Annotated in this window: 43 protein-coding genes and 2 pseudogenes (2 of these 45 only partly in view); 29 read left to right on the top strand and 16 right to left on the bottom strand. The window is 67.2% G+C overall.

Annotated elements, in window-relative coordinates; translation table 11 throughout:
- Positions 1-77, bottom strand: partial view of a hypothetical protein gene (locus BVG12_RS34745; protein ID WP_179966243.1) — the 5' portion only. 229 nt of this gene lie to the left of the window's left edge; only the first 77 of its 306 coding nucleotides appear in the window; its start codon is at positions 75-77; its stop codon lies beyond the left edge, outside the window.
- 18 nt (positions 78-95) lie between these two features.
- On the opposite strand from BVG12_RS34745, the pseudogene BVG12_RS26580 reads away from it, so the two are divergent.
- From BVG12_RS26580 to BVG12_RS26600, 5 genes and pseudogenes are all read left to right on the top strand, one after another.
- Positions 96-977, top strand: a pseudogene (locus tag BVG12_RS26580) (IS3 family transposase); the annotation flags it as partial.
- A 617-nt stretch (positions 978-1,594) separates the two neighbouring features.
- A complete protein-coding gene (locus tag BVG12_RS26585; protein WP_075795023.1) occupies positions 1,595-2,563 on the top strand; it encodes an HDOD domain-containing protein in 969 nt (322 codons plus the stop codon).
- Between the two features lie 130 nt (positions 2,564-2,693).
- Positions 2,694-3,146, top strand: coding sequence for a nuclear transport factor 2 family protein (locus tag BVG12_RS26590; protein ID WP_075795024.1), 453 nt, complete (start codon positions 2,694-2,696; stop codon positions 3,144-3,146).
- The gene (locus tag BVG12_RS26595) at positions 3,146-3,787 is read left to right on the top strand and encodes a hypothetical protein (RefSeq protein WP_075795025.1); all 642 of its coding nucleotides are present in this window, start codon (positions 3,146-3,148) and stop codon (positions 3,785-3,787) included. Before BVG12_RS26590 ends, BVG12_RS26595 begins: the two co-directional genes overlap by 1 nt.
- A 1-nt stretch (position 3,788) precedes the next feature.
- Positions 3,789-6,044 (top strand): putative bifunctional diguanylate cyclase/phosphodiesterase, encoded by a 2,256-nt coding sequence (locus BVG12_RS26600; protein WP_075795026.1) that lies wholly within the window; start codon positions 3,789-3,791, stop codon positions 6,042-6,044.
- 6 nt (positions 6,045-6,050) lie between these two features.
- Here the strand turns inward: BVG12_RS26600 and BVG12_RS34610 are convergent, their stop codons facing one another.
- Complete coding sequence (locus BVG12_RS34610) at positions 6,051-6,707, bottom strand: hypothetical protein (RefSeq protein ID WP_169926840.1); 657 nt, start codon at positions 6,705-6,707, stop codon at positions 6,051-6,053.
- Between the two features lie 7 nt (positions 6,708-6,714).
- Positions 6,715-7,641 (bottom strand): PAS domain-containing protein, encoded by a 927-nt coding sequence (locus BVG12_RS26610; RefSeq protein ID WP_156895748.1) that lies wholly within the window; start codon positions 7,639-7,641, stop codon positions 6,715-6,717.
- Positions 7,642-7,922: 281 nt separating this feature from the next.
- On the opposite strand from BVG12_RS26610, the gene BVG12_RS26615 reads away from it, so the two are divergent.
- Positions 7,923-9,323: a GntP family permease gene (locus BVG12_RS26615; protein WP_075795029.1), complete on the top strand. Its 1,401-nt coding sequence runs from the start codon at positions 7,923-7,925 to the stop codon at positions 9,321-9,323.
- A gap of 126 nt (positions 9,324-9,449) precedes the next feature.
- Here BVG12_RS26615 and BVG12_RS26620 read toward each other — a convergent pair whose 3' ends face one another.
- The 4 genes from BVG12_RS26620 to BVG12_RS26635 all read right to left on the bottom strand — a co-directional run bounded on the left by BVG12_RS26620 (position 9,450) and on the right by BVG12_RS26635 (position 12,221).
- Positions 9,450-10,325 carry a sigma-70 family RNA polymerase sigma factor gene (locus BVG12_RS26620; RefSeq protein ID WP_075795030.1) on the bottom strand — a complete coding sequence of 292 codons (876 nt, stop codon included), beginning with the start codon at positions 10,323-10,325 and terminating at the stop codon, positions 9,450-9,452.
- A gap of 3 nt (positions 10,326-10,328) precedes the next feature.
- Complete coding sequence (locus BVG12_RS26625) at positions 10,329-10,625, bottom strand: putative quinol monooxygenase (protein WP_075795031.1); 297 nt, start codon at positions 10,623-10,625, stop codon at positions 10,329-10,331.
- Positions 10,626-10,709: 84 nt separating this feature from the next.
- Positions 10,710-11,390, bottom strand: a complete 681-nt coding sequence (locus tag BVG12_RS26630) for a GNAT family N-acetyltransferase (protein WP_075795032.1) — start codon at positions 11,388-11,390, stop codon at positions 10,710-10,712.
- Positions 11,391-11,420: 30 nt separating this feature from the next.
- Positions 11,421-12,221: an alpha/beta hydrolase gene (locus BVG12_RS26635; RefSeq protein ID WP_075795033.1), complete on the bottom strand. Its 801-nt coding sequence runs from the start codon at positions 12,219-12,221 to the stop codon at positions 11,421-11,423.
- 240 nt (positions 12,222-12,461) lie between these two features.
- On the opposite strand from BVG12_RS26635, the gene BVG12_RS26640 reads away from it, so the two are divergent.
- On the top strand, positions 12,462-12,665 hold the full coding sequence (locus tag BVG12_RS26640) for a hypothetical protein (protein ID WP_229503721.1): 204 nt from the start codon (positions 12,462-12,464) through the stop codon (positions 12,663-12,665).
- 34 nt (positions 12,666-12,699) lie between these two features.
- The gene (locus BVG12_RS26645; protein ID WP_075795034.1) at positions 12,700-15,258 is read left to right on the top strand and encodes a hybrid sensor histidine kinase/response regulator; all 2,559 of its coding nucleotides are present in this window, start codon (positions 12,700-12,702) and stop codon (positions 15,256-15,258) included.
- A 10-nt stretch (positions 15,259-15,268) separates the two neighbouring features.
- On the opposite strand, the gene BVG12_RS26650 is transcribed toward BVG12_RS26645, so the two are convergent.
- Complete coding sequence (locus tag BVG12_RS26650; protein WP_075795035.1) at positions 15,269-16,249, bottom strand: GlxA family transcriptional regulator; 981 nt, start codon at positions 16,247-16,249, stop codon at positions 15,269-15,271.
- Positions 16,250-16,339: 90 nt separating this feature from the next.
- Between BVG12_RS26650 and BVG12_RS26655 the strand changes: the two genes are divergently transcribed.
- Both BVG12_RS26655 and hisN read left to right on the top strand, forming a co-directional pair.
- Entirely contained in the window at positions 16,340-17,140 is an 801-nt protein-coding gene (locus BVG12_RS26655) for an MBL fold metallo-hydrolase (protein ID WP_075795036.1), read from the top strand.
- A 45-nt stretch (positions 17,141-17,185) separates the two neighbouring features.
- On the top strand, positions 17,186-17,980 hold the full coding sequence (gene hisN / locus BVG12_RS26660; RefSeq protein ID WP_075795037.1) for a histidinol-phosphatase: 795 nt from the start codon (positions 17,186-17,188) through the stop codon (positions 17,978-17,980).
- 23 nt (positions 17,981-18,003) lie between these two features.
- Here the strand turns inward: hisN and BVG12_RS26665 are convergent, their stop codons facing one another.
- From BVG12_RS26665 to BVG12_RS26680, 4 genes are all read right to left on the bottom strand, one after another.
- Entirely contained in the window at positions 18,004-21,597 is a 3,594-nt protein-coding gene (locus BVG12_RS26665) for a GAF domain-containing protein (protein WP_075795038.1), read from the bottom strand.
- A 162-nt stretch (positions 21,598-21,759) separates the two neighbouring features.
- Entirely contained in the window at positions 21,760-24,060 is a 2,301-nt protein-coding gene (locus BVG12_RS26670) for a xanthine dehydrogenase family protein molybdopterin-binding subunit (RefSeq protein ID WP_075795039.1), read from the bottom strand.
- The gene (locus BVG12_RS26675; protein WP_075795040.1) at positions 24,057-25,061 is read right to left on the bottom strand and encodes an FAD binding domain-containing protein; all 1,005 of its coding nucleotides are present in this window, start codon (positions 25,059-25,061) and stop codon (positions 24,057-24,059) included. Before BVG12_RS26675 ends, BVG12_RS26670 begins: the two co-directional genes overlap by 4 nt.
- Positions 25,058-25,537: a (2Fe-2S)-binding protein gene (locus tag BVG12_RS26680; RefSeq protein WP_075795041.1), complete on the bottom strand. Its 480-nt coding sequence runs from the start codon at positions 25,535-25,537 to the stop codon at positions 25,058-25,060. The genes BVG12_RS26675 and BVG12_RS26680 overlap by 4 nt, the downstream gene beginning before the upstream one ends.
- 304 nt (positions 25,538-25,841) lie before the next feature.
- Here BVG12_RS26680 and BVG12_RS26685 point away from each other — a divergent pair, with 304 nt between their 5' ends.
- The 6 genes from BVG12_RS26685 to BVG12_RS26710 all read left to right on the top strand — a co-directional run bounded on the left by BVG12_RS26685 (position 25,842) and on the right by BVG12_RS26710 (position 33,805).
- Entirely contained in the window at positions 25,842-27,638 is a 1,797-nt protein-coding gene (locus BVG12_RS26685; protein ID WP_075795042.1) for a sensor domain-containing diguanylate cyclase, read from the top strand.
- 243 nt (positions 27,639-27,881) lie between these two features.
- Positions 27,882-29,759, top strand: coding sequence for a potassium transporter Kup (locus BVG12_RS26690; RefSeq protein WP_075795043.1), 1,878 nt, complete (start codon positions 27,882-27,884; stop codon positions 29,757-29,759).
- 89 nt (positions 29,760-29,848) lie between these two features.
- Positions 29,849-31,447 (top strand): sensor domain-containing diguanylate cyclase, encoded by a 1,599-nt coding sequence (locus BVG12_RS26695; protein WP_083685454.1) that lies wholly within the window; start codon positions 29,849-29,851, stop codon positions 31,445-31,447.
- Positions 31,448-31,492: 45 nt separating this feature from the next.
- Complete coding sequence (locus tag BVG12_RS26700; RefSeq protein ID WP_075795044.1) at positions 31,493-31,957, top strand: MarR family winged helix-turn-helix transcriptional regulator; 465 nt, start codon at positions 31,493-31,495, stop codon at positions 31,955-31,957.
- A 43-nt stretch (positions 31,958-32,000) separates the two neighbouring features.
- Positions 32,001-32,750 (top strand): hypothetical protein, encoded by a 750-nt coding sequence (locus BVG12_RS26705; protein WP_075795045.1) that lies wholly within the window; start codon positions 32,001-32,003, stop codon positions 32,748-32,750.
- On the top strand, positions 32,747-33,805 hold the full coding sequence (locus BVG12_RS26710) for a glycoside hydrolase family 43 protein (RefSeq protein WP_075795046.1): 1,059 nt from the start codon (positions 32,747-32,749) through the stop codon (positions 33,803-33,805). Before BVG12_RS26705 ends, BVG12_RS26710 begins: the two co-directional genes overlap by 4 nt.
- Here BVG12_RS26710 and BVG12_RS26715 read toward each other — a convergent pair.
- A pseudogene (locus BVG12_RS26715) lies at positions 33,795-34,394 on the bottom strand (substrate binding domain-containing protein); the annotation flags it as partial. The gene BVG12_RS26710 and the pseudogene BVG12_RS26715 overlap by 11 nt on opposite strands.
- A 120-nt stretch (positions 34,395-34,514) precedes the next feature.
- Between BVG12_RS26715 and BVG12_RS26720 the strand changes: the two are divergent.
- Positions 34,515-34,979 (top strand): AtaL-like protein, encoded by a 465-nt coding sequence (locus BVG12_RS26720; protein WP_229503722.1) that lies wholly within the window; start codon positions 34,515-34,517, stop codon positions 34,977-34,979.
- 73 nt (positions 34,980-35,052) lie between these two features.
- Entirely contained in the window at positions 35,053-35,865 is an 813-nt protein-coding gene (locus tag BVG12_RS26725) for a prohibitin family protein (RefSeq protein WP_075795047.1), read from the top strand.
- Positions 35,866-36,069: 204 nt separating this feature from the next.
- Here BVG12_RS26725 and BVG12_RS26730 read toward each other — a convergent pair whose 3' ends face one another.
- Entirely contained in the window at positions 36,070-38,550 is a 2,481-nt protein-coding gene (locus tag BVG12_RS26730; protein ID WP_229503723.1) for a TonB-dependent receptor, read from the bottom strand.
- Positions 38,551-38,830: 280 nt separating this feature from the next.
- Between BVG12_RS26730 and BVG12_RS26735 the strand changes: the two genes are divergently transcribed.
- The 4 genes from BVG12_RS26735 to BVG12_RS26750 are packed head-to-tail and all read left to right on the top strand — an operon-like array spanning position 38,831 to position 44,127.
- Positions 38,831-39,793, top strand: coding sequence for a LacI family DNA-binding transcriptional regulator (locus BVG12_RS26735; protein WP_179966297.1), 963 nt, complete (start codon positions 38,831-38,833; stop codon positions 39,791-39,793).
- A 55-nt stretch (positions 39,794-39,848) separates the two neighbouring features.
- Positions 39,849-42,176, top strand: a complete 2,328-nt coding sequence (locus BVG12_RS26740; RefSeq protein ID WP_075796576.1) for a glycoside hydrolase family 65 protein — start codon at positions 39,849-39,851, stop codon at positions 42,174-42,176.
- Positions 42,173-42,817: a beta-phosphoglucomutase gene (gene pgmB / locus BVG12_RS26745; RefSeq protein ID WP_075795049.1), complete on the top strand. Its 645-nt coding sequence runs from the start codon at positions 42,173-42,175 to the stop codon at positions 42,815-42,817. The genes BVG12_RS26740 and pgmB overlap by 4 nt, the downstream gene beginning before the upstream one ends.
- A 47-nt stretch (positions 42,818-42,864) precedes the next feature.
- Positions 42,865-44,127 (top strand): MFS transporter, encoded by a 1,263-nt coding sequence (locus BVG12_RS26750; RefSeq protein ID WP_075795050.1) that lies wholly within the window; start codon positions 42,865-42,867, stop codon positions 44,125-44,127.
- Between the two features lie 137 nt (positions 44,128-44,264).
- Here BVG12_RS26750 and BVG12_RS26755 read toward each other — a convergent pair whose 3' ends face one another.
- Positions 44,265-46,385: a putative bifunctional diguanylate cyclase/phosphodiesterase gene (locus BVG12_RS26755; RefSeq protein ID WP_083685458.1), complete on the bottom strand. Its 2,121-nt coding sequence runs from the start codon at positions 46,383-46,385 to the stop codon at positions 44,265-44,267.
- Positions 46,386-46,519: 134 nt separating this feature from the next.
- Positions 46,520-47,329, bottom strand: a complete 810-nt coding sequence (locus BVG12_RS26760) for a hypothetical protein (RefSeq protein WP_083685460.1) — start codon at positions 47,327-47,329, stop codon at positions 46,520-46,522.
- A 219-nt stretch (positions 47,330-47,548) separates the two neighbouring features.
- Between BVG12_RS26760 and BVG12_RS26765 the strand changes: the two genes are divergently transcribed.
- The 7 genes from BVG12_RS26765 to araD1 all read left to right on the top strand — a co-directional run.
- Entirely contained in the window at positions 47,549-50,188 is a 2,640-nt protein-coding gene (locus BVG12_RS26765) for a TonB-dependent receptor (protein ID WP_075795051.1), read from the top strand.
- Between the two features lie 84 nt (positions 50,189-50,272).
- Positions 50,273-51,625 (top strand): MFS transporter, encoded by a 1,353-nt coding sequence (locus tag BVG12_RS26770; protein ID WP_075795052.1) that lies wholly within the window; start codon positions 50,273-50,275, stop codon positions 51,623-51,625.
- Between the two features lie 179 nt (positions 51,626-51,804).
- Positions 51,805-52,752 (top strand): glycoside hydrolase family 43 protein, encoded by a 948-nt coding sequence (locus BVG12_RS26775; protein WP_075795053.1) that lies wholly within the window; start codon positions 51,805-51,807, stop codon positions 52,750-52,752.
- Positions 52,753-52,764: 12 nt separating this feature from the next.
- The gene (locus tag BVG12_RS26780) at positions 52,765-53,823 is read left to right on the top strand and encodes an aldose epimerase family protein (protein WP_075795054.1); all 1,059 of its coding nucleotides are present in this window, start codon (positions 52,765-52,767) and stop codon (positions 53,821-53,823) included.
- Between the two features lie 15 nt (positions 53,824-53,838).
- Entirely contained in the window at positions 53,839-54,723 is an 885-nt protein-coding gene (locus BVG12_RS26785; RefSeq protein ID WP_075795055.1) for an SMP-30/gluconolactonase/LRE family protein, read from the top strand.
- A 148-nt stretch (positions 54,724-54,871) separates the two neighbouring features.
- Positions 54,872-56,614 (top strand): IlvD/Edd family dehydratase, encoded by a 1,743-nt coding sequence (locus BVG12_RS26790; RefSeq protein ID WP_075795056.1) that lies wholly within the window; start codon positions 54,872-54,874, stop codon positions 56,612-56,614.
- Between the two features lie 124 nt (positions 56,615-56,738).
- Positions 56,739-57,671 carry the 5' portion of an AraD1 family protein gene (gene araD1, locus BVG12_RS26795; RefSeq protein WP_075795057.1) on the top strand. It continues 60 nt past the right edge of the window, so 933 of the gene's 993 nt are visible here — the first part of the coding sequence; its start codon is at positions 56,739-56,741; its stop codon lies off the right edge, out of view.

The following is a 57,671-nucleotide window of genomic DNA, read 5'->3' on the forward strand; positions in this document are numbered from 1 at the left end:
AGCAGCAATACCGCGATCGCGTCATCAAACAGCTCCATCGACGCGCCGCGCAGTTCGGTTTCGACCTGCAGCCACATGTAGTTTCTTAGGGAAGCCGCACGGTACTTTGCCAGGGAGCCCGAGTAAAGTACCGGTTCATGAACGAGCATCGGCACGAATTTTCGCTCGTGTTGATATGCCGCGTTTTGAAGGTGGCAAGAGCCGGTTTTTACCAATGGCTGCATCAGCCGATATCGGAGCGCGCCAAGGAAGATGCTCGCCTGGTCGAAGCAATTCGGCATTCGTATTCGGCAAGCGGTGGCGTCTACGGCGCCAACCGCGTCTTTGGCGATCTGCGCGAAGCCGGCGAGACCTGCGGCCGCAACCGTGTGGCGCGGCTCATGCAAGTCAATAAGATCAAGGCCATCCGCGGCTACAAGGCTCCCAGAAAGATTGCTGGACGCCCTTCGATCATCGCTCCGAATCGGCTGAATCGAGAATTTACCGTGGACGCGCCTGACCAGGCCTGGGTCACCGAGATCACCTACATCCGCACGTGGCAAGGCTGGCTTTATTTGGCAGTCGTGGTCGATCTTTTTTCTCGCAAGGTCGTAGGGTGGTCAATGAAACCTACCTTGTCGCGCGAACTAGCGATCGATGCCTTACTGATGGCAGTTTGGCGGCGAAAACCCAAAAAACCTGTGCTCGTACATTCAGATCAAGGCAGCCAGTACGGTAGCGACGACTGGCGGCGCTTCTGCACGGCCAACAATCTCGAATCGAGCATGAGCCGGCGTGGCAACTGCTGGGATAATGCTGTCGCTGAGTCGTTCTTCAGTAGCCTGAAAAAGGAGCGCATCCGCAAGCGTATCTACAAAACCCGGGATCTGGCCCGGGCCGACATCTTCGATTACATCGAAGTCTTTTACAATCGAACCAGGCGCCACAGTCATCTGGGCCACGTTAGCCCAGAGGCCTTTGAACGCGCCTCAGCGTGAGGTCGGGATTTGTCTAGTGAACTGGGGGAAGTCCACTTTAAAGTTGTGACGAATGTGCAAACAGCTTTAGTACAGCCGCTCAATCAGCAAGCTGGCGTTACTTGGTCTTGGCTCTCATTTATCAGGGGATTGCCTGCGACCACGAATAGAACCCCCGCGAAATCGGAGTACCAGGTACGCGTTCCAGCGGCAGCTTAGGGGCGAACGCGGACGGTCGAGCCCGGCATGATCGCGTGCCTTAACGTCCAGCCTCATTGCACGCAAGCGATGAGGCTGCTTGGGTTTATTCGTGGGTTTATTGAGGGGATCCAGCGGGCTCAGCGGGAGCGAAGCAGTGTGTCTTCCCTAGGGAGCGGTCCCGCCAGCTCCCCTGTGCTCCCCAGTTCGCAAGGTTCATAGCCTATCGGGGATTCGAAGGGCTTCGCTTGCAAGCGAAGCCCTCTCCGAATCGCCACTTTGCCGCCGCCCCAGGCGGCGGCGCGCGCCCCGCGCGCATAACAAAGACCAGAGCAGCCAGTACACTCGATCGCGCGGAACTGGAGCAGCCCGCGGCGCGCCGGTTCGGCGCCCCATCCCCGGTAATCCGCACGCCGCCCGCATCAGGCTACAATAGGGTTATGAAAAACTGGATCAACCGCCTGCGGGGCGGCGCCGACAACCCGGCCGCACCCAAGCCCGCCGCCGCGGCCGCGGAGGATGACGAACAGCCGGGCGGCATCGTCGCCGAGATCGAGGCCACGTACTACCGCTGGCTGACCGCATCCGCCGGCTACGATGCCCCGGCCGATATCGAGACCCGGATCCTCGACCAGGTCCGCGCGCTGGCGCGCGATCCGGCCAGCGCGGCCGGGCTGGTGCCGCGCGTGCCGGAAGTGATCCCGCAACTGCTGCGCAGTCTGCAGGACGAGGCGTCGAATGCCGACCTGGCGCGCCAGGTGGCGCAGGACGTCGTGCTCGTGGCCGAAGTGATCCGCGAAGCGAACAGCGCCTATTACCGGCCGATGTCGCCCGTGAAGACGGTCGAGGCGGCCCTCATGATGCTGGGCCAGAACGGCTTGCGCATGCTGCTCGCGCGCATCGCCTTCCGGCCGATCATCAAGCTGCAGTCCACGGGCTTCACGCGCCTGGCCGCGCCGCTGGTCTGGAGCCAGTCCGAGAAATGCGCGCTGGCCGCCAGCCTGATGGCGCCGGGCCTCACGGCGGGGGCGTTCGAAGCGTACCTGGCGGGCCTGATGCAGAACCTCGGCCTCGTCGTCGGCTTCCGCCTGGCCGACGGCGTCTGCGACGCCGGCAAGGTGCCGGGCTCCAGCGAATTCGGACTGCAATTGCTGGCCGAGGGCCGCAACCTGTCGGCGGCCATCGCGCAGCACTGGGACTTCCCGCAGCCCGTCGCCGACGCCATCGCGCATGCGGGCGATCCGGGCGACGAGAACCTGGCCCAGGCGCTCGCGCTGGGCGACCGCATCTCCAAGCTGCGCCTGTTGATCGACGCGAACGTCGTGGACGAGGACGACGACTTCGTCACGGCGGGCCTCGACAACTTCCAGCGCCGCTGTCTGGGCAAGCTGAGCACCGTCGAAAGCTGATTCACCGCATCATTTCGGTGCGCGCGCATCGTTGCGCCACAGCCGTGTTGCCACGACTGGGTTTCCGTGTAATCATGATTTTCGGACACGAAACTTTTTTCGGGGTAATAACCAGCGTGGAGGCGAAACCATGATCCGCAAGACGAAAATTGCATCCCTGATACTGTCATTGGCGCTGCTGCCGTTGTGCGGCGGCCAAGCCGTGGCCGGACCGCTGGATGAGGCGAAGGCGAAGGCCCACCTCGACGCCGTCGCCGCCGGCGACCTGGACGCACTGATGCGCGATTATGCCGAGGACGCCTACATGGAGTGGGTGGGCGGACCGCTCGACGGACGTTACCGGGGCAAGGCCGAGATCCGCGCCGTCTGGCAGAAATTCATCGCGGTGAACGACGGCAAGCCGCGTCCGGCCACGTTCGGCAAGCTGAAGGCCTTTGCCAACCCGCGCGGCACGTCCGTGGAAGCCGGGGTCGGCTACGGCGGGAAGCTGCCGATGAAGGTCTGGCACGCGCTGACCTACCGTGACGGCGACCTGACCACCGAAGTCTGGCAGATCGCGCCCGCGCTGCAGATCGAGCCGTGATGCGCGCGCCGCTGGTGCTGGCGATGGCGCTGGCGGCCGGCGCGGCCTTTGCTGCGCCCGTCGAGGTGCGCGTGCAGACGCCGGCCGGCAGCCCGCTGGCCGACGCCGCCGTGCTCGTGGAGCCGCTCGCGGGCACGCCGCCGCGCGCGCGCACACGAGGACCTGCGGCGAAGGGGGTGGCAATCGAGCAGCGCGGCCGCGAATTCAGCCCGTGGATGACCGTCGTGCAGACCGGCACCAGCGTCGACTTCCCCAACAACGACACGGTCCGCCACCACGTGTACTCGTTCTCCGAACCCAAGCGCTTCGAGATCAAGCTGTACGCGGGCAAGCCGGGCCAACCCATCGTGTTCGACAAGCCGGGCCAGGTCGACATCGGCTGCAATATCCATGACTGGATGGAGGCCCACGTGCTGGTCGTCGATACGCCGTACTTCGCCCGCACGGGCGCGGATGGCCGCGCGACCGTCGCGGGCGTCCCGGCAGGGCGCTATCGCCTGCGCGTGTGGCATCCGCTGCAGAAGGCCATGGCCGCGCCGGGCGAGATCGACGTGGGCGACGCGCCCGTGCGCAAGACCCTCGTACTGGATGCGCGGCCGCGCGAACCCAAGCCGCACACCGAAGACCCGGACCACTACTGACATGTCATCGAGATCGCTGCGGCATCGGATCGCCATCGTCTTCGTCGGCCTGCTCGTGCTGGTCATGGGGTTCGTGCTGGCGCTCGTCCACAGCAGCAGCGAGCGCATCGTCGAACAAGAGACGCGGCGCGAGCTGGCCGTCGGCGCCAAGATGTTCCAGCGCCTGCTCGAACAGAACCAGCGCCAGCTCGAGACGGCGGCCGGCGTGCTGTCCGCCGACTTCGCGTTCCGCGAGGCGATCGCCACGCAGGACCAGCCGACCGTGCGCTCCGTGATCCGCAACCACGGCCAGCGCATCCACGCCCAGGTCATGATGGTTGCCGGCACCGACGGCAGGATGATCGCCGCCACGCAGGACGGTATCGCGGCCGGCGATCCGTTCCCGTTCCCCGACCTGCTCGGGGCCGCCGAGACCCTTGGGCGCAGCGCCGGCTTCCGCCGGATGCGCAACGGCCAGTTGTACCAGGTGGTGGTCGTGCCGATCATGGCGCCCACGCGCATCGCGTGGGTGGCGATGGGCTTCCACGTCGACGACCACTGGGCGCTCGACATGGCCGGCATCACCGGACTCGGTGTGCACATCGTCCGCGAAGGCAGCCCGGGCCTGCTCGCGTCGTCCGGCGCCGCGGCGGCCGCCGACGGCGCGGGCGTCGCATCGGTGGACGTCCCGCTGGACGGCGGCCTGCAGGCCGTGCTGCAGCTTCCCGTCGCGCAGGTGCAGGCGCCGTTCGGACAATTGCAGGGACGGCTGCTGGGCGTGATCGCGGCGGCCGTGCTGGTGTTCGCGGCGGGCAGCGTGATGCTGGCCGGCCGCATCGTGCGGCCCCTGAACGATTTATCCGCGGCCGCGCGCCGCATCGCGCTGGGCGACTATGCGCAGCCGCTGCCGCCGGCGCAGGGCGACGAGATCGGCCAGCTGGCCGGCAGCTTCGAACAGATGCGCACCGGGATCGCCAGCCGCGAGGAGCGCATCGTCCGCCTGGCCTACGTCGACGAATTGACGGACCTGCCGAACCGCCCCCGCTTCCTGGAAGCGTTCGGCCGCCTGACGCCGGGCACGGGCGGCGCCGTGATGGTCGTGAACATCGACCGTTTTGCCCTCATCAACAACGCGCTGGGCCATCTCGTCGGCGACCGCCTGCTGCGCGCCGTGGCGGGCCAATTGCGGCCGCTGGTGCCGCCAGGGGGCATGCTGGCGCGCCTGTGGGGCGACCAGTTCGCGTTCCTGCTGGAGGGGGCCGAGCTGGGCGCGGCGCGCCGCTTCGCCGACAGCGTGCTGGCCGCGCTGCGCGACCCGGTCACCTTGGACGGCCAGCGCCTGGACATCGAGGCCGGCGTCGGCATCGCGCTGTATCCGGACGACGGCCTCGATGCGAGTACCCTGCTGCGGCGCGCCGAGCTGGCGCTGGCCGTCGCCAAGCGCCGTCATTCCGGCGTCGCCTTCGCGTTCGATGCGGGCGGCGAGCCCGCGCACGAGCAGCTGTCCCTGATCGGCGACATGCGGCGCGCGCTGGCGGCCGGCGAATTCACGCTGGCGTACCAGCCCAAGCTGGCGCTGGCGAGCGGCCGCATCGTCGCGGTGGAAGCGCTGCTGCGCTGGCAGCATCCGGAGCGCGGCAGCATCGCGCCGGCGCGCTTCATTCCGTTCGCCGAGCAGACGGGGTTCATCCGCGAGATCACGCCGTGGGTACTGGAGACGGCCGTGCGCCAGGCCGCCGCCTGGCATGCGGCGGGGCTGGACATCGCCGTGTCGGCGAACCTGTCGACCTTGGACCTGCTCGATCCGCACCTGGGCCGGCGCGTGCGCGGCCTGCTGGAGACGTATGCCGTGCCGGCGCGCCGCCTGTGCCTGGAAATCACGGAGAGCGCGCTGATGGACGATCCGACGCAGGCGCAGGCGCACCTGGACGAGTTGGCGGCGCTGGGCATCAAGCTGTCGATCGACGACTACGGCGTCGGCCAGGCGTCGCTGGCCTACCTGAAAAGCCTGCCCGTCGACGAACTGAAACTCGACCGCAGCTTCATCACCGCGATCACGGAATCGCCGCGCAACGCGGCCATCGTCGAGTCGACCATCATGCTCAGCCACGCGCTGGGCCTCACCGTCGTCGCCGAGGGCGTGGAGACGACGGCCGAGCTGCGCTGGCTGCGCGAGCACGGCTGCGACATCGCGCAGGGCTATGGCATCGGGCGCCCGATGGCGGCGACGCAGCTGCAGGATTGGCTGGCCGCGTTCGCGGCCAAATCGACGGTCTGAACAGGATCAGGCGAGGAAGTCGAACCCCGACGCCGGCCGCCCCTGGTGCATCGTCCCGAACAGGGCATTGGCGCCCGCATTCGCATACCGCCATACGAGGCCGCTGGCCTGCGCATTGACGGCCTGCGTCATCTGCGTCTTCTTGTCGGCGAGGGCGTCGCGGTCCTTCGTCACGGCCGTGGCCTGGTTCGCGATGGTGCCGCCGGTCGCCAGCTGCTGCGCGAGACCGGCGCCGACCTTGTCCGCGAGGCCCGTGCCGCCGTTCGCGAACACCTTGGCCACCCTGGTGTCGTGGTGGCGGACGGCATCCGCACGGTCGACAGTTGCTGGGCCCGGGCGAGCTGCTTCACGTCGACCTTGTGCGTGCCGGCCGCGGCACCGGACGCCGTGATGCGGGCATCGATTGCCTTGCCGTCGACCCGGGTCGCGAGTTTCAGGCCGCTGGCCGCGAGCGTGCCGGCGACGGTCTTGACGTCGTCCGGCACGTTGGCGAGGCGGCCCAGCGTGGACAGGCGCATCGTCGTGCCGGATCTGCGCATCGATGGCCGGCAGGCCGGTGCTGCGGGCGGTCAGCGATTTCACGGCGGTGCCGTACAGGTCGGACAGGCTCGTGCTGCCCGCCGTCGCTGCGGCCGTCGTCGTGGATGGGATGAAGGTCGTCATGCCCAGATCATGCGTCAATCGCGGCGTTCGACGCGGGCGCCTCGACGAAGCCGGCGACGGCGCCCACGACTTCGCCCGTCTCGTCGCGCAGGGGCAGGGCGTTGATGACGACGTGCAGCCGTTCATTGTTGGAGAAGCGCACCGTCAGCGGCTCGCTGCGGATCTCTTCGCCGGTGGCGGCCGCGCGCTGCAGCGGCATCTGGTCGAGGGCCAGCAGCGTGGCGCCGGCATACACCGAGAATGCGCGTCCTCCCGGGGCGTCCGGCACGGGGCTTTGGCCGCGGTGCAGGCGCAGCATGCGTTCGGCGGCGGCATTCGCCTTGACGCGGCGGCATTCGCGGTCGGCGGCGATGAACAGCGCGGCGGGTGCGGCCTGCATCAGGCCTTCCAGTTCGCTCGTGCGGCGCTGCTCGCGCCGCTGGCTTTCGTGCAGGGCGCCCGCCAGGCGCCGCTGTTCCGTGATGTCTTCGACGGCGACCGTGACGCCGAGCAGATTGTCGTTGCCGTCGTACAGTGGGTACATGCTTTCGCGCCAGACGCGGCGCAGGTGCGGCTCCGCCGCCGTCGCGCCTTCGAGGACGGTGCCGACGATGGAACGTCCGGTCGCCGCCACCTGGCGGACGCGGTCCTCGACGGCGGGCGCGATTTCGGGAATGAAGTCGTAGATCGATTTGCCGACGTGGTCTTCGGCGGGCAGGCCGTTGAAGTCGGCCAGCAGGCGGTTCGTGCGCACGTAGCGCAGCTCGAGGTCCAGCACGGCCAGCCCGACCGGCACCTGATCGAACACGGCCTCCAGGGTCAGCATGGCGCGGCGCATGCCCTCGCCTTCGCTGAGGATTTCCGTCAGGCGTTGCTGCTGGCGGCCCAGAAGAATGGCAATGACCGCCGCGAGCGGCATCAGCATCAACAGGAGCTCTGCACTTACAGCGGGCACGGCTTTCTCCTAACGACGACTTTATGCAGCATTAATATTTAACAATTATAGCTATTCATTCTCAAAAATATCATTTCTTTTGCGAAATTCTCAACATCTGTACACGATTTCATGGCCACGATCGTGGGAATTCAGCCAGTCGGAGTGCAAATGTGTGGCTCTACAACATCAAGTGGCGTGTGACGTACCGAGGCCAATCGCGCGACCTGCGACAGTAATTTTACGTATATCAAAGATTTGTGTGATCAATAATAATCGGCCCCATCAAAAAGAGGAGACATATGTCATTCATCATCGTTCTCGCCGCGCTGGCGTTCCTGATGTTCGCCGCTTATCGCGGCTACAGCGTCATCCTGTTCGCACCGATCGCCGCGCTGGGCGCGGTGCTGCTCACGGCGCCTGGCGCCGTCGCACCTGTGTTTACCGGCGTCTTCATGGAAAAGATGGTCGGCTTCGTCAAGCTGTACTTCCCCGTGTTCATGCTGGGTGCCGTGTTCGGCAAGGTGATCGAGTTGTCCGGCTTTTCGGAATCCATCGTCAACGCCGCCATCCGCTACATCGGCCGCTCGCGCGCGAACGCCGTGATCGTCGCGGTGTGCGCGCTGCTGACGTATGGCGGGGTGTCGCTGTTCGTCGTCGTGTTCGCGGTGTACCCGTTCGCGGCTGAGCTCTACCGCCAGAGCAATATTCCGAAACGCTTGATGCCGGGCGCGATCGCGCTGGGCGCGTTCTCGTTCACGATGGATTCGCTGCCGGGCACCCCGCAGATCCAGAACATCATCCCGACGACGTTCTTCAAGACGACGTCGTGGGCCGCGCCCGTGCTGGGCACCGTGGGTTCGCTGTTCATCGTCGTCGTGGGCCTGTCCTACCTCGAATGGCGCCGCCGCACCGCGCTGGCGCGGGGCGAGGGCTACGGCGATTCGCTCGTCAACGAGCCGGAACGCATTCCGTCGACGTCGCTGCCGAATCCGGCGCTGGCGATCATGCCGCTCATCGTCGTGGGCGTGGCGAACTTCATCCTCACCCGCATGATCCCGCAATGGTATGGCGACGCGTACACGGTGCCGGCCGAGATCCTGCCGGGCGTGCACACGCCGGTGACGGCCACCATCAAGACCGTCGTCGCGATCTGGTCGGTGGAAGCGGCGCTGCTGCTGGGGATCGTCGTCGTGATCGTGACCGCGTTCCGGCGCGTGTCCAGCCGTTTCGCGGACGGCTCGAAGGCGGCCGTCGGCGGCGCGCTGCTGGCCGCGATGAACACGGCATCCGAGTACGGCTTCGGCGGCGTGATCGCGGCGCTGCCGGGCTTCATCGTCGTCGGCGACGCGCTCAAGAGCATCCCGAACCCGCTCGTCAACGCGGCCGTGTCGGTGAGTTCCCTGGCCGGCATCACGGGTTCCGCATCGGGCGGCATGAGCATCGCGCTGGCGGCGATGTCGGACCTGTTCATCAAGGGCGCGCAGGCCGCGCAGATCCCGCTGGAAGTGCTGCACCGCGTCGTGTCGATGGCGAGCGGCGGCATGGATACCTTGCCGCATAACGGCGCGGTCATCACGCTGCTGGCGGTGACGGGGCTGACGCACAAGGAATCGTATCGCGAGATCTTTGCCGTCACCGTCATCAAGACGCTGGCGGTGTTCTTCGTGATCGCGTTCTATTACGTCACCGGTCTCGTGTAAGCAACCGTGCCGTCATTTTCGGCACTGCCGGAAATGACTTCCTGGCCTCGCGGAATCATGCATTAAAACAAACGAAAATGGTCGCTCTGTGACAGCAAAAAGACAACATTGTGTCATGCGGGCGAATCAGATCGACAATGATACGTACGCCGCATCCGCCATCGCATAGCGTGCGAACAGGAAGTCGCGGATCGACGACACGTGTCCCTCCGCCCAGCCGAGGACGACGAAATAATCCGGCCGCGCCTCGATCCCGCCCGGCCGGCGGATCAGCACCGCCGGCCGGCCTTCGACGAGGCCCGGCCATGCCGCCCATCCCTGCGACTGCCCATAGCGCGTGAAGTACTCGCCGACGGCGGCGCCCTGCAGCCGCCGCCGGTTCACGAGGTCGAGCCGCACGTCGGCCGCGAGCATCTCGCGCAGCGTGTCGAAGTCGCGCGCGTTGAACAAGTCGACGTAGCGCTGCAGCAGCCGCCGTTCCGCGTCCGGCAGGGCGGTGCGCGTGCCGGCGGCGTCGTAATGCCCGGCCAGGTCGCGCAGGCGCCCGCGGCCGCGCTGCAAGGCCGATTTCACCGCAGGCACGGTGGTGCCGAGGATGTCCCCGATCTCGTCGGCGGAATAATCCAGTACGTCGAACAGGATGACCGCGCTGCGCTGCGCCGGGGGTAGGCGCATGAACGCCGGCAGGCTCGCCGAGGTCGCTTCGCGGCGCGCCTGTTCGTCGTGCGCGTCCTCGATCAGGTCCACGTCGTCCTCGTCGCGCATGTCGGGCGCGCGGGCCCGGCGCCGCAGCAGGTCGAGCGCCAGATTGTGCGCGATGCGGAACAGCCAGCCCTCGGGATTGTCGATGGGCCGGTCCGCGGACTCCAGCGCACGCACGAGGGCATCCTGCACGATGTCCTCGGCGTCGAGCACGGAGCCGACCATGCGTGTGCAATAGCGGTGCAGTCTGGGGCGCAGGCGCTCCAGGTCGATCGACAGGAGGGCGGATGGTTGGGGCATGCGTCAGGCGGTCACGGTCGATGCGGCGTCGCAGGTGATGGCGTCCATCTGCGCGAGCGCCTGCACGCGTTCGAAGTAGGCGGGCATCTCGGGATGCCGGCGCATCGCCGCGATGTCGTCGGCGCTGCGCCACTGGCCGTAGATGACGACGCGCCGGTTGTCGCGGGCGATGTGCAGCGTGGACGAGATGAAGCCGGGGACTTTCGATATCCAGGCTTCCGTGCCTTCCCGCAGCAGGGCCGCGAGGCGGTCGAGGTTTTCCGGCGCGGTGGTGAAGATGTTGATCAGGGTGGTGGGCATGTCGGTTCTCCATGAACCCGGACAGTGGGTTCGCACTGCATAGACGTTGCAGGCGGGCGAAACGAATCGGTCCCGCGAAAAAAATCAGCAGGGCGCGACGACCCGCACCACCGTCTCGCACCAGTCGCGGAACCCCATGCGCAGATACAGGTCGTGGGCATGGCGGTTGGCGCTCATCACGTGCAGGAACGGCGTGTCCGCCCGCGCCAGCTGGCGCATGACGAGTTTTTGCATCAGGCGTTTGGCGTAGCCGCGGCCCTGGTGGTCGGGATGCGTGCAGACGCCGCTGATCTCGCGCAGGCCGCCGGCCGCCATGCGCTCGCCCGCCATCGCGACGAGGTGGCCGTCGTCGAAGCAGCCGAAGTACTCGCCCAGCTCGATGGTGCGCGGGCCGAACGGACCCGGACGCGTCAGCTTGGCCAGCGCCATGGCCTGGTCCACGTGTTCCGGGCCCAGCGGCAGGGCGTCCGGGGCCGGGTCTTCCGCCGGGCCTGCGCGGCCATCCCACACGAGCCGGAACATGGTCGCCTCGGCCTCGAGGCGCCAGCCGTCCGGCACGGGACCGGACCAGGCGTCGCAATAAAACTGTTCGCCCGGCGCGCAGAACGGGCGCAGCGCGGCGAAGTCGGGATTGTGCGGATCGGGAAAGCCGACGATGGGCGAAAAGCCGGGCGCGTAGCGGCGCGCGCGGTCGGTGCCGGTGGAGAGGTGGCGGTGCGGGCCGTCGAGGCAGTTCCAGAAGATGTTGTCGAGCGGGTGCGTCATGGTGCCGTTACTCTAGCACGTCGCGATGGCTCAGGCATGCAGCTTCAGCACCCAGTCGAGCAAGGGCCTGGCCGCGTCTTCCCAGTGCGGATCGAGCATCAGCGCGTGCGCCAGCTGCGGCACGAGATGGGGCGACGCGCCGTAATAGGTGGCCGTGCCGCGCACCGCATCGGGACGGATGAAGCGGTCGTCCTGGCCGCCCAGCACGAACATCGGCGGCGATTGCCAGGGCATCGGCGCGAACGGCCGCCATCCCTGCAGTTCGATGCCGACGTGGCGCGATTCGCTCTGCACGCGGCGGGCGAAGCGGGCGTAGTCGGCGTCGGGCAGGTCGTCGGAAAACAGGTGGCGGCGCATGACGTCCGGATCGAGCGTCTGCGCATCGGCAAAGCTCAGGCGCGCCAGTTGGTGGAACAGGTCGGGCGACGACAGCATCATCTGCCATGCCGAATACGCGAGACCCCACGGCGGCACGGACGCGAGCAGCGCGACGCCGGCCGCGTGGCCGCCGCAGCGGACCCAGTCCTGCACGACGGCGCCGCCGAGCGAATGGCCGGCGACGACGAGCGGTCCGCCGTCCAGCCGTGCGACGGCGCGGCGCAGGTCGTCCGTGTAATCGGCCAGGCGCCAATCGTTCAGGCGTTCGCGGCCCGCGCTCGCACCGTGGCCGCGCAGGCTGAGCGCGTGCACCTCGAAGCCGGCGTCGGCGAACCAGGGCATGAAATGCTCTTCCCACACCCAGGCGCCCACGCAGATGCCGTGCACCAGCAGCAGGCGCGGGCTGTCGCGACGGAGACGGGCCGGACGGCGCGAAATCAGTTCGAGTTCCATGCATGCGTCAAGAGTGGCTCTCGGCTGTATGGTAGCGCAAGCGGGGCGTCACGGGGCCGGCGATTGCTGGCGCGGGCCGAACGGCCTGCTCGGTTTGCGGCCCTGTATCCGCCCGGTGCGAATGTCCGCAATGCAGGCACCGGCGCACCCGTCGCCGGCGCCTCCACGCAAGGAACCCGTGCCATTCGCAAACTTCACGTTTCCCGAAGGGGCCGTCGACGCCGCCGCAAGGAAGAGGTCATGTACCGCACGACCGCCATGTTCGCCGAGTGGTTCGGCGAGCAGGTGCGGCCCTTCACGATGGTGCCGGTGGAGGAGGTCGCCGACGGCGGCCGGGGCGGGGCGGACGAGACGCTCGCGCTCGCCAAGATGGGATTGGCCGCCGCCCCGCTTGATTGCGTATGCAATGCAAATAGCGCGCCGCGGCGCCGTGCTTTTCGGTAGCATGGATTGCCCATACATTCGGTTTTTTTCTGCGATGGAGACCCAATCCTTACCCGCCGCGTCCTGCCTCGACGACGTGTTCATTACGGCGGAGCTGGAACGGCGTCCGCGCCGGACGCCCGATCACGCGGCCGAGAACCGCGCCATGGTCGCGCTCGCCCGCCAACTGGCCGCCGATCCCCATGGCGTCCCGCAAAAACTGGCCGAGCTCGTGCTGGAGCTGTGCGACGCCGACTCGGCCGGGATCAGCCTGCTCGAGGAATACGACGGCCGCCGCATCTTCCGCTGGCAGGCGGCCGCCGGGCTGTTCGCGGACCACCTGGGTGGCACGATCGCTTTCGAGCGGAGCCCCTGCGGCGTCGTAGTCAACCGCAATCAAACCATGCTGATGCGGTACGGCGAGCGCTGTTTCGAAGCGATGGCCGGTTTCGACCCGCCGATGATCGAAACCCTGCTCGTGCCGTGGGCCGCCGAGGGGCGCGTGCTGGGGACCGTGTGGGTGATCAGCCACCGGGAAGAGCACCGGTTCGATGCCGAGGATGCGCGCGTGTTGCGCAACCTGGCCGATTTCGCGGCCGCCGCGTACCAGGCCATCGTCACGCTCGAAGAAGCGTCCGAGGTCCGGCGCGAGCTGATGCAGGCGGCGGAGGAGCGCACGCGCGTGCTGGCGGGACATAACCGCATGCTCGAACATGAGATCGCCCAGCGGCGCCAGGCCGAGGAAGCATTGCGCGCCAGCGAGCAGCGCTACTGCGATCTGATCGGCGCGATTCCGGCTGGCGTCGTCGCGTGCGACGCGGCGGGGGCGGTCGTGTTCCACAACGCCTGCGCCGACCGGCTGTGCGGTGGTCCGCCCGGCGAGACGCCGGCCTGCTGGGGCCACGAAGCGTGCGCCGCGAACGGTCACCGGCTCGCCAATTTCACGGCACCGCTGCACGAGGTGCTGGCCGGCGGCCAGCCCGTCGTCGACCGCGAACTGGCCATCGAGCGGCCGGACGGCAGCCGCATCGACGTGCTGCTCAACATCACGCCGCTGCGCGACCACGCGGGCAGGGTCGCGGGCGCCGTCAACATCGTGCAGGACATCACGGCGCGCAAACGCATCGAGAACGACTTGCGGGTGTCGGAGCAGCGCTTTCGCACGCTGGCGAACACGGTGCCGGTGCTGATCTGGCAGAACGACGAGCAGGGGCGCTGCATGTTCGTCAACCGGTACTACCTCGACTTCACCGGCAAGGCGTTCGAGGACGTGATGGGCGTGCGCTGGCACGAGCTGGTGCATCCGGACGACGCGCCCGCCTACATCGCCGACTACCTGGATGCCGTGCGCATGCGCCGGCCCTGGCGCAACCTCGACCGCCTGCTGCGCCGCGACGGCCAGTGGCGCTGGTTCGACAATTACGCGCAGCCGCTGTTCGCGCCGGACGGCAGCTATGTGGGCCATGTCGGCGCGTCGCTCGACATCACCGATGCCGTGCTGGCCGAGCAGGCCTTGAAGGAGACCGACCGCCGCAAGGACGAATTCCTGGCCGTGCTGGCGCACGAGCTGCGCAACCCGCTCGCGCCGATCAGCAACGCCGTGCACCTGCTGCGCCATCCGGACGGGCGCCGCCGCGCCGACCGCCTGGTCGAGATGCTGGGCCGCCAGGTGCGCCAGATGATCAAGCTCGTCGACGACCTGCTGGAGATCTCGCGCATCACGCGCGACAAGATCGAGCTGCATCGGCAACCGCTGCTGCTGGCCGACGTCGTGCACGGTGCCGTCGAGACGAGCCGCCCGCTGATCGACCAGCAACGCCACCACCTGGAGGTGCGCCTGCCCGACGAACCGCTCACGCTCTTCGCGGACAGCGTGCGCCTCATGCAGGTCCTCGCCAACCTGCTGAACAACGCGGCCAAGTACACGGACCTGGGCGGGCGCATCGATCTGGAGGCGCGGCGCGTGGGGACCGAGGTCGAGATCACCGTGCGCGACAACGGCATCGGCATCCCGCCCGGCCACTTGCCCGAGGTCTTCGACATGTTCACCCAGGCGCACCGCGCGGCCGGGCGGGGGCAGGGCGGGCTCGGGATCGGGCTTGCGATGGTGCGCAGCCTCGTGCAGATGCATGGCGGCACCGTCGAGGCGAGGAGCGCAGGCGCGGGCCTCGGCAGCGAATTCATCGTGCGCCTGCCGCTGGCGGACGCGCACGATGCGGACGCCGATGCCGCCGCCGCCGGGCACGCGTCACCGCTGGCCGGGCAGCGCATCCTCGTCGTCGACGACAACCAGGACGCGGCGGACACGCTCGCCATGCTGCTGGAAGCGGACGGCGCCCAGGCGCGCGCCGTGTACGACGGTCCGGCCGCGCTGGCCGCGTTGCCCGGCCTGCGTCCGCACGTGGTGCTGCTCGACCTCGGCATGCCGGAGATGGACGGCTTCGAGGTGGCGCGCCGCATCCGCGCCGATCCCACACAGGCCGGCGTGCGCATCGTCGCGCTGACCGGCTGGGGGCAGGAGAGCGACCGCGAACGCACGCGCGGGGCTGGGTTCGATTTTCATCTCACCAAACCGGTCGACCTGGCCATGCTGCACGCGTGGCTCGGGACGTGAGGCGCAGCGTTCAACCCGCGCCGGCACGGAACGCCTTGCGATACGCCGCCGGCGACGTCTGCAGCGCCGCGCGGAAGTGCTGGCGCAGCGACAGCGCGGACCCGAAGCCCGCTTCCCTGGCAACCGCTTCGACGGCCGCATCGCCGGTCTCCAGCATCCAGCGCGCGTGCGCCAGCCGCTGGGCCAGCAGCCATTGCTTGAACGACGTCCCTGTCGCCTGGCGGAAGTGACGTGTGAAGTTACGCCGGCTCATGGCCGCGCGCTGCGCCAGGTCGTCGATGGCGTGGTCCTCGGCCAGGTGCCGCGTCACCCAGTCGAGCACCGCGGACAGCCGGCCGCCGGTGCTCGACACGGGCAGCGGCCGTTCGATGAACTGGGCCTGGCCCCCTTGCCGGTGCGGCGCGACGACGAGCATGCGTGCCACGTGATTCGCGGCGTCCGCGCCGCACAGCCGGCGCATCAGGTGCAGGCAGCAGTCGATGCCGGCCGCCACGCCCGCGGACGTCAGCACGTCGCCGTCGTCCACGTACAGCACGTCCGGATCGACCTTGACGCGCGGGTGGCGGCGCGCCAGTTCGGGCGCCACGGCCCAGTGCGTGGCGGCCGGGCGGCCGTCCAGCAGGCCCGCCTCGGCCACCGGGAACGCGCCCAGGCACAGCGCGACGATGCAGGCGCCGCGTGCGTGCGCCGCGCGCAGAGCCTGCAGCAGCGCGGGTGGCGCCGGGCGGCAGTCGTCGTACCAGGCGGGCATGACGACGATGTCGGCGTCCGCCAGCGCTTCCAGGCCGTGGCGCGGCACGATGCAAAAGCCCGCGCTCGTCGTCAGCGGTACTTCCGGACCGGCGCCGCACACGGTCAGCTCGAAGCGCGAGCGCGCGTCCGCGCCGGGGCGGCCGCTGAACACGAGGCAGGGCACGGCGAGGTGGAAGGGCGTCATGCCGTCGAAGGCGATGACGGCCACGCGGTACGAAACAGGGGCGGATCGGGGCATGGCCCGATTATATCGAAAGGTGTCCTGCGGGCCACTGTCGGCAATCCGGCCGCATGGCGACAATGGTGGCACACCCACCAAGGAGCCGCCATGAAACTGACCCAGATCCGCAACGCCACCCTGCTCATCGACTACGCCGGCAAGACCCTTCTCATCGATCCGCTGCTGGCGGAGCGGGGCGCCTATCCGGGCTTCGCGGGCACGGCCAACAGCCACCTCGCCAATCCCCTCGTCGACCTGCCGGTGCCGCCGGACACGCTGATGGACGTGGACGCCGTGATCGTCACGCACCTGCACCTCGACCACTGGGACGACACGGCGCGCCGCACGCTGCCGCGCGGGCTCCCCGTGTTCGCGCAGAACGAGGCCGACGCGAAGGCCATCCGCGCCGACGGTTTCGGCGACGTGCGGCCGCTCGATGCGGAAGGCGGCACCGCGTTCGACGGCATCCGCATCGACCGCACGGATGGCCAGCACGGCAGCGATACGGTCATGGCCGCGATCGGCGCGCGCATGGGTGAAGTCAGCGGCATCGTGCTGCGCCATCCGGACGAACCCACGCTGTACATCGCGGGCGACACGGTGTGGAACCGGCACGTGGCGGCGGCGCTGGAGACGTATAGACCGGACGTCGTCGTGCTGAACTGCGGCGACGCGCAGGTGCCGGGCCTTGGACCCATCATCATGGACAGCGGCGATGTCGGCCGGGTGGCGCGCGCTGCGCCCCGGGCCGCCATCGTCGCGAGCCACCTGGAGGCCGTGAATCACTGCATGCTGTCGCGCGCCGACCTGCGCGCCTGGCTGGACGGGCAGGGCTTGCGTGCGCGCGTGAGCGTGCCCGACGATGGCGAGGTATGCGTATTCATGCAATCCGGCGCGCGTTCAAGGTAGTATGCGGAGGATGCGGCGCCGTGCCGCGCACCGACGAGGATAGACATGGCCATCGATGCCACCGACTTCGACGAGTACCTGCACTTCGCCAACGAGCTGGCCGACGCGGCGGCGGCCGCGATTTTGCCGCACTTCCGCGCCGGCAGCGGCGCGGAGAACAAGAGCGCGCAGGGCTTCGATCCGGTGACGGCGGCCGACCGCGCCGCCGAGCGGGCGATGCGCGCGCTTATCCGCGCCCGCTATCCGCGGCACGCTATCCTCGGCGAGGAAGAAGGGAAAGAAGACGGTAAACTCGCGGGCAGCGACGGCCTCACCTGGGTGCTGGACCCCATCGACGGCACCAAGGCCTTCCTCCTCGGCCTGCCGCTGTGGGGCACGTTGATCGCGCTGAACGACGGCACGCGTCCCGTGCTGGGCCTGATGAATCAACCGTTCACGCGCGAGCGTTTCGTGGGCACGGCGCAGTGCGCCTGGAACGGCGGACATGTATTGCACACGCGGCCCTGCGCGCAGCTGCCTGATGCCCACGTGATGTGCACGTCGCCCGATATTTTCGATCCCGCCCAGCGCGCCGTCTTCGATGCCGTGGCAGGCCGGGCGCGGCTGCTGCGCTATGGCGGCGATTGCTACGCCTATTGCATGCTGGCGTCCGGCCTCGTCGATGCCGTGATCGAAGCCGGCCTGCAGCCGTGGGACGTGCAGGCGCTGGTGCCGATCATCGAAGGCGCCGGCGGCGTCATCACGGCGTGGGACGGCGGCGACGTCCAGCACGGCGGCACCGTGCTCGCGTGCGGCGACGCGCGCCTGCATGCGCAACTGGTGCGCGAGTTAAATACGTAGGGTGGACGGCTCGCCGTCCGCCCCTACGCCAGCCAGCTTGCCAATGCCTGCAAGTCCACGGGCTTGGTCAGATGATGGTCGAAACCGGCGTCCCGCGCGCGGTCGCGGTCGGCCTGCTGGCTCCAACCCGTGAGCGCGACGATGCGCATGTGCCGCCAGCCCTCCGTCCGCATGGCGCGCGCGACGTCGAAGCCGTCCATCTCCGGCATGCCCAGGTCGAGCAGCACGATGTCCGGCGCGAACGAGGGCAGGCTCGCCAGCGCGGCCGGACCGCTGTACACGGCGCGTGCCCGCGCCCCGCGCGATTCCAGCAGCAGGGCCAACGTGTCGGCCGCGTCAAAGTTGTCGTCGACGACGAGGATGCGGAGGCCGGCCAGCGTACCGCAGGGCGCCGCCGCGCCGTCGTCCGGCGCCATGCCATGCAAGAGCGGGAGGCGGACGATGAACTCGCTGCCCTGACCGGGGCCCGCGCTGTGGGCTTCCACGGTCCCGTCGTGCATCTCGACGAGCTTGCGCGCGATGGCCAGGCCGATGCCGAGGCCGTCGCCGTCGCCCTTGGTGCCCAGGTGCGGCTGCGCGAACATGTCGAACACGTGGGGCAGCTGGGCGGCCGGGATGCCGCGGCCGTTGTCGACCACCGTCAACGCGACGCTGACCCCGCAGCGCTGCGCGGCCAGTTCGATGCGGCCGCCGGCATCCGTGTACTTGGCGGCGTTGTTGATCAGGTTCGTGAGCACCTGCGTCAGGCGCACGGCGTCGCCGTGCACGACCAGGTGTTCGTCCGGCAGCGAGATGTCGAGGCGGTGGCCGGCGCGCTCGACCTGCGGCCGGCTGGCCTCGACGGCGTCGCACACGAGCTCGGAGAGCAGCAGCGGCCGCCGCGCCAGCTCGATCTTGCCGCGCGAGATGCGCGCGATCTCCATCAGGTCGTCGACCAGTTTGACGACCTGCCGCACCTGGCGTTCGACGATGCCGGACAGTTTGTCCGATGCGCGCCGGCCGTCCGGGCGGCGCATCAGCTGGATCGCGTTGCTGATCGGCGCCAGCGGATTGCGCAGCTCGTGCGCCAGCGTGGCGAGGAAGTCGTCCTTGCGCCGGTCGGCATCCTTGAGCGCCTGCTCGGCGCGCACGCGCTCGATCGCGGCCCACGTCCGTTCCGCGGCCTCGCGCACGAGGTTGACTTCCGCGCCGCTCCAGTGGCGCGGCGCCGCGTGGTGCACGCAGAACGCGCCCGCGACGCGCCCGCCGGAATACAGGCCGACCCCGACCTGCGCCGCGATGCCCACGCTCATCCAGCCTTGGCGCGCGACGTGGTCCACCTGCGGGTCGCGCGCCATGTCTTCGACGACGAAGGCTTCGCCGCGTTCGAACGCGGCGAGCGCGCGCATGCCCAGCGCGGGCAGCGGATAGGTGCCGGCCAGCGACGCCGCGCCGTCCACGTGGTCGCGCCGGATGCGGACATTCCCGTCCTCGAACTCGCCGATCAGCACGCGGCTCGCGCCCAGGTGCGCGGCCACCATGCGCGTGGCCGTCGCCTCGATCGCGTCCGCATCGTCCAGCGAGCGCATGGCGTCGGACAGGCGCAGCAGGAAGGCCGCGCGTTCCTCGCTGTCGCGCAGGCGCGCCTCCAGCATGCGCCGGCCCGTCGTGTCGCGCGAGACGCCCACGACCTGTTCGACCGTGCCGTCGTCCGCCAGCACGGGGCCCCAGCGGAACTGGAAGTACGCGCTCGTGCCCGTGGGGCTCGTGAAGAACACTTCGTCCTGGATGGTGACGCCGGTGCGGAAGATGGTGTCGAGATGGTCGTCCAGGCGCGCGGCCAGGTCGGACTGGAATGCAAGGTCGGCGAAGCGGCGCCCGACCATGTCGCCGGCCGTCATGCCGAACAGTTCCTGCATTGCGCGGTTGACGTAGACGAAGCGGTGCGCGCGGTCGAACGCGTACACGAAGTCGGGCAGCGCATCCAGCGTCGTCTTGACGAAACGCGACTGGCGCGTCAGCGCTTCATGGGCCGCTTCGCTTTCGGTCTGCGCCTGCGCGCGCTCGACGGCGGCCCAGGTGCGCTCGGCCGTCTCCTGCATCAGGGCCAGGTCGGCGTCGCTCCAGGCGCGCGCCTGGCCATGGTGCGCGAACAGCACGGCGACGAGGCGGCCGTCCTTCACGAGCGGCACGTCGGCCACCGCCGCGACGCCGAGCGCCGCATGCGCTGCGCGCGCGCCGACGTCCAGCATCGGATCGGCCTGCACGTCCGGCCGCACGACCGGGTGGCCGGTGCGCAGCGCGGCCAGCAGGCCGACGCCGTAGTCGGCGTAGCGCAGCTTGTCCGCGAAGGCCGGCGCCGTGGTGCCGTGGGCGCAGGTGACGATCAGGTGCTCGTCGTCGCCGCAGTCGGCCGCGTAGCCGGTGCGGTCGATGCCGAGATGCTCGCGCAGCACGCGCGCGGCCTCGGCCTGGATGCGGCGCGGATCGGCCAGCGGGCGCAGGATGTCGTTCAGGCGCAGCAGGAAGGCCTGGCGCCGTTCGTCGACGCGCCGGGCCGCATGGCTGCGGTGGCGCTCGATGGCGCTACCCGCCGTGCGCACCAGCAGGTCGAGCCCGGTGCCGTCCGGCGCAGGCGGCCGCGCGAGGGCCAGGCGCAAGGTGCCGAGCACGGCGCCGTCGTGGCCGGGCAGGGGAAGGGCATACGGCAGATCCGCCTGCACGGCGGGGCCGGTCCGCACGACGTCGTTGCGGTAGCCGAACGACGTGCCGTGCGCGCGCTGGGCGAGGATGGCGCGGCCGGCGTCCGGTCCGGCGTGCAGGTCGATGCGTCCCTGCTGGGCGCCGGTCAGCGCGCAGGCACGGTTCAGGACCGGTGCCTGCGCCGCCGGCAGGTCGGCCTGGCCGGGCGCGGCCACGTGCAGCTCGAGCAGCGGACGCAGGATGGCGGGGTTGGCGAGCAGCGCGGCTTCGGCGGCGCCGGGCGCGGCCGGGCCGGAGGCGCGCGTCTCGATCTTGTCGCGCAGCGCCGCGAGGCCGCGTTCGGCGCGCTGGCGGTCGCCGTCGAGCGCCTTCACGACCTGGTGCGCGCACGCGGCGAAGGACGACAGTTCCGCCAGCAGGCGCGCATCCTCGGCATCGAACCGGTGGTCGGGATCGTGCGCGACGGCCCAGACGGTGCCGACCGGCCGGTCGTCGATCGTCCACGGCACCAGCAGGCATTCCGCCAGCGGCGGGCCGCCGCAGCGCAGCGAGGCGAAGCAGCGCTCCGGGGCGTCGAACAACAGCGTGGTGTTGCGCTCGATGACGACGCCGCAAGGGCTGTCATGACGCGGCACCGCGCCGCCCAGCACGCCGGCGTACGTCCCGGCCACCGCAGGCCAGCGGAAGACGTCGCCGTCTTGTCCGCGTTCCAGCACGCTGACGCCGGCGGTGCCGGCGCGGCACAGTTGCAGCGCGAGTTCCGCGAGCCGCTGCATCACGCCTTGCGGATGCGTCACGAGCTCGCGGCTGAGCAGGGTGAGCGCGCGGCTCTCCGCACAGTAATCGGGCGCACGCGCCTGGCGGCGTGCGAGTTCGTGCGTGATCAAGACCTCGTCGAGGCTTACCTCGACATTGCCCGTGTCGTTATGCGTCATGTCTTCTCGTCCGTTGTTATGCCGGGCAGACTCACTGCGGCTGGGCCGCGAACGGGAAGAATAGGGGCAGATCGTTCGCCAGGGCAAGCGAAAGATGAGTTTTGGCGGGCTTTCGAATGAGCCAGTGTTGCCGATGCGACGAATCGCATTCCAGCTGGAAATTTACTTTCTCACGGGCACCTCATGATCGCCCAGCAGGACCTTGTCCGGCGTGATGGGCGTCGTACGCAGGCGCGTGCCGGTGGCGTGGAAGACGGCGTTGGCGACGGCCGCCGCCACGCCCACGATGCCGATCTCGCCCACGCCCTTGGCTCCCAGCTGCTTGCTGACGATGCGGTCTTCCTCGTCGGCGAAGATCACCTGGATGTCGTGGATGTCCTTGTGGGCCGCCACGTGGTAGTCCGCAAAGTTGTGGTTCATGAAGCGCCCCAGGCGGTGGTCCGTGAACGTCTCTTCGTGCAGCGCCTGGCTGATGCCCCACACGACGGCGCCGCTGACCTGGCTGGCGGCCGTCTTCGCATTGATGACGCGGCCGGCCGCCACCGCGCTGACGGCGCGCGTCACCCGCACCATGCCGAGCGGCTCGTTCACGCGCACTTCGACGAAGACGGCCGAGTGCACGGCGCGCGTGTATTTGCGCTGCTTGAGCATCTGCGGCGTCATCAGGAATTTTTCCTCGAGCCTGTCTTTACGTGCCTGCGCCAGCAGGTCCGTGAGGCGCAGGCCATCGGCCGGCCGGCCGCGCAGGTGGATGCGGCCGTCCGCGAACTCGACGTCCTTCGCCTTGCGGCCCTTGAACAGCGGGTCTTTTTGCGCCAGCTTGAACAAGGCCCTTTTGAGCTTGTCGCAGGCGCCGGCCACACCGCCGCCCACCGTCGTCACGTGCGACGAGCCCCCTTCGACGGGCGCCAGCGGCAACGTGGAATCGCCCAGCTGGAACGTCACCCGTTCGAGCGGCAGGCCGAGGCGCTCCGCGGCGATCATCGCCATCACCGTGTACGTACCGGTGCCGATGTCGGACGCGGCGCTCGACACGACGAGCCGCCCGTCCGCATGCAGCACGGCCGACACGCGCGCCACCATCACGAGCGAATCCCAGATGCCCGTCGCCATGCCCCAGCCGATGAGTTCGTCGCCTTCGCGCATCGAACGGGGCTCGATGGGACGGTCGCGCCAGCCGAAGCGCTCGGCGCCGAGCCGGTAGCACTGGCGCAGCGCCTTGCTGGAGAACGGCTTGTCGTTCAGGTGATTGTGTTCCGCGTAGTTTTTCAGGCGCAGGTCGAGCGGGTCCATCTTGAGCGCGTACGCCAGCTCGTCCATCGCCACTTCCATCGCGTGCACGCCGTGCGCGGCGCCGGGGGCGCGCATGTCGATCGGTGTCGCGCGGTCCTGCTCGACGAGCCGGTAGCCGAGGTGGATGTTGTCGCAGGCGTACAGCTGCCCGGACCAGTTGACGACGACTTCCACGTAGTCCTCCAGGCGCGACGTTTCCTGGATCGCCTCGTGCCATACCGCCTGCAACTTGCCGTCGCGGTCGGCCGCCAGTTTGACCTTGTGCCACGTCTCCGGGCGGTGGCCGAAGCTGAACATCTGCTGGCGCGTGAGCACGACGCGCACGGAGCGCTTCAGCTTCAGCGCGCCCATCACGGCGAGCGGCAGCTGGTATTGCGGACGCAGGCCCAACCCGAACGCGCCGCCGACGTACGGATTGCGCACCGTGACCTTGTCCTTCGACAGCCCGAACACGTGCGACACATACCAGCGGCTGTTCTGCGAACTCTGGGTCTTGTCGTAGATCGTCAGGTGCCCGTCCGCGCCGTGGACGACGGTGGAAGCGAACATCTCCATCGGGTTGTGGTGCTCGACGGCGTTGTAGTACTCCGCCTCGATTTTAAAGGGCGCGGCATCGAATGCTCTGTCGGCGTCGCCTTTCGTGCCCGGCGGCGTGAAGCCCGCCTTCATCGGCCGCGGTGCGTAGGCCTTGTTCAGGCTCGCCAGCAGGTCGGTGTCGTGTTCCTCGACGTCGTACGTGACGCGCACGAGGCTGGCGGCGTGGCGCGCGGCCTCGAACGTCTCCGCCACGACGAGCGCCACCGGCTGGCCGCTCCAGAACACGCGGCTTGAAAACAAAGGCCGGAACGGCGAGCCGCCGGGCGCCGTCATGTCCTTGTACGCGAGGTCGTGCGCGCGCATCTTCGGCCGGTTCTCGTGCGTGATCACGTCGATCACGCCGGGCACGGCGCGGGCCGCGGCCGCATCGATGGCCTTGATGCGGCCGCGCGCGACGGTGCCGCTGACGACGACGCCGTACGCAAGATCCGGCGCCGGGATCTCGGCCGCGTAATGCGCTTCTCCCGTGACCTTGGCGCGGCCGTCGACGCGCGAGACGGCCATGCCGCCGTGCACGCGGCCCGTGCCGGTGGGTGCCGTCGGGGTGCGCAGTTCGGGGATCAGGTCGGTCATCGTTGCTCCCCTTTTTGCAGCGCCCTGGTCAATGCCTGGATGATGGCGTTCCGCGCCAGCGGTATCTTGAAATCGTTCTGGCCGTAGCCGCGCGCGCCTTGGAGGATGCGGTCGGCCGTCCGGGCGAACGCCGATTCGGTCGCGCGCTGGCCCGCGAGCAGGTCTTCCGCCGCCTCGACCCGCCACGGCTTATGCGCGACGCCACCCAGTGCGATGCGGGCCGCGCGGATCGTGCCGTCGGCGGCGACATCGAGCGCGGCCGCCACCGACACGAGCGCGAACGCGTACGACAGCCGGTCGCGCACCTTGATGTACTCGAAGCGCTGCGCGAAGCGGCGCGCGTCGGGCAGCACGATGTGCGTGATCAGTTCGCCGGGCTGCAGGACGCTGTCGACGTCGGGACGGTCGCCCGGCAGGCGGTGGAAGTCGGCGAAGGGAATCTGCCGCCCGCCGCTCGCCGCGCGCACGTGCACGGTCGCGTCGAGCGCGCGCAGGGCCACGCACATGTCGGACGGATGCGTGGCGATGCATTGCTCGCTCGTGCCGAGGATCGCCAGCTGGCGGTTGATGCCGGCCCTGGCGGGACAGCCCGTGCCCGGCTCGCGCTTGTTGCACGGCGTGCCCACGTCATAGAAATAGACGCAGCGCGTGCGCTGCAGCAGGTTGCCGCCGTTCGTCGCCATATTGCGCAGCTGGGGCGACGCGCCGGCCAGGATCGCGGCGGACAGCAGCGGATAGCGCTCGCGCACGAGCGGGGCCGACGCGGTGTCCGCGTTGCGGGCGAGGGCGCCCAGGCGCAGGCCGTCGCCGTCTTCCTCGATGACGTCCAGGCCCGCGCTCGCGACCGGGTTGATGTCGACCAGGCCGGACGGTCGCATGACGCCTTCCTTGATCAGGTCCAATAGATTCGTGCCGCCGGCAATGGGCCGCGCGCCCGGCGCGGCGAGGGCGGCCAGCACGGCGTCGACGTCCTTCGGCTGGATGAACGTGAACGGGTTCATGGCCGGATGCCCATCACGTCGCAGACGGCCCGCGCGATCTGCGGATAGGCGCCGCAGCGGCACAGGTTCCCGCTCATCAGCTCGCGCACGTCGTCGGCCGTCTTCGCCTGGCCCTCGGCGACGAGGCCGGCCGCCGAACAGATCTGGCCCGGCGTGCAGTAGCCGCACTGGAACGCATCGTGGTCGATGAACGCCTGCTGCAGCGGATGCAGCGTATCGCTTGTGGCCAGGCCCTCGATCGTCGTGACCTCGTGGCCGTTCTGCATGACGGCAAGCGTGAGACAGGCATTGATGCGGCGGCCGTCCAGCAGCAACGTGCACGCGCCGCACTGGCCGTGGTCGCAGCCCTTCTTGGTGCCGGTCAGGCCGGCGCGTTCGCGCAGCAGGTCGAGCAGGGTGACCCAGGCTTCGACCTCGAAGGTGCGGTCCTGGCCGTTGATGCGCAGCCGGATCGGGTACTGCTGGCAGGCGTCCATGACCGTCCTCGTTGAGCGGAGGCTCTACCTTACGGATCCGGCCACGGCCGTTCGGTTCGCTGACGCACACAATCGAAGTGTGACATTTGTGCAGCAAAATTCATGTTTTTCGCATAAGAAATGAATTCTAGCCAATTCTTTCGCTGTAGAATGTTTGCGAAGTTTTATGACGGCACGTCGTGTGCCTTCGATGCAACGGTTGTGGCCATAGCGCACAGCCTGGTGATAATCGGATAGAATTTCTTGCGCAGGCTGCGTGGTCCGATGCCGCCCGTTCGTTCTTCGCAGTCAGGCAAGGATGCTCATGCTCAGTCAACAAGATCTTGCGGAAGAAGCGCGCATACAGGCCTTGCACGCCTTGGGGCTGCTCGACACACCCCGGGAAGACCGGTTCGACCGTTTCACCCGCCTGGCCGCGGCCTCGTTCCGCGTGCCCATCGCGGTCGTCTCGCTCATCGACCGCGAGCGCCAGTGGTTCAAGTCGCGCGTCGGCCTGGCGTATTGCGAGACGCCGCGTTCGATCGCCTTCTGCAGCCACGCCATCGCCCTGGACGACATGCTCGTCGTACCCGACACGCTGCAGGACGAGCGCTTCCAGGACCATCCGCACGTGACGGGCGCGCCCGGCATCCGTTTTTATGCCGGCCAGCCGCTGCACAGCCTCGACGGCCAGCCGCTCGGCACCCTGTGCATCATCGACACGGTCCCGCGCGCATTCGGCGACGCCGACCGGCAACTGCTGTGCGACCTGGCGCGCCTGGTCGACGACGAACTCAATCGCGACGCGCTCGTGACGGCGCGCCTGCGCGCGGCCGCCGAACAGGCCATGCGGCAGAAGCAGGCATTGCTCGACGCCGTGCTGGAGACGGTGGACGTGGGCGTGGTCGCGTGCGACGCCGACGGCCGCCTGACGCTGTTCAACCGCGCGGCCCGCGACTTCCACGGCCTCGACGCGGACAGCGGCCTGACGATGTCCGACTGGCCCGCCCGCTACGATTTGTACGGCGAGGATGGTTTGACGCCGCTGGCCCCGGAACAGGTCCCGCTCGCGCGCGCACTGCGCGGCGAGCGCGTGCGCGACGCCGGCATAACGATCCACGTGCCGGGCAGTGCGCCGCGCCGCCTGCTGGCGAGCGGGCGCGCGCTGCAGGGCGCGGGCGGCGAGCCGCTGGGCGCCGTCGTCGCGATGCACGACGTGACGGAACTGGCCGCATCGCGCGCGCGCCTGGCCGAGAGCGGCGAGTGGCTGCGCACCATCGCCGACAACGTGCCGGCGCTGATCGCCTACGTCGACACCGGCCTGCGCTACCGCTTCGCCAACGAGCGTTACCGCGAGTGGTTCGGCGTGAGGAGCCAGGACATGATCGGCAGGACCGTGCTCGAATCGATGGGCGAAGCGTTCTATGCGCCGCGGCGCGAAGCGCTGGAGCGCTGCTTGTCCGGCCATGCGTCGCACCTGGAGATCGAGGAAGTCCGGCGCGGCCGCACCCGCGTGATCAGCTCGACCTATCTGCCGCACGTGCGCGACGGCGTCGTGCAAGGCATCTATGTGCTGTCGACGGACGCCACGTCGGCGCGCGAATACGAGCGCCAGCTGCACGCGCTCGCCCATTCCGATCACCTGACGGGATTGCCGAACCGGCGCAGCTACGAGGAACGGCTGGCGCAGGCCGTCGCGCGCGCGCGCCGCGGCGCCGCGCCGCTCGCGCTGGCGTATCTCGACATCGACCACTTCAAACAGATCAACGATGGCCTCGGCCATGCCGTGGGCGACGCCGTGCTGCGCGAATTCGCGCAGCGCCTGTCCGCCACCGTGCGCAGTTCGGACACCGTGGCGCGCCTGGCCGGCGACGAATTCGTCGTCGTGCTGGAGCAGGTCGGTTCGCCCTTGGAATGCGAGCGCATCGCGGCCAAGCTGCACGATGCGATCCGGTTGCCGTTCGCACTCGACGGCCGCGCGCTGCAGGTCACGAGCAGCATCGGCATCGCGTGGAGTCCGCACCCGGACCCGTCCGCGCTGGCCCATGTGGCGGACGAAGCCTTGTACCGCTCCAAGCACGAGGGGCGCGACAGGGCGTCCGTGTTCGTCGTCGGGGCCTGACCCGAGGCAGCTGGAACCGGTAACCGACGCCGGTCCCGGTGATCATGTCCCGGGCCGGATTGTCTTCCGGCTTATGGCGCAGGTGTCCCATAGAGATCCGCAGGCAGCGGGCATGGCCCGCCCGGTTCGGGCCCCACACGTTGCGCAGCAGCCGGGGGCAGGCGCCGTCGCCAGGCATCTTTTTACAAAATATTTATGTGCCGCCCGGTACGATGCCAGTCAGGTACATTCCTGGAGCATTGCTTGGATACGCAGCAGAACAACAAGAAAGTGGCAGGTCTCGCCCTGGCCGCCATCGGCATCGTGTATGGCGACATCGGCACCAGTCCGCTGTACTCGCTGAAGACCGTCTTCGACCCCACGCATGGTCTGGCGCTCACGCCGGCCAACCTGATCGGCGTGGTGTCGCTGATCTTCTGGGGCCTCTCCGTCATCGTCTCGCTGAAATACGTGACGCTGGTCCTGCGCGCCGACAACCGCGGCGAAGGCGGCATCATGGCGCTCCTGGCGCTCGCGCTGGCGGCCATCGGCGACCGCAAACGCCTGCACGTCGCGCTGCTCCTGATCGGGGTGTTCGGCGCGTCCCTGTTCTATGGCGACAGCGTGATCACGCCGGCGATTTCGGTGCTGTCGGCGGTCGAAGGCCTGGAGGTCGCCACGCCGGCGCTGCAGCCGTACGTCGTGCCGCTGACGATCGTCATTCTGGTATGCCTGTATGCGGTCCAGAGCCACGGCACCGCCGGCATCGGGCGCTGGTTCGGCCCGATCATGCTGCTGTGGTTCGCGGCGCTGGCGGCAATGGGCGTCGTGAACATCGTGCAGAGCCCCGGGATCCTGGTCGCGCTCAATCCGTGGCATGCGCTGCGCTTCTTCATCGACAACCGCGGCACCGCGTTTCTCGCGCTCGGCGCCATCGTGCTGGCATTCACGGGTGCCGAGGCGTTGTACGCCGACATGGGGCACTTCGGCCGCAAGCCGATCCGGCTCGCGTGGTTCGCCGTCGCGTTTCCCGCGCTCGCCCTGAACTATCTCGGCCAGGGCGGCCTGCTGCTGGCCCGTCCCGACGCGATCGCCAATCCGTTTTACCAGCAGCTGGGCAGCTGGAGCGTCTATCCGCTGGTCATGCTGTCGACCATCGCGACCGTCATCGCATCGCAGGCGACGATCTCCGGCACGTTCTCGATGACCAAGGAGGCGATCGCGCTCGGCTTCCTGCCGCGCATGCGCATCGTGCACACCTCGGAACGCGAGATCGGGCAGATCTATCTTCCGGTGATCAACTGGCTCCAGCTGATCGCGGTGCTGCTGGCCGTCGTCGGCTTCGGCTCGTCCGACAACCTGGCGTCGGCCTACGGCATCGCCGTCACCGCGACGATGCTGGCCACCACGATCCTCACCTATTTCGTGATCCGCTACCGCTGGCGCATGAACCTCTTGCTGTGCCTGGCCGCGACCGGATTTTTCCTGGCGGTCGACGTGGCGTTCTTTTCGGCGAACGTCCTCAAGGTGCTGCATGGCGGCTGGTTCCCGCTGACGCTGGGCGTGCTGCTGTTCACCCTGATGCTTACGTGGCGCCGGGGCCGCCAGCAGGTGTTCGACAATCTGCAGAAGCACGCCATTCCGCTCGACGCTTTCCTCGAATCGCTGTTCATCGCGCCGCCGGCGCGGGTTCCCGGCACGGCGATCTTCCTGCGTGGCGAAAGCGATGGCGTACCGCATGCGATGCTGCACAATCTTTCGCATAACAAGGTTGTGCACGAACGTACCGTGTTCCTCACCGTACACATCAGCGACGAGCCCCGTGTCGAACCGCAGTCCCGGATCCGCATCACCGGGCTGGGCCACGGCTGCCATCAGTTGGACGTGACGTTCGGCTTCAAGGACGAGCCGGACATTCCCGGCATTCTCGTCCTCTGCGCAAGCCACGGCCTGGCCTTCGACATGATGCAGACATCGTTCTTCATCGCGCGGCAGACCGTGATCTCGACGCCGGGCGCGGGCATGGCACCCTGGCGCGAGCATCTGTTCGTCGCGATGCAGCGCAACGCGCGCGATGCCGCCGATTACTACCTTATCCCGACCAACCGGGTCATCGAACTGGGAACGCAGGTGGAGATTTAGAGGCGGTCGATCGCACGGGGTGCCGTGCGCCGGTGGACGCCACGCCGCGACGCGGCTAAGCTGGATCCCGGAGCGATTCGGAGCATCGCATGGACAATTCCGATGACAGCGCCGGCCACGAGGCCGGACAGGCCGGTCCCGCACTGCCTGTGCTCGACGTGCCGCGCCGCCCATTGGTCGCGCTGGCCATCGGGCTGCTGTCCTGTTTTTGCCTGCTGCTGGCCGGCCTGGAGGCGTGGAGCGCGTGGCACGCGTATCAAAAGGAGCTGGAAGACAGCCGCGTCGCCACGGCCAATATGGCGCGGGCGCTGGCATCGCATGCGGAGACGTCGATCAAGCTGGGCGACGCCGTGCTGGCCGAGATGGTCGAGCGCATCGAGCACGACGGCCTGGACGACGAGGCCACGACGCGCCTGACGAATCGGCTGCGCAACATCACGCGCGACGTCGGCGAACTGCACGGCCTGTTCGTCTACGGCCCGGACGGCAAGTGGCTGACGTCGTCGCTGCCGCGCCCCATGCAGGGCAATAATTTTGATCGCGAATATTTTCAATACCACCTGCTGCACACCGGGCGCGGCACGCACGTGAGCGTGCCCGTGCGCAGCCGCTCGACCGGCGCGTGGATCCTGCCGCTGTCGCGCCGCATCGAGGCGCCCGACGGCAGCTTCGCGGGGGTGGCGCTGGCCACGCTCAATCTGGCGTGGTTCGGCCGCTTCTACGACAGCTTCGACGTCGGCAAGAACGGCACGATCGTGCTGGCGCACGACAACGGCACGCTGATCTACCGCCGCCCGTTCCACGACGAGCAGGTGGGCATGGACATCCGCAACGGCACCATCTGGCAACGGGCCGGGCGCAGCAGCCAGCCCGGCTCGGTCATGCTGACGCCGCGCATCGACAACGTCGAGCGCCTGTACAGCTACCGGCACCTGCAGGGCTTCCCGCTGTTCGTCGCCAGCGGCGAGGCCAAGGACGACATCCTGGCCGGCTGGCGCCGCAACACGTTGCAGACGGCGGTGCTGGGCCTGGCCGCGCTGCTCGTGCTGGCCTGGGGCGGCGGCATCCTCGTGGGCCAGATCCGCGTCCGCGAGCGGCTCGAACGCGACCTGCGCCGCGCGGGCGCCGTGCTGCAGCGCCACAATGCCTCGCTGCAGAACCTGGCCGAGCGCGACGGCCTGACGGGCCTGGCCAACCGCCGCCTGTTCGAGGACCGCCTCGTACGCGAATACGAGCGCGCGCGCCGCAGCGGCGCGCCGTTCGCCCTCGTCATGGCCGACATCGACCACTTCAAGCAGTACAACGACCGCTTCGGCCACCTGGCCGGCGACGAATGCCTGCGCAAGGTGGCCGGGGCCGTCGCCGACGGCGCGCGCCGTCCGGCCGACCTGGCCGCGCGCTACGGCGGCGAGGAATTCGCCGTGATCCTGGCCGATACCGATCTGGCCGGCGCCAACGCGGTGGCCGACCGGATCCGCGCGGTCGTGGCAAGCCTCGACCTGCGCCATCCGGACAACCCCGCCGGGCGCGTCAGCCTCAGCATGGGCGTGTACGTCGGCCATCCCGCCTTGGCCGAGCGCAACGATCCGCTGGCCTGGGTCGACGTGGCCGACCGCCTGCTGTACCAGGCCAAGGGCGCCGGGCGCAACCGCGTCGTCGCGCGCGAAGGCCACGAGGCCGCGGCGTGACGCCTGCCGTGCGCCGCACCGCCGCGGAAGGCCTACACTGGCATCATGGAAGCGAACGAAACATCTGCGGAGCAAGGGAGGCGGACGCCTGTCCTCGACGACCAGTTGTGTTTTGCGCTGTACTCGACCGGCCTGGCGATGACCAAGGTGTACCGCAAGCTGTTGCGCAAGCTGGACCTGACTTACCCGCAATACCTCGTCATGCTGGTGCTGTGGGAAAAGGACGAGCAGACGGTGTCCGAGATCGGCGCCCGGCTGTTCCTGGACTCGGCCACCTTGACGCCGCTGCTCAAGCGGCTGGAGGCGGCCGGACTCGTGACCCGGACCCGTTCCGCCCTCGACGAGCGGCAGGTCGTCGTGGCCCTGAGCCCCGCCGGCCGCGCGCTGGAGCAGGAAGCCGCCGCGATCTACGAGGGCGTACTGTGCGCCACCGGCTGCGCGCCGTCCCAGCTGGCTGCCATCAAGGGGCAGCTCGATATGTTGCGCGGCAAGCTGGCTCACCACACGTGAGCGGCGCCGGCGCGGCGGCGTACGGCTGTGTCAGAATGTCGGAATGGACAAATTACTTTCGGAATTGACCCGCCTGTACCTGCTGCCGGACAGCCCGGCCGCGCAGGCACTGGCCCAACGCAGCGCCGGCGGGGCGTGCGCGCCCGTCGGCCTCGCATCGAACGACGGGTTCACGCGCGCCATCGCGATCCCGTTCCGCAACGCGGCTGGCAGCAACGTCCAGCACTGGGAGCGCCTGTGCGCCGTCGCGAACGGCTTGCAGGCCGACTTCGGTTTTCCGGCGCCGGCCGTGAGCGTCGCCAGCGCGGGCGGCTTCGTGCTGTGGCTGTCGCTGGCAACGCCCGTCACGGTGGCCGATGCGCGCCGCTTCGTCGACGGCCTGGGGCGTTTGTGGCCGGACACGCTGCCGCCCGCCGACGTCGTCACCGACCCCGTCGAATTGCCGCCGTGCCTGAACGGGGCCACCGGCACATGGGCCGCGTTCATCCACCCGGGCATGGGCGCATCGTTCGCGGACGAATCCGGGCTCGACATGCCCCCGCCCGCGGCGGGGCAGGTCGCGTTTCTCGACGGGCTGGACAGCATCACGGCCGAGCAGTTTGACGAAGCGCTGGCCCGGCTGGCACCGGCGCCGCCGGTGCGGCAACCCGCCCCGCCGGCGCCGCGCGACGTCCCTGTGCCGGAGGGCCTGCTGCTCAAGGACGCGACATTGGAAGACATCGTCCGTCTCCTGCACGCGCGTCACATCGAACCGACGTTCCGCTTCAACCTTCCCGAGACTCCGACACGATGAACATCCGTCCGGCCCTGCGCCGCCTGCTGTTTGCGGCCGCGGCCATGGCCGGCGTCGCCGCGCATGCGGCCAATCCGATCGTCGAAGGGTGGTACGCCGATCCGGAAATCCGCATCTTCGACGACACGTACTGGATCTATCCGACGTATTCCGACGACTTCGGCACGCCGGACCGGTCGCGGGCGTTCACGGCGCAACAGCAGCGCATGCGGGCCCGGTCGGACCTGATCTGGGCACCGTTCCTCAAGCAGACGTTCATCAACGCCTTCTCGTCGCGCGATCTGGTGCACTGGACGCGGCACGAGCACGTACTGGATGTCGCGGACGTGGCCTGGGCCGCCTACGCCGTGTGGGCGCCGTCGGCCATCGAACACCGGGGCAAGTACTACCTGTTCTTCGGCGCGAACGACATCAAGAGCAACGACCAGCTGGGCGGCATCGGCGTGGCGGTGAGCGATCGTCCCGAAGGACCGTTCAAGGATGCACTCGGCAAACCGCTGATCGGGCAGATCCGCAACGGCGCGCAGCCGATCGACCAGATGGTCTTCAAGGACGACGACGGCCAGGCGTACATGGTCTACGGCGGCTGGAAGCATGCCAACGTCGTCAAGCTGGCGCCGGACCTGCTCGGTGTCGTGCCGTTCCCGGACGGGACCACGTACAAGGAGATCACGCCCGACCCGGCGTACGTCGAAGGCCCGTTCATGGCCAAGCGCAAGGGTGTGTATTACTTCATGTGGTCGGAAGGCGGCTGGACGGGGCCGGACTACCGCGTCGCCTATGCCATGGGTACGTCGCCGTTCGGCCCGTTCAAGCGGATCGGCACGATCCTCGCGCAGGACGGCCGCATCGCGCGGGGCGCGGGCCACCATTCCATCGTCAACGTGCCCGGCACCGACGAGTGGTATATCGCCTACCACCGCCGGCCGCTGGGCGACGACGAGGGCAACCATCGGGAGATGGCCATCGAACGCCTGTATTTCAACGACGACGGCACGATCCGGCCGGTGGTCATGACGCACGAGGGCGTGGCGCCGCGGCCGCTTACCCGGTGAGGTAAGCCGCCAGCTCGTCCGGCGTGCCTTGCGGGAACGCCGCCTTGAGGTAGTCGAGGAAGGCCGACACGCGTGCGCTCAGCAGCTTGCGCGACGGATACAGCGCCCACAAGGCGATCTCGGGCCCGGCCACGTCGCCCCAGCGCACCAGCGTGCCGGCGGCGAGATCGTGGCTGACGACGGAGACGGGCAGGCAGCCGGCGCCGACGCCCGCGCGCACCGCGTCGCGCACCATCGCGAGCGACGACAGGCGCAGCACCGGGTCGATCGCGATGTCGGGCTGTCCCGTCACGATCCAGGCCGTGTGCTCGCTCCCGGTCCGCACGACGGCGGGCGCCGCCCGGCGCGGGCGGGCCAGCGCCGGACTCGCCACGACGGCCAGCCGGTCGCGCAAGAAGATCCGGCCCACGAGGTTCTCGTCCCGATCCGGGTTCACGCGAGTCACGAGGTCGACACCTTCCTCGACCATGCCGACGGGCCGGTCTTCCGTCGTGACTTCCAGCCGGACCTCCGGATAGCGCAACGCGAACCCGGCCGCCAGTTTTCCCATCGCCGTCTGCGAGAACAGCAGCAGCGCGCTGATCCGCAGCCATGTGTTTCACCAGCGAGACGGGGTGTCCAAATATGCCGTCTATCGGCGCACCTGTGGGACGTCCAAGCTGTGAAGCGTCAACCGGCACCATTTCTGCTTCTCAACCCGGCAGGGGAGATGCCGCTGACCCGCGCACAGGCCTGGAGCGGACTCGTGCTCAAGGCACGCGACGCCCGCGCATTCCTCCCGCCCAACCTGTGCACGCGTTGCGACGTCGTCGAGGAAAGCGCGACGCATATCGTGCGCGACGCGACCATCGGCGGCGCCGACCTGCGCGAAATCATCGTCTTCGAGCCGGAACACAAGGTCTCGTTCTTCCAGGCGAGCGGCCCGCGCGAAGGCGTCATCGTCAACGAGTTGTTCGAGGCCGAGACCGGCGCGCTGCAACTGAAGTTCTATTGCTACACCGGCCTGCGCGGCAAGGCGCCGGGCGTCCCGAGGCGCAGGCCGAGCAGGCCTGGATGGACAGCGACAAGGGTTACAAGACCGCCTTGTCGTCGACGCTCGAGCGGACCCGCGCGTTGCTTGCGCAAGTGCGGCTGTGACCGTTCGTCTTCGGCTTTTCCGAAGTTCAATTTCTGATATTTCTGGTTCTTCTGGTGACCTGTCAGCTATACACTTTGTCTGTCGTCAATATAGCTGAAAGGGAATCAAAATGAATCGAGTGTCATTGAATGCGGGCAAAAAGCTCGTCGTCGCGATCGTCGTGCTGATCCTGTTGTTCGCGCTGGCGCCGTTCGGGACGGTGCCGGCGGGCTCGAGAGGCGTGATGACGACGTTCGGCAGCCCGAGCGACCAGGTGCTGAGCGAGGGCATCCACTTCCGCGTGCCGCTGGCGCAAAAGCTCAACCTCGTCAACGTCTCGATCCAGAAGGGCGAGGGCGAGGGCGACGCCGCCTCGCGCGACCTGCAGACCGTGCACACCCGCGTGGCGCTGAACTACCACGTGCGGCCGGACGCCGCGATGACGGTGTTCCGCGACCTGGGCAACGAGCCGGGCCAGCGCATCATCATCCCGTCCGTGCAGGAAGCGGTGAAGGCCGTCACGGCGCGCTTCACGGCGGAAGAGCTGATCGCCAAGCGGACCGACGTGCGCGACCAGATCATCGCCCAGCTGCGCGAACGGCTGGCCCGCCACGGCATCGTGGTCGACGAATTCTCGATCGTGAACTTCAATTTCTCGCGCTCGTTCAACGACGCGATCGAAGCGAAGACGACGGCCGAGCAGCTCAAACTGAAGGCCGAACGCGACCTGCAGCGCATCGAAGTGGAAGCGAAGCAGCGCGTGGCCCAGGCGCGCGCCGAGGCCGAATCGCTGGCCGTGCAGCGCCAGCAGGTGACGCCGGAACTGATCCGCCTGCGCGAGATGGAAAACCAGCGCCTGGCCATCGAGAAATGGGACGGCAAGCTGCCCAATGTGGCGGGCGGCGCGATCCCGTTCATCAACGTCGCGGCCGCGACGAAATGAGTTGTCGCTTTCCGGGCGTAGCGTGGACCTCCCGTGCCAGGCAGACGTTTGCGGTCCGCGGACGTTCGGTGGGCACGTTTCATTTGCGGCCCCGGCCTCAAATGCCCACCCGACGGCAATTGCGATTCGACGGGTCTTGACGAAAAAAAGCGGGACCGAAGTCCCGCCAAGAGGGTACAGCAGAAGAGGAGATGAAGCGTTACATCAGAAGCGGTAGGTCAGCGAGGCTTCCCACGCACGGCCGAAGATCGGACGGGCGTTGATCGGGCCGACGCTGGCGCCGACCAGGCGCGAGTTACCTTCCGTCAGGCCGAGCGCGTTGTTGACGTTGGTGCCGGTGACGCGGAATTCCAGCTTGTCCGACAGCTCGGCCAGGATGCCCAGGTCCAGCGTGTTATACGACGGCAGGTACTGGGTGTTCTGCTGGTCGGCCCAGCGCGCGCCCACGTGCGCGTAGGTGCCGTAGAAGCGCAGCGCGTAATCGCCGATCGGCAGGCGGTAGCTCGGCGAGAAGCGGTACTGGAACTTCGGCTGGCGCTGCACCTGGTTGCCGGCGATGGTCGGATTGTCCTTGTACGTCGAATCCTGCCAGTCGCCCGTCAGCTGCAGCTGCAGGCCCGTGATCGGGCGCACGGCCAGTTCGAATTCCACCCCCTTGCCGTGCGAGCCGCTCACCGAATACAGCACGCCCGTCGTCGTGATCTGCTGGAACGAGATACCCGTGAAGTCCGTGAAGAACGCGTTCACGTAGGCGCTGTACAGCGGGGTCGCGGTCTTGTAGCCGATCTCGTATTGCGTGACTTTCGGCGTCGGGACGCGGTTGCGGTCGTTCACCACGTCCTGGCTGCCGGCGTTGCGCAGGTCGTCGAAGTAGATGAACGTGTGGCCCTGGTTGGCGCGCACGAACACGCTCGAATCGCGCGTCAGTTTATACAGGCCGCCGGCCGTGAACGAGTTGGCGGTGTCGTCGCGCGACAGGCCCGTGAAGCTGCCGCTCGGCATGGAGGTGCCGTTGTTGTACACGGTCAGCGGGTTGTTGTCCGTGTCGCCCGAGGTCAGGTTCGAGATCGAGCCCGAGATGTGCTGCTTCTCGTGGCGCATACCGGCGTCGACCTTCATGCGGTCGTTGATGCGCCATTCGTCCGCCAGGAACACGGCCGTGTTGTGGCCGTCGTACGACGCGATCGGCGCGTAGAACACGTTGCCGTCCGTGCCGTTTTTCGACACGATGGCGCCGTTGTTCAGCTTGACGTCGATGAGGCGCGCGTTCGGCGTGGCCGTCATCAAGTGGCTGTTGCCGAGGTACCAGACGTCGTGCGACGAATAGTTGGCGATGTAGGCGCCGGCCGTGATCGTGTTGTTGTAGCCGATATCCTTGCTGACGCGGAATTCGTCCGTGAACGAGCGCAGCTTTTTCTCGACGGCCCACAGGCCCGCCTGCACCACCTGCTGGTTGCCTGCGACGGCGCCGCCGCCGTTCGTGTACGTGATGGCGCCGCTCGTGGCCGGTGCGCCGGCCGCCGCGACCACGGCCGCATTGCCGTTGGCGGAAGCAATGGCCTGGCTCACGTAATCGGCCGCGCTCAGCGGGTTGTTACCCGTGAACATGGCGATCGTGTTGAGGTCGCCCTTGAAGTAGTTGAACTTGTTCGACACGTCCCAGCCGTTCAGCTTTTGCTGGAAATCCGCGCCGACCAGGTTCGAGGAGAGGCCGCGGCCTTCGCCCAGGTCGTACGTCAGCGTCTTGCCCGGGCCCGCTTCCACCGTGAAGTTGCGCATCTCGTTGCTCATCAAGGTGCCGCGCAGCGGATCGAAGCCGGGGAACGACGAGATCGTGTGGCCGTTGTTCGACGAGATCAGCGGCACGCCCGTGTAGAACGCGTTCTTGTCGGACGTCGAGCGGGCGTAGACCGTCAGTTCGCCCTGGTCGAGCTTGCGGGTCAGCGAGGCGGACAGCTGGCCGCCGTCGTCGGCCGGGAAGCCGGCGTCGCGCACGCCGTTCGTCGTGCGGTAGAAGCCGCCGATCATGCCGTACCAGCCGTCGGCGATCTTGCCGCTGTAGACGCCGTCGAAGCGGCGCAGGCTGCCGGTGCCCGTCGTGAAGCGCAAGCTGCCTTCCGGCTCGTCGCCGCCTTTCTTCATGATGAAGTTCATCGTGGCGCCCGGCTGGCCGCTCGAATAGATCGTGCTCGGACCGCCGCGCAGCACTTCCACGCGCTCGATCGTGTCGTCCAGGCGGAAGGCGGACGAGCCTTCGAAGAACGACAGCACCGGAACCGGATAGATCGGGTTGCCGTTCATCTGCACGGAGACGAACGGCGAGTCGCTGCCCGACGGGAAGCCGCGCACTTCGATGTTGGCGCCGGACTGGCCGCCCGTCGCTTCGGCGTACACGCCCGGCACGATCTTCAGCACGTCGGCCGTGCTGGACGGCGCGGCCTGCTTCAGCTGTTCCTCGGTCGCGGTCGTGATCGAGAAGCTCGTATCGATCTTGCGCGTGCCGGAGGCCGATGCCGTACCGGTCACGACGACTTGCTGGATTTCTTTCTGGACGTTGTCCTGCGCGGGCACCGGAGAAGCCTGCTGGGCGCTGGCCTGGGAGTGGGCCACGAGGGCGAGGACTGCGAGGGCAACTGCCGACAGTTGCGGGAACTGCATGGTGTTTTTCAGCATGGGGTTATTCATATTGTGCTCTCTTGTGATTGGGAACCGGCTGCGGGGCGTCTCCTCCCCGTTTTCTGCCCGACGTGGTGGTTATCGAGCAAGAATGTTGGCCATTGAAACATTGGATTGACATCGATGTCAATCAAAATGCTATCGATGTCATTTTTTGTCGACACGGCAAAAAAAGATCTGTCATAATGCGTCCCGCTCAAGTAATCTGTTACCGCTACTCCAAGATTTACTGCTCACGAACACTATGGCGCAAGCGAAGAAACCGATAGCCGGCGATTCTGCCGTGACGATGGAAGACCTGGCGAAGATCGCAGGCGTCTCCACGATCACGGTATCGCGTGCGCTGCGCGACAGCCCGCTCGTGACGGAAAACACGCGGGAAAAGATCCGCAAGATCGCGCAAGAGCAGGGCTACCGTTTCAACATCAGCGCGCGCAACCTGCGCATGCGCCGTTCGTATTCCGTCGCCGTCGTCGTCGAGATGACGCCCGTGAAGGGGCGGCCGATGTCCGACCCGTATCCGCTCGAACTCCTGGGCGGCATCACGCAGGAATTGACGACGGCCGGCTACAGCGTCGTCCTCACGTCCAAGCAGCTGCTCGACACGGCCCCGGTGCAGGGCGCCGACGGCCTGATCCTGCTGGGCCAGGGCTCGCACGGCGAAGCCGTGAAAGCCCTGCAGCAGACCACGCTGCCCCTCGTCGTCTGGGGCGCGCCGGAAGAGGGCGCCACCTATACCGTCGTCGGTTCCGACAACCGCAAGGGCGGCGCCAGCGTGGCCGAGCGCTTCCTGGAACAGGGCCGGCGCAAGCTGATCTTCGTGGGCGACGTCGACCACGCCGAGGTGCAGGAACGCTGCGCCGGCTTCATCGACGCGCTGTCCGGCCGCGCCACCGTGCACATCCTGCGCCCGAAAGCGTTCACGTTCGAAGCCGGCTTCGACTGCGTGACGTCGCTGCTGAAAAAGAAGAGCGGCCACAGCATCGACGGCCTGTTCGCCGCCAGCGACCTGCTGGCGATGGGCGCCATCCGCGCGCTGACGGAAGCGGGCCTGCGCGTGCCCGACGACATTTCCGTGGTCGGCTACGACGATACGCCGGGCGCTGCCAGCTTCGTGCCGCCGCTCACGAGCGTCCACCAATACCTGCGCGACGGCGGCGTGCTGCTCGCGAAAAAAATGCTGGCCATGATCGATGGCCGGCCGGCGCATTCCGAAATGCTGCCGACCACGCTGATCGTACGTCACACCTGACCGCACCCCAACAAGCATGAAGAACGCGCTCCGCGCACGAGACGAGGAAACCGAAGTGAGTAATGACATCGATAACAATGGCGCCATCGCGGCCGAACCTTGGCGCATCCGCGAGACGGCGTGCGACCCGGCGCGCGCGTTCCTGCACGAGACCCTGTTCACCCTGGGGAACGGCTGGATCGGCATGCGCGGCACACCGGACGAAGGCACGCTCAAGCATGCCGGGCAGACGCTCGAAGGCACTTACCTGAACGGCTTCCACGACACGGAGGCGATCCGCTATCCGGAGAACGCGTATGGCCTGGCACGCGTGAACGAGTTCATGCTGAACGTGCCGAACGCCAAGCGCGTGGCAGCCGTCGTCGATGGCGAACGCTTTTCTCTCGATAGCGGGCGCGTGCTGGCGTGGGAACGCACGCTGGATCTGAAAACCGGCCTGCTCGTGCGCACGGTCGAGTGGGAGACGACGACGGGCAAGCGCCTGCGCATCGCCAGCCGCCGCCTGGTCGCCCTCGCGCGCAAGCATGTGGCCGCGATCGAATACGCCGTCACGCCGCTGAATTTCTCGGGTGCCGTGCGCATCGATGCCGACATCGATGCGGACGTGACCAATCTGCAGGCCGGCGACGATCCGCGCGTCGGGTCGGCGTTGACGGGCCCCTCGCTGATCGAGATTGCGCGCGAGGTCGGCGCGCAGGACGTGCTGCTGTTGCAGCGCACGCGCCACAGCGGTTTTACGCTGGCCACCGCGACGTCGGTCGCCGTATCGGGCGCCGCCCGCGTCGAGCCGGCCGGACTGGGTCACGCCTTCGAGGCCGACCTGCAACAGGGCAGCACGTTCACGCTGCACAAATACGTCGCCTACGCCAGCTCGCGCGACATGGCGGAGGATGCCGTCGGCCCGCACGCGCGCGCCGAACTGGCCCGTACCGAAGCCGCCGGCTTCGATGCGCTCGCGCTGGAACAGGCCGACTACCTGGCCCGCTTCTGGATCGATGCCGACGTCGCCATCGCCGGCGACGACGCCCTGCAGCAGGGCGTGCGCTTCAACCAGTTCCACCTGCTGCAGTCGGTCGGCCGCGACGGCAAGACGAATATCGCGGCCAAGGGCGTGACGGGAGAGGGCTATGAAGGGCACTATTTCTGGGACACGGAAATCTATGTGTTCCCGTTCTTCCTGTTCTCGCGTCCCGAGATCGCGCGCGCGCTGCTGCAGTACCGCTACAACGGCCTGCCCAAGGCGCGCGAGCGGGCCCGCCAGATGGCGCACGACAAGGGCGCGCTGTACCCGTGGCGCACGATCGCGGGCGAGGAATGCTCGGCCTATTTCCCGGCCGGTACCGCGCAATACCACATCAACGCGGACGTCGCGTACTCGATCCGCCTGTACCTGCTGGCCACCGGCGACTTCGACTTCATGGCGGAGCAGGGGGCCGAGATCGTGCTCGAGACGGCCCGCATCTGGACGGGCATCGGCGGCTACGACCGCAAGGGGCGCTTCTGCATCAACGAAGTGACGGGACCGGACGAATACACGGCCCTCGTCAACAACAATTACTACACGAACGCGATGGCGCGCATGCACATGACGTTCGCGGCGGACGTCGCCGAGCGCCTGCGCGCGGAACGCCCCGCCGACTACGCGCGCGTGGCGAACGCCATCGGGCTCGCGGACGGCGAGATCAAGGCCTGGCGCGACGCCAGCGCCGCGATGTTCCTGCCGTACGACGCCGATCTCGGCATCCACGAGCAGGACGACAGCTTTCTCTCCAAGAAGCCGTGGGATTTCGACAACACGCCGAAAGAGAACTACCCGCTGCTGCTCAACTACCACCCGCTCGTCATCTACCGCCACCAGGTGTGCAAGCAGGCGGACGTCGTGCTGGCGCTGCTGCTGTTGTCGAACCAGTTCTCGCTGGACGACAAGCGCCGCGACTTCGACTTTTATGAACGCGTGACGACGCACGATTCCTCGCTGTCCTCGTGCATCTTCAGCATCGTCGCGAGCGAAGTCGGTTACCGCGACAAGGCCTACGACTACTTCATGGAGACGGCGCGCCTGGACCTCGACAACACGCACGCGAATACGCAGTACGGCGTGCACACGGCCGCGATGGCCGGCACGTGGCTCGGCGTCGCGTACGGCTTCGCGGGCATGCGCCTCGACGACGCCGGCCTGCGCTTCGCGCCCACGCTCCCCGATCGGTGGACGGGCTACCGCTTCAAGGTGCAGGCGCACGGCGCATTGCTGGACGTCGCCGTCGACGCCACGGGCACGGACTACCGCCTGCTGCGCGGCGAACGGCTGACGTTCGCGCATGCCGGCACCACGATCACACTCGACGCGCAGCGCGCGCACATCCGCATGGAGAACCAGTCATGAGCACCCGCTTCAAAGCCGTCATCTTCGACCTCGACGGCGTCATCACCGACACGGCGCACTACCACTACCTGGCGTGGAAGCGCCTCGCGGACAGCGTCGACGCGCCGTTCGACGAAGCGTTCAACGAGCAGCTGAAGGGCGTCGACCGCATGGGATCCCTGGGGCTGATCCTCGCGCGCGCGCCGCGCGCGTACACGCCTGAGGAAAAGCGTAAGCTGGCGGATGCGAAGAACGGCCATTATCAGGAACTGATCGCGACGATGACCCCGGGCGACCTGCTGCCGGGCGCCCTGCGCGCGCTGGAAGAGGTGCGCGCGGCGGGCTTGAAGATCGGCCTCGCGTCCGTCAGCCGCAACGCGTTCACGGTGCTGGACCGCCTGGGCATCCGCGACCGCTTCGACGACGTCGTCGATGCCGCCACCGTCGTCAACGGCAAGCCGGACCCGGAGATCTTCCTGACGGCGGCCGCGCACCTCGGCGTGCCGCCCGCGGACTGCCTGGGCGTGGAAGATGCGGCGGCCGGCGTCGCGTCGATCAAGGATGCGGGCATGTTCGCGGTGGGCGTCGGCAATCCGGAGGTCTTGTACCGGGCCGACCGCGTGATACCGTCGATGGAAGCGTTCCGGCTCGAAGACTACTGACGCGCGCGTCACGATAAAACGATCATAAAAACTGAGCGGAGACAAACGTGAACCAACGACGCATCCTGCTGGCCCTGTTTCTCATCTACTTCATGTTCGCCATCCTGCTCAACAGCGTGGGCACGGTGATCCTGCAGGTCATTCATAACTATGGCGTCGACAAGGGCGCGGCGAGCGTGCTGGAAGGGTTCAAGGACCTGCCGATCGCGATCGTGTCGTTCCTCGTCGCGTCGACGCTGCCGCGCTTCGGCTACAAGAAGGCGATGCTGCTGGCGCTCGCGATCGTCGCCGTCGCCACGCTGGCGATGCCGCTGATGCCGGCATTCGCCACGGCCAAGCTGCTGTTCCTGTGCGTGGGCGTCGCGTTCGCGCTGGCGAAAGTCTCGGTGTACTCGACCATCGGCCTCGTCGCGCGCGACCGCAAGCAGCATGCCGGCATCACGAATCTGCTGGAAGGTTTTTTCATGGTGGGGGTGCTGTCGGCGTACTGGATCTTCGGCTTCTTCATCGATTCCGACCACCCCGAGTCGACCAGTTGGCTGAACGTGTACTGGCTGCTCTCCGGCCTGTGCGCGGCCACGTTCCTGCTCGTGCTGTCGACCTCCTTCGACGAGCGCGGCGCGGCGGCGCCGCACAGCCGCGGACCGGCCGCCGATTTCGTCGAGATGCTGCGCCTGTTCGCCCGTCCCCTCGTGTGCGTGTTCGTGCTGACGGCTTTCCTGTACGTGCTCGTCGAGCAGGCCGTCGGCACGTGGCTCCCCACCTTCAACAACGAGATCCTGAAGCTGCCCGCCGCGATGAGCGTGCAGGTGACGAGCATCTACGCGGGCTGCCTGGCGGTGGGGCGCTTGTCGGCCGGTGTCATCATGCGCCGCCTGAACTGGTATCCGGTGCTGTCCGTGTGCATGCTGGCGATGGGCGCCACGGTGGTTCTTACGCTGCCGCTGACGCACGGCGTCAACCATGATCCGAACGTGACGTGGTCGACGGCGCCGGTGGCGGCGTTCCTGTTCCCGCTCATCGGCCTGTTCATGGCGCCGATCTACCCGGGCATCAATTCCGTGATGCTCAGTTCTCTCCCGCGCCACCAGCACGCGCCGATGACGGGGCTGCTCGTGATCTTTTCCGCGCTGGGCGGCACGACCGGGTCGCTGATCACGGGGTATGTGTTCGGGCATGTCAACGGGCATTTCGCGTTCTACCTGACGCTCGTGCCGATCGTGCTGATGCTGGGGAGCCTGTACGCGTTCAAGCGGCAGGTGGAAAAGAACGCGTCGGAGACCGTGACGCCGGCGCACGAGGCCGCGTAACCGCCGTTCCCGCGAAAGCGGGAACCCGTACTGGGCAACAGGAATCGGTACGCAGGACACACGCCAGTGTTCTGGAACGACAGACTTCGGAAGCCCAGCATGGATCCCGGGCCGCGCGGGAACGACGGCGCCAATGATTACGAATCCGGTTGATAGCACCCCGGATCCGCTTGTTGAGGCTCGGTGCGTTGCGCCAGCAGCAGCGCGCGGAAGTCGCTCGCGCGCATCGGCTTGCCGATCAGGTAGCCCTGCAACACATCGCACCCCGTCGAGCGGATCGCTTCCTTCTGCAGCTCCGTCTCGATGCCTTCGCAGATCACATCCAGCTTGAGCGACTTGGCGAACGCGATCACGCCGTTGACGATGTCGAGGCAGCGGCGGTCCTGTTCGATTTCGCGCACGAACGAGCGGTCGATCTTGATCGCGGTGATCGGCAGCTGGCGCAGGTACGACAGGTTGGAATAGCCGGTGCCGAAGTCGTCGAGGGCGATGCGAAAGCCCACGCTCTGCAATGAACTCAGCACCAGCGCGGCCTTGTCGATGTCCTGCATCAGCATGCTTTCCGTCACCTCCAGCTTGATGCACTCGGCGTCCAGGCCGTAGCGCGCCACGATGTTCTTCAGCAGCGGGGGCAGGTTCTCGTCCATCAGCTGGCGCGGCGAAACGTTCACCGCCATCCGCAGGCGGTAGCCCAGCAACTCCCATTCCCGCGCCTGGCGGCAGGCCTCCTCGCACACCCACGCGCCGACGGCCGTGATGGCGGGCGAGCCTTCCAGCATCGGCAGGAAAAGGTCGGGGCCCAGCAGGCCGAGACGCGGATGTTCCCAGCGCAGCAGCGCTTCCGCGCCGACGACGGCACCGTTGACGGCGCTGACCTGCGGCTGGTAGAACAGCACGAACTGGCGCCGGTCGAGGGCCGAGAACACTTCCTGACGCAGTTCCAGGCGCTGCTTGAGCAGATGGCGCGCGTGCGTCGAGAACACGGCGAACGTGTGGCGGCCGTTGTCCTTGGCCTCGTACATGGCGGCGTCCGCGTTGTTGAGCAGTTCGTCGGCCGTGTATTCGCGGCCGCTGCCGATCGCGATGCCGATGCTGGCGCCGACCGCCACATGCTGGCCGTCGACCGGAATCGGTGTCGCCAGCTCTTGCAGGACGGCGCTTGCTATGGCCTTCGCGCCCTCCGTATCCATCTCTTCGAGCACGAACACGAATTCGTCGCCGCTGATGCGCGCCACCGTGACGCCGGCGCGTGCGAGCGCGCCGAGGCGGCGTCCGATTTCCTGCAGCACCGTGTCGCCGGCGCGGTGGCCGTGGGCGTCGTTGACTTCCTTGAAGTGGTCGAGGTCGACGAACAGCACGCCCACGGGATGCTCTTCCTCGACCGAGCGCGCGAGCGCGTCGTCGAGCGTGCGCAGGCAGGAAAAGCGGTTGTGCAGGCCCGTCAGGCTGTCGTGCGTGGCCAGATGCATGAGCCGCTGCTCGCCTTCCTTGCGTTCGGTAACGTCGGCATAGAACACGGTCAGCCCTTCGCGCGACGGATAGGCACGCACTTCGATCCACATGCCCAGCGGTTCGTAATAGCTCTCGCAAGTGGCGAATTCGTGCTCGTCCATCGCTCGCTTATACGTCTGGTAGAACGGCCCGCCCACCGCTTCGGGAAATTCCTTCCACAGGTGCTTGCCGATCAGGTCTTCCGGACGGCGCCCGATCGCGTCCGCGCCGCGCGCATTGATGTAGGTGATGCGCCAGTCGCGGTCGACCGAGAAGCAGCCGTCGGACACGCTTTCCAGGACGGTGCTCAGGCGCTCGCGCGCCTGCACGACCGCGTGCTGCGCTTCGACCACTTCCGTCACGTCCTGCAGGAAGGCGACGAAGTGCGTGGGCGCGGCGCCGTCTTCGCGCACGGGGAACAGGTGCATGCGGCTCCAGAACAGGCTGCCGTCCTTGCGGTAGTTGCGCAGCAGTGCCGTGCTGATCTCGGCATGCTCCACGGCGTGGCGGATGAGAGCGATCCCCGGCTGGTCGCGGTCGTCGCGCTGCAGGAAACGGCAGTTGCGGCCGACGACTTCGTACAGCGCGTAGCCCGTCATGCGTTCGAACGCGGGGTTGACGTAGGCGACGGGATTGTCCGGCAGGCTCGCGTCGGAAATGATGATGCCCGTGTTGCTCGCCTCGATCAGCCGCTTGAAGAATGGGACGGGCAGCTGCTCGATTTTGTCGAGGATTGAGCGTACCTCTTCAGGAGAGCAATTCTGCATGATCGTCTACCTTCGCGCTTGACGAGTGCAGTGTAACGCCGGGCGCGTTCCGTATGCAGCACGAAAGACAGCTGTGTACGCATGTTGTTTCCCCCCGGCTGGAAGCGGACGCTGCCGCGCGCCGAACCCGCGTGTTACGCCACGCCCAGCGCCGCCATGCGGGCGCGCAGCGCGACCCGGTCCGCGTCGATCTGCGCGCCGTTCGTGCGGCTCGACAAGGCGGCCCTGTCCTTGCGGCCGAGGAAGTAGGCGATGCGTTCGGCGTTGGCGCCGGACGGGTGCGGAATGCCGTGCAGGATCCGGTCCGCCGGCAGCACGCCGCGCCGCGCCAGCCAGTCGAGCGCGCGGCCGACCTTCGGACCCAGCGGCACGTAGACGGCGCCGGGCAGCGCGAGCGCCTCGCGCGCGAAATAGTCGAGCAGCTGGGCCTGCAGCAGCGGTGTCGTCAGCATGTTCGGCGACGCGCCGTTGTAGTTCTTGTGGTCGACGAAGACCGGGTGGCGCAGCACCGCCGTCACGTGCATCAGGTGCGCGTGCTCGCCGAACAGCGTGGCGCAGCTGGCGATGCCGAGCCAGCGCTGCAGGCCCACGTGATCGAGCAGGGCGACGAGGTTCGGGCGGATGGCGCCGGAAAACGCGCCGGTGTACTTGGCGGCGCGCAGCACCGCTTCGTCCGTTACCGCCTCCGGCGCCTGATGCGCCATCTGGCGCCGCGCCTCGCGCACCGCGTTCTTCCATTGCACGAAACCGGGCGCGATCCCGACGAGCACCAGGCGCGCCGCGCGGTTCACGTAATCGAACGGGATGTAGTGCGCGCTGATGCCGCCCGCGCGCGCCAGCAGGAAGCCGTCGGGGATCTGCGCCGGCGTCGCGACGGCGTCCGGATCGGTGTTCAGGATCAGGTCGCGGAACGCGGAAAACGTGGCGGGAGCGGTGGTCGACATGGTTTCAGGAAAATGGTGGATTCCCGCATTGTGCCATGTGAAATCGTTGTCAGCCTTCGTCGGCGTGTTCAATTGATATGAAAAACGGTATCGAAGTTGCGGAAAAATTGATTGGATCGTTCTCAATCGAGCGCCTACCATTACCGTCAAGCATTCCAGTTCTGAAAGCGTCTCAGCCTTTCAGAAACATAACAATACTTACAGAGAAATAGGAGACGTATGGAACCCATCGCAGCGGGCCGGTTCGCGCCCGCCACCCGGACCTTCGCATTGCGCGGCACTGTCGCTGCACTCATGGGCATCGGCCTGTTGACGAGCGTCTCCGTACGCGCCCAGGACGCCGGCGCCGCCCAAGAGGCCAACCAGGCCAACGGCAGCAACGTCGTGGTCGTCAGCGGCCAGCGCCAGGCGGCGCAGAGCGCCCAGACGATCAAGAAGAACGCCGAGCAGGTGCTCGATTCGATCGTCGCCGACGACATCGGCAAGTTCCCGGACAAGAACGTCGCCGAGATCCTCGGCCGCGTCACCGGCGTCCAGATCGTTCGCGAGAACGGCGAGGCCGGACGCATCGTCGTGCGCGGCCTCGGCGGCGTGACCACGCTCTTCAATGGCCGCGAAATGTTCACGGCCGCCGGCCGTTCGCTGTTCCTCGCCGACGTGCCCGTCTCGATGCTGCAGCGCGTGGACGTGTACAAATCGCAGGGCGCCGACATGGTCGAAGGGGGCACCTCGGGCGTCATCGACGTGCGCACGTTCCGGCCGTTCGACTTCAAGGGCGAGCAGATCGCCATCAACACCCGTGCCGAGCACCGCGACAAGGCCGGCAAGACCGATCCGCAGGTCGGCGGCCTGTGGTCGAACCGCTGGAAGACCGGCATCGGCGAAGTCGGCCTGCTGGGCGGCCTGTCGTACCAGCGCGGCCGCTACCAGGACGAAGTGGCGTGGGCTGCCCCGGGCGTCAAATACACCCAGCCTGCCGGCGTGATCGGTACGGACACCCTCGGCCGCGTGATGACCACTGGCGACCGCAAGCGCCTGGCCGCGAATTTCTCGGCCCAATGGCGCCCGAACCGCGACATGCAACTCTACGCGGAAGGTTTCGGCACCAAGATCGATCACGATTCGCAGAGCATCTTCTTCGTCGGCGGCCTGCCGATCAATAACCCGGCGTCGACCGTCACCACCTTCTCCGGCACGAATTACCTCGACACGATCAGCAACCCGAGTGTCAACACGTTCACGCTGAGCTCGACGCAGGCGCGCCGCGACTGGTCCAAGGGCAGCCAGGGCGCGATCGGCGGCATCTGGGACGTGACGTCGTCCGTGCGCGTGAGCTCGGAACTGGTGCGCACCGTGTCCACGTACCGCCAGTCGAACCCGATCCTGGACACGATCTATAACGCACCGAAGGCGGTCAGCGGCAGCATCCGCGACGGCGGCGGCTTCCTGACCTACCCGGGCGTCAATATGACGGATCCGTCCAACTGGACGATGTTCGCCTTCTTCGACAACCATAACCACTCGAACGGCAGCGCCAACGACTGGCGCGGCGACGTCACCTGGACCCCGGAAAACGACGGCGTGCTGAAGGAATTGACGGGGGGCGTGCGCTGGGCCCAGCGCGACGCATCGTATGCCCACGAGCTGAACAACTACTCGTCGGCGCCGGACCAGTGGGGCCCGAACGCGATCAAGGTCACCAGCATCCCGGGCCTGTCGTGCACCAGCCCGGCCACTGGCGGCAACTACGGCATGAACCAGTTCTTCGCGCCGTGCTATGAATACCTGCTGAACAATACGGGCGTGGTCCGCAAGGCCATCACCGGCAGCAGCGCCGACAAGCCGGACGATCCTCTGTCGTACTACGCCGACCGCGAAACGACGTCGGCACTGTACGGCAAGGCCAAGATCGGCTTCGACGCGTTTTCGGTGCCGGTCGAGGGCACGGTCGGCGTGCGTGTCGTGCATACCCGCCAGAGCATCGTCGGCAACTCGCGTGACCTCAACAACGTGATCTCGCCGGTGGCCGTCAGCACCAGCAACACCGACGTGCTGCCGAGCTTGAACGTGCGCGCCAATTTCCGTGACGACCTGGTCGGCCGTATCGTGGCCGGCAAGGCGATCGAGCGCGCCGGATTCGGCGACTTCAACCCGGGCCTGATCCTGTATCCGTCGACCAACACGACGATGGCGACGGGTACGGCCGGCAACCCGAACCTGAAGCCGCAGGAAGGCCGCAACGTCGATGTCGCCCTGGAGTGGTACTTCTCCAAGGACGGTTCCCTGACCGGTACGCTGTTCAACCACGACTTCAAGAACTTCCTGCGTCACAAGTCGACGACGGAGACCTACAACGGCGCCAACTATTTCGTCGACCGTCCGTACAACGCGGACACGGGCAAGCTGTACGGCTTCGAGGCGGCCTACCAGCAATTCTTCAGCAGCCTGCCGGGCTGGATGAGCGGACTGGGCATGCAGGCGAACTTCACCTTCATGAACGGGGGCCTGACCGAGCCGGATGGCACGCGCAACACGTTCCCGGGCATGTCCAAGAAAGCCTACAACCTGGTCGGCCTGTACGAGCGCGGCCCGTGGTCGGCGCGCGTGGCGTACAGCTGGCGCGACAAGTTCGTGGACACGTACAACTACCGCAACCTGGGTTTCAACCTGATCGTCGACCCGATCAAGACCCTGGACGCGTCGGTCTCGTACAAGATCACGGAGCAGCTGACCGTGACGCTGGACGGCAGCAACCTGCTGAACGAGGCATACCACGACTACCACGGCGTGCCGGAACTGCCGCGTGACGTGCGCCGTTACGACCGCGTCGTGGGTCTGGCTCTGCGCTGGAAACATTGATCACGGCGTCTGATCGATAGGCAATATTGAGGGTGCTACTCGGAAAATCCGCGTAGCACCCTGTTCGTTTGGAAGGAAGTCCGCATGCAAACCCAGAAACTTTCCACTCTCGAAAAAGTGGGCTTCGGCGCCGGCGACATGGCGCTCAACGTGGTGATCTCGTCGATGATGCTGATTATCACCATCTTCTACACAGACATCTACGGCTTGAAGACCAGCGACCTGGCCTTGCTGTTCATGCTCGTCAAGTTCATCGGTGCGATGTCGGACTTCGCCACCGGCCAGCTGACCGACAGCTTTCTCTCACGCTGGGGCCGCTACCGGCCCTGGCTGCTGTTCCTGGCCGTGCCGTATGGCCTGTCCGTCTTTTTCGTGTTCACCACGCCGGACTGGAATTACGACGCCAAGCTCGTCTGGGCTTACTCCACGTATATCGTGATGACGCTGATGACGTCGGGCGTGGGCGTCTCCTATATCTCGCTGCCCAGCGCGCTGACGGCGGACCCGCAGGAACGCCTGTCGGCCAACGGCTACCGCCTGTTCCTGGCCAAGATCGGCGCGTTCATGGTGACGATCGTCGTCCCCATCCTGGCCGAGCGCTGGGGCCATGGCAATCCGGCCGCCGGCTACCAGGCGGCGATGGCGCTGATGGCCTTGCTGGGCACCGTGCTGTTCCTGTTCTGCTTCTTCACGACGACCGAGCGCGTCGTCTACAAGGTCGCGCGCCAGCCGCTGGGCGAGCAGATCGCCGTGCTGGCGAAGAACGACCAGTGGCTGTACCTGGCCGGCGCCTGCGTGACGGGCACGATCGGCTACGTGATCCGCGGCTCCGTCGCCGCCTATTACGCCAAATACTATCTGCATGGCGACACGGGCGTCGTCTCCGCCTTCCTGTCGACGGGCGTGGCGGCGGCCATCATCGCGATGGTCATCTCGACCTGGGTCACCAAGTTCTATTGCAAGGTCAAGCTGTTCCGCTACACGCAGCTGATCGTGGCCGTGCTGTCCGTGCTGATCTATTTCCTCGTCAAGCCAGGCGACACGATGCTGGCGTTCGTGCTGTATTTCGCACTGTCGCTGATCGTCGATCTGCATGCGCCCGTGTTCTGGTCCGCCATCGCCGAGACCATCGACTACGGCCAGCTGAAGACGGGCAAGCGCGTCTCCGGCTTCGCCTTCGGCGGCATCTCCATCGCGCAGAAGGTCGGCATGGGGATCGCCGGCGGCATGATCGGCGTGCTGCTCACCTATTTCCAGTACCAGCCGAACCAGGAGCAGACGCCGCTGGCGCTGCAGGGCATCGCGCTGATGCTGTCCGTGATTCCGGGCTTCTTCCATTTCCTGATGGGGGCGCTGATGTTCAAGTACCGCATCAGCGATGAGTATTACTCGACCGTCAAGGAAGACCTGCGGGCGAGCCAGGTGGCGGCGGGCTGACAACGAATGTTTGAACGTCATTCCCGCGCAAGCCGGAATCCAAACACCGTTTCCGGCGAAGCAAATGCCGGCTGTGCGGCACACTGAATATGGATCCCGCGGGGCCGCCCAGGATGCGCGGGGAGTCATTTCTGGCAGTGCCGGGAATGACGGTTTTTAATGTAACGATGAGAATAGCTATGGAAACCGTTCTTACACCCCTGATCGAACAACGCGCCGACCCGTACATCTACAAGCACACGGACGGCTATTACTACTTCACCGCCTCGGTCCCGCAATACGACCGCATCGAACTGCGCCGCGCGAAAACCATCGCCGAACTGGCGACGGCACCGACCGTCGACGCGTGGATCAAGCCGGACACGGGCCCGTACAGCGAATTGATCTGGGCACCGGAACTGCATTTCAATATGGGCGCGTGGTACGTCTATTTCGCCGCCGCGCCGAGCCGCGAGATCAAGTATAAGCTGTTCCAGCACCGCATGTACGCGATCCGCAATACGAACGCCAATCCGCTCGAAGGCACGTGGGAATTCATGGGCCAGGTCGATACGGGCATCGACACGTTCTGCCTGGACGCGACCACGTTCAACCACAACGGTGTGCTGTACTACCTGTGGGCGCAAAAGGACAACGAGATCGAAGGCAACTCGAACCTGTACATCGCGAACATGAAGACGCCGTGGCAGATCGAGGGCAAGCCGGTGCTGCTGTCCAAGCCGGAACACGACTGGGAAATCCGCGGATTCTGGGTCAACGAGGGACCGTCCGTCCTGCGCCGCAACGGCAAGATCTTCATCTCGTATTCCGCCAGCGCCACCGACGAAAACTACGCGATGGGCCTGCTGTGGGCGGACGAGAACGCGGACCTGCTCGATCCGGCGTCGTGGACAAAGTCGCGCGAGCCCGTGTTCCGTACATGCTACGATCACGGCATCTACGGACCCGGCCACAACAGCTTTACGTATGCTGAAGATGGCGATACCGTCATGCTCGTCTACCACGCGCGCACCTATACCGAAATCGTCGGCGATCCGCTGTGGAACCCGGACCGCCACACTTTCGTCAAACCGCTGCGCTGGGACGAGAACGGCATGCCGGTATTCGGGCGGCCTTCCACCCTCTGAGGATATAACAACGTGCAAAACGGAATCACCCAGGTGCCGTTCGGGACCTTGCCCGACGGCAGGCAAGTCGCCGAATACACGCTCAGGAACAATAACGGCATGGTCGTGAAGATCCTCGATTTCGGCGGGATCATCACCGAGATCCACGTCCCGGACCGCGACGGGGTCTTCGCCGACGTGGCGCTGGGCTTCGAGACGCTCGACCCCTATGTCAAGGACAGCCCGTACTTCGGCGCCCTGATCGGCCGCTACGGCAACCGCATTGGCAAAGGCCGCTTCACGCTGGACGGCAAGGAATACCAGCTGACGGTCAACAACGGCAACAACCACCTGCACGGCGGCGACCCGGGCTACGACAAGGTGCTGTGGACGGCGGCCATTGAAGGCGACAGCCTCGTGCTGCGCTACGACAGCCCGGACGGCGAGCAGGGCTACCCGGGCAACCTGGTGGCCACGGTCACGTACCGGCTGACGGACGACAACGAGATCGTCGTGCACTTTTCTGCCGTTACCGACCGGCCGACGCCCGTCAACCTCACGCAGCACAGCTATTTCAACCTGGCGGGCGCGGGGCAGGGCGACATCCTCGGCCACGAGATCACGATCGACGCCGACAAATTCGTGCCCATCGACGCGGAGTCGATCCCGTTCGGCGAACTGGCCCCCGTGACCGGCACGCCGTTCGACTTCCGCAAGCCGCGCACGATCGGCGAGCGCATCGGCCAGCCGGACAAGCAGCTGCGCCACGGCACCGGGTACGACCATTGCTGGGTGCTGAACAGGAAGCCGGGCGAGCGCGGCCTCAAGCGCGCGGTCCACGTGGTCGAACCGGCGTCGGGCCGCGTGCTCGAGTTGTTCACGCAGGAACCGGGTGTGCAGTTCTACAGCGGCAACTTCCTCGACGGCTCGCTGCAGGGCAAGGGCCATCCGTGGATCTTCCGCAGCGGCTTTTGCATCGAGCCCGAGCACTATCCCGATTCGCCCAACCAGCCGGCGTATCCGAACACGATCCTGCGCCCGGGCGAGGTCTATGAAACGGAGTCGCGCTTCCGCTTCTCGGTGGCGCAGTAATCAGGAGAGCACTACATGATGGAACTGGCGGTGGACGGCCGGCATGTGCTGGGGGAGGGGATCATCTGGGACGACAAGGGCGCGCGCCTGTTCTGGACCGACATCGAGCGCAGCGAGTTGTGGTCGCATGCGCCCGCGACGGGCGCGCTGCAGCGCTGGCCGCTGCCGGAGCGCCTGTGTTCGATGGCGCTGACGCATGACGACGGCCGCCTGCTGCTGGGTCTCGCCTCGGGTCTCGCCTTCTTCGACCTTGCGAGCGGCGAACTCGATCGCATCTGCGACGTCGAAGCCGACCTGCCCACCACCCGCCTCAACGACGGCCGTGCCGACCGCCAGGGCCGCTTCGTCTTCGGCGTGTTCAACCAGGCCGAGAACCCGAAGGATCCGATCGGCGGGTTCTACCGCCTGAACCACGACTTGTCGCTGGAGCGCCTGCCGCTGGGCGGCGTCGCCATCGCCAACAGCATCTGCTTCAGCCCGGACGGCCGCACGATGTATTACGCGGACTCGGGCACGCGTGAGATCCGTTGCTGCGATTACGACGTGGACACGGGCGCCGTGGCCAACCCGCGCCAGTTCGTGGCCGCCGACGCCGCCCCCGGCGATCCGGACGGCTCCACGATCGACGCCGACGGCTACCTGTGGAGCACGCGCTGGGGCGCCGGCCAGGTGGTACGCTTCGCGCCGGACGGCCGCATCGACCGCGTATTGACGCTGCCGGCGCCGCAGCCGACCTGTCCCGCGTTCGGCGGTGCAAGGTTGGACGTGTTGTATGTCACGTCGGCAACGGTCGGACTGCGCGCCGGCCAGCTGGCGGATGCGCCGAAATCCGGCGGTGTATTTGCGCAAACCCTGCCGATGCGCGGTCTGACGGAGGTGCGGTTCGCTGGCTGGCGGTGATTGCGGTAACATCGATGTCGATAACGATATCGATTGCTGTTAAAAATTGATTGGAAAGTTATCTGATCGGCCTTTAGACTTCCTCCATCGCTGAGCTTGGCATCACCAAGACACTCAGAACTACAAAAACGACGACGGAGGAAGGAACATGTCCGAGACAAAGAAGAAGCCCACCCTGCGTTCCGCAGCGTGGTTCGGCACCCAGGACAAGAACGGCTTCATGTACCGGAGCTGGATGAAGAACCAGGGTATCCCCGATCACGAATTCCAGGGCAAGCCGATCATCGGCATCTGCAACACCTGGTCCGAACTGACCCCCTGCAACGCCCACTTCCGCAAGCTGGCCGAGCACGTCAAGCGCGGCATCCTGGAGGCGGGCGGCTTCCCGGTCGAATTCCCGGTCTTCTCGAACGGCGAATCGAACCTGCGTCCGACCGCCATGCTGACCCGTAACCTGGCCAGCATGGACGTCGAAGAATCCATCCGCGGCAACCCGATGGACGGCGTCGTCCTGCTGGTCGGCTGCGACAAGACCACGCCGGCCCTGCTGATGGGCGCGGCCAGCGTCGACCTGCCGACGATCGTCGTCACCGGCGGCCCGATGCTGAACGGTAAGCTGAACGGCAAGGACATCGGTTCCGGCACCGCCGTCTGGCAGCTGCACGAGCAGGCCAAGGGCGGCCAGATCACGATGCACGACTTCCTCGCCGCCGAGGCGGGCCACTCGCGCTCGGCCGGCACCTGCAACACGATGGGCACCGCGTCGACGATGGCCTGCATGGCCGAATCGCTGGGCACCTCGCTGCCGCACAATGCCGCGATCCCCGCCGTCGATGCACGCCGCTACGTGCTGGCCCACATGTCGGGCATGCGCATCGTCGAGATGGTCAACGAAGATCTGAAGCTGTCGAAGATCCTCAAGCGCGAGAACTTCGAAAACGCGATCCGCGTGAACGCCGCCATCGGCGGTTCGACCAACGCCGTGATCCACCTGAAGGCCATCGCCGGCCGCGTGGGCGTGCCGCTGGAGCTGGAAGACTGGACCGCCATCGGCAAGGGCACCCCGACCATCGTCGACCTGCTGCCGTCCGGCCGCTTCCTGATGGAAGAGTTTTATTACGCCGGCGGCCTGCCGGGCGTGATCCGCCGCCTGGGCGAACACAACCTGCTGCCGCACAAGGACGCGCTGACCGTCAACGGCAAGACGCTGTGGGAAAACAACCAGGACGCGCCGATCTACAACGATGAAGTCATCCGCAAGATCGACAACCCGCTGATCGACGACGGCGGCATCTGCATCCTGCGCGGTAACCTCTCGCCACGCGGCGCCGTGCTGAAACCGTCGGCCGCGTCCCCGCACCTGATGAAGCACCGCGGCAAGGCCGTCGTGTTCGAAGACTTCGACCACTACAAGCAGCGCATCAATGATCCCGACCTGGACGTCGACGAGAACTCGGTCCTCGTGATGAAGAACTGCGGTCCGAAGGGTTATCCGGGCATGGCCGAAGTGGGCAATATGGGGCTGCCGCCGAAGCTGCTGGCCAAGGGCATCACCGACATGGTCCGCATCTCGGACGCGCGCATGAGCGGCACCGCCTACGGCACCGTCGTGCTGCACGTGGCGCCGGAAGCGATGGCCGGCGGCCCGCTGGGCATCGTCAAGGACGGCGACTTCATCGAACTCGATTGCAAGGCCGGCCGCCTGCACCTGGACGTGCCGGACGAGGAGATCCAGACCCGCCTGGCCGACCGCGCCGAGAACCAGAAGGAGGCGCCGCGCACCGGTTACGCGGGCCTGTACCTGGACCACGTGCTGCAGGCGGACGAGGGGTGCGACTTCGACTTCCTCGTCGGCTGCCGCGGTTCGGCCGTGCCCAAGCATTCACATTGATTACGTATCCGCGTGGGCACGGGGTGCCCACCCTGCGCACGTTGCGTTGACGTAGGGTGGGCGCCCCGAGCCCACGTGTTCATTGCCTGCATCGCGGCAAACGCCGCGCGAAGGAGACACAAACATGCTGCTCATCCAATACAAATCGGCCACCGGCGACCGCCGCGTCGGCATCCTGAACGGCGACGTCGTCACCGCCATCACCGGCTACGCGACCACGCTGGACCTGGCGAAAGCCGCCATCGCGCAGGGCAAGGGCTTGGCCAGCCTGGCCGATGCGAATGCCACCGGCACCAACGAATCGTACGAAGCCATCGCCGCGGAAGGCCGCCTGCTGGCCCCGATCGACCACCCGGACGCCGCCCACTGCTACGTCACTGGCACGGGCCTCACGCACCTGGGCAGCGCCGACACGCGCGACGCCATGCACAAGAAGATCGGCGGCGACGTCGAGACGCTGTCGGACTCCATGAAGATGTTCCGCATGGGCGTCGAAGGCGGCAAGCCGGAAGCGGGCAAGGCCGGCGTGCAGCCGGAATGGTTCTACAAGGGCGACGGCTCGATCGTGCGCGCCAGCGGCCAGGACATGGAAATGCCGGACTTCTCGCTGGACGGCGGCGAAGAACCGGAGATCGCCGGCCTGTACGTGATCGGCGACGACGGCCAGCCGTACCGCGTCGGCTTCGCACTGGGTAACGAATTCTCGGACCACGTGACGGAACGCCAGAACTACCTGTACCTCGCCCACTCGAAGCTGCGCAACTGCGGCGTGGGCCCGGCGCTGCTTGTCGGCGAACTGCCGGCGCACGTGCAGGGCGTCTCGCGCATCCGCGATGCGCAGGGCAACGTGCGGTGGGAGAAAGCCTTCGTGTCGGGCGAACAGAATATGTCGCACACGATCGGCAACCTGGAATACCACCACTTCAAATACGGCCTGTTCAACCGTCCGGGCGACGTGCACATCCACTTCTTCGGCACCGCGACCCTGAGCTTCGCCGACAGCGTAAACGTGCAGGCCGGCGAAACGTTCGAGATCGAATCGCCGCAGTTCGGCCCC

The organism is Massilia putida, assembly GCF_001941825.1.
In the GTDB taxonomy this organism is placed as follows: domain Bacteria; phylum Pseudomonadota; class Gammaproteobacteria; order Burkholderiales; family Burkholderiaceae_D; genus Telluria; species Telluria putida.

Bases quoted from the DNA above. Each gene is read 5' to 3' on its own strand.
- BVG12_RS26765 (WP_075795051.1), top strand. From the start codon at position 47,549: ATGGAACCCATCGCAGCGGGCCGGTTCGCGCCCGCCACCCGGACCTTC.
- BVG12_RS26615 (WP_075795029.1), top strand. From the start codon at position 7,923: ATGTCATTCATCATCGTTCTCGCCGCGCTGGCGTTCCTGATGTTCGCC.
- BVG12_RS26705 (WP_075795045.1), top strand. From the start codon at position 32,001: ATGGACAAATTACTTTCGGAATTGACCCGCCTGTACCTGCTGCCGGAC.
- BVG12_RS26770 (WP_075795052.1), top strand. From the start codon at position 50,273: ATGCAAACCCAGAAACTTTCCACTCTCGAAAAAGTGGGCTTCGGCGCC.
- BVG12_RS26720 (WP_229503722.1), top strand. From the start codon at position 34,515: ATGCCGCTGACCCGCGCACAGGCCTGGAGCGGACTCGTGCTCAAGGCA.
- BVG12_RS26755 (WP_083685458.1), bottom strand. From the start codon at position 46,385: ATGCAGAATTGCTCTCCTGAAGAGGTACGCTCAATCCTCGACAAAATC.
- BVG12_RS26635 (WP_075795033.1), bottom strand. From the start codon at position 12,221: ATGGAACTCGAACTGATTTCGCGCCGTCCGGCCCGTCTCCGTCGCGAC.
- BVG12_RS26695 (WP_083685454.1), top strand. From the start codon at position 29,849: ATGGACAATTCCGATGACAGCGCCGGCCACGAGGCCGGACAGGCCGGT.
- BVG12_RS26585 (WP_075795023.1), top strand. From the start codon at position 1,595: ATGAAAAACTGGATCAACCGCCTGCGGGGCGGCGCCGACAACCCGGCC.
- BVG12_RS26640 (WP_229503721.1), top strand. From the start codon at position 12,462: ATGTACCGCACGACCGCCATGTTCGCCGAGTGGTTCGGCGAGCAGGTG.
- hisN (WP_075795037.1), top strand. From the start codon at position 17,186: ATGGCCATCGATGCCACCGACTTCGACGAGTACCTGCACTTCGCCAAC.
- BVG12_RS26725 (WP_075795047.1), top strand. From the start codon at position 35,053: ATGAATCGAGTGTCATTGAATGCGGGCAAAAAGCTCGTCGTCGCGATC.
- BVG12_RS34610 (WP_169926840.1), bottom strand. From the start codon at position 6,707: ATGACGACCTTCATCCCATCCACGACGACGGCCGCAGCGACGGCGGGC.
- BVG12_RS26620 (WP_075795030.1), bottom strand. From the start codon at position 10,325: ATGCCCCAACCATCCGCCCTCCTGTCGATCGACCTGGAGCGCCTGCGC.
- pgmB (WP_075795049.1), top strand. From the start codon at position 42,173: ATGAGCACCCGCTTCAAAGCCGTCATCTTCGACCTCGACGGCGTCATC.
- BVG12_RS26650 (WP_075795035.1), bottom strand. From the start codon at position 16,249: ATGCCCCGATCCGCCCCTGTTTCGTACCGCGTGGCCGTCATCGCCTTC.
- BVG12_RS26785 (WP_075795055.1), top strand. From the start codon at position 53,839: ATGATGGAACTGGCGGTGGACGGCCGGCATGTGCTGGGGGAGGGGATC.
- BVG12_RS26590 (WP_075795024.1), top strand. From the start codon at position 2,694: ATGATCCGCAAGACGAAAATTGCATCCCTGATACTGTCATTGGCGCTG.
- BVG12_RS26710 (WP_075795046.1), top strand. From the start codon at position 32,747: ATGAACATCCGTCCGGCCCTGCGCCGCCTGCTGTTTGCGGCCGCGGCC.
- BVG12_RS26630 (WP_075795032.1), bottom strand. From the start codon at position 11,390: ATGACGCACCCGCTCGACAACATCTTCTGGAACTGCCTCGACGGCCCG.
- BVG12_RS26735 (WP_179966297.1), top strand. From the start codon at position 38,831: ATGGAAGACCTGGCGAAGATCGCAGGCGTCTCCACGATCACGGTATCG.
- BVG12_RS26760 (WP_083685460.1), bottom strand. From the start codon at position 47,329: ATGTCGACCACCGCTCCCGCCACGTTTTCCGCGTTCCGCGACCTGATC.
- BVG12_RS26655 (WP_075795036.1), top strand. From the start codon at position 16,340: ATGAAACTGACCCAGATCCGCAACGCCACCCTGCTCATCGACTACGCC.
- BVG12_RS26625 (WP_075795031.1), bottom strand. From the start codon at position 10,625: ATGCCCACCACCCTGATCAACATCTTCACCACCGCGCCGGAAAACCTC.
- BVG12_RS26730 (WP_229503723.1), bottom strand. From the start codon at position 38,550: ATGAATAACCCCATGCTGAAAAACACCATGCAGTTCCCGCAACTGTCG.
- BVG12_RS26790 (WP_075795056.1), top strand. From the start codon at position 54,872: ATGTCCGAGACAAAGAAGAAGCCCACCCTGCGTTCCGCAGCGTGGTTC.
- BVG12_RS26675 (WP_075795040.1), bottom strand. From the start codon at position 25,061: ATGAACCCGTTCACGTTCATCCAGCCGAAGGACGTCGACGCCGTGCTG.
- BVG12_RS26665 (WP_075795038.1), bottom strand. From the start codon at position 21,597: ATGACGCATAACGACACGGGCAATGTCGAGGTAAGCCTCGACGAGGTC.
- BVG12_RS26670 (WP_075795039.1), bottom strand. From the start codon at position 24,060: ATGACCGACCTGATCCCCGAACTGCGCACCCCGACGGCACCCACCGGC.
- BVG12_RS26680 (WP_075795041.1), bottom strand. From the start codon at position 25,537: ATGGACGCCTGCCAGCAGTACCCGATCCGGCTGCGCATCAACGGCCAG.
- BVG12_RS26775 (WP_075795053.1), top strand. From the start codon at position 51,805: ATGGAAACCGTTCTTACACCCCTGATCGAACAACGCGCCGACCCGTAC.
- BVG12_RS26600 (WP_075795026.1), top strand. From the start codon at position 3,789: ATGTCATCGAGATCGCTGCGGCATCGGATCGCCATCGTCTTCGTCGGC.
- BVG12_RS26685 (WP_075795042.1), top strand. From the start codon at position 25,842: ATGCTCAGTCAACAAGATCTTGCGGAAGAAGCGCGCATACAGGCCTTG.
- BVG12_RS26645 (WP_075795034.1), top strand. From the start codon at position 12,700: ATGGAGACCCAATCCTTACCCGCCGCGTCCTGCCTCGACGACGTGTTC.
- BVG12_RS26700 (WP_075795044.1), top strand. From the start codon at position 31,493: ATGGAAGCGAACGAAACATCTGCGGAGCAAGGGAGGCGGACGCCTGTC.
- BVG12_RS26595 (WP_075795025.1), top strand. From the start codon at position 3,146: ATGCGCGCGCCGCTGGTGCTGGCGATGGCGCTGGCGGCCGGCGCGGCC.